Source organism: Salinisphaera sp. T31B1 (assembly GCF_040361275.1).
GTDB lineage: Bacteria > Pseudomonadota > Gammaproteobacteria > Nevskiales > Salinisphaeraceae > Salinisphaera.
This window is the reverse complement of sequence record NZ_APNH01000001.1, coordinates 1,136,767-1,192,750: the sequence shown is the minus strand read 5'-3', so window position 1 is coordinate 1,192,750 and position 55,984 is coordinate 1,136,767. Positions and strand designations below refer to the sequence as shown.

Below are 55,984 nucleotides of genomic sequence, written 5' to 3'. Positions count from 1 at the left end.
CTTTTCGATGGCCGCCAATCGGCCGGGCGATTCGGGATGGCCGCCGCCCATATCGTGCAACGGGCAACTGTCGTGGCTATAGAAGGCCGTGGTCATGCGAGACTCCTCGTCGGGACGCTCGACCGCGCCCTTGGCAGGCTGTCATCGAACACCAGCACTCGGCCGAATGCAATACCAACCGCCCCGGCGGCGTGCCGCCGTCTCGCGTGCGGCGCGCATGCCGCGCAAAAAAAACGCCGCACGGGGTGCGGCGTTCTATCCATCCGGTCCGGATTCAGCGCATGGCCACGATACGGTCGGCAAGGTTGGCTTTCGTATCCACGCCGTCGCTGTACAGTTCGGCGTAGTGTGTCTGCATCCACTGGCCGAACGCCTCGGGATCCTGTTCGCCGAGCAACAGCGCCAGCGAGTCGATGTGTTCGCCTTCGCCGGTAGCCGCTTCGCGCTGCAGGGCGACCGACTGGCTGTCGGCGAAGTCCTGTGCCTGAGCGAAATCGTTGTCGTCGACGTTCTTGCCGACGATATAGGCCGTGGTACCGGCCGTGCTCGCCGTGGTGATCAGGTCATCGCGATCGGCGAGCGCCGCGCTCGATACGCCCAGACCCAGCACCAATGCGCTGACGACCACGGTACGACTAAGAATCGGTCGGCTCGATGTGTTCATTGCATGTCCCCTTGCCGCCGGAACGCGTTCCGGCGTGTTGATAATAGATCGAATCCGCATCGTGAAACTAGCCGTGACATACTGAATTACGCCTGAATCATGCGCGGCCGATCAGCGATACAGCTTGCTGCCGCCTTCGCGAAACTCCTCGGCCTTTTCTTCCATACCGGCATCGATCGCATCCTGCGGCGTATGGATACCGCGTTCGTGGGCAAACTCGCGCACCTCCTGCGAGATGCGCATCGAGCAGAACTTCGGCCCGCACATGCTGCAGAAATGCGCCACCTTGGCGCTGTCCTTGGGCAGGGTCTCGTCGTGGTATCCGCGTGCCTTCATCGGGTCCAGGCCGAGGTTGAACTGGTCCTCCCAGCGAAACTCGAAGCGCGCCTTGGACAGCGCGTTGTCGCGGATCTGTGCACCGGGATGGCCCTTGGCCAGGTCCGCGGCGTGCGCGGCGATCTTGTAGGTGATGATCCCCTCGCGCACGTCGTCCTTGTCGGGCAGACCCAGATGCTCTTTCGGGGTGACATAACAGAGCATGGCGGTGCCATACCAGCCGATCTGGGCCGCGCCGATGCCGGAGGTGATGTGGTCGTAGCCGGGCGCGATATCCGTGGTCAGCGGGCCCAGCGTATAGAACGGCGCCTCGTGGCAGTCGGCCAGCTCGGCCTCCATGTTCTCCTTGATCCGCTGCATCGGCACATGGCCCGGGCCTTCGATCATCACCTGCACATCATGTGCCCAGGCGATCTGGGTGAGCTCGCCCAGGGTGCGCAGCTCGGCCATCTGGGCTTCGTCGTTGGCATCGGCGATACAACCGGGGCGCAGGCCGTCACCCAGCGAAAAGGCCACGTCGTAGGCCTTCATGATCTCGCAGATATCCTCGAAGTGCGTATAGAGGAACGACTCCGTGTGATGCGCCAGACACCACTTGGCCATGATCGAGCCGCCTCTCGAGACGATGCCGGTGATGCGGTTCACCGTCATCGGCACGTAGGCCAAGCGCACGCCGGCATGGATGGTGAAATAGTCCACGCCCTGCTCGGCCTGTTCGATCAGCGTGTCGCGGAACATCTCCCAGGTCAGGTCCTCGGCCTTGCCGTCGACCTTCTCCAGCGCCTGGTAGATCGGCACCGTGCCGACCGGCACCGGCGCGTTGCGGATGATCCACTCGCGGGTTTCGTGGATATGCTTGCCGGTGGACAGATCCATGATCGTGTCACCGCCCCAGCGGGCCGCCCAGACCATCTTCTCGACTTCCTCGGCAATCGAGGACGTGACCGCCGATGTGCCCATGTTGGCGTTGATCTTCACCCGGAAGTTGCGGCCGATGATCATCGGCTCGGATTCGGGATGGTTGACGTTGTTCGGGATGATCGCGCGCCCGGCGGCGATCTCGTCACGCACGAACTCGGGCGTCACGCGCTCGGGAATGTTCGCGCCGTAACCCTCGCCGGGGTGACGGCGCAACAGCCGCGAATCGCGGATTTCGTCGATCCGCGCGTTTTCGCGAATCGCGACGAACTCCATTTCAGGCGTAACGATGCCCTGGCGGGCGTAGTGCATCTGACTGACGTTGGCGCCAGCCTTGGCACGCAGCGGCTTGGGCGGCTCGGGAAAACGCAGATGGGTCAGCGCGTTGTCGGCGTGGCGTTCGCGCCCGAACTCGGACGAGAAATCGGCCAGCCGCTCGGTATCGCCGCGCTCGGCGATCCAGGCCGCGCGCAGCGCCGGCAGGCCCGCCCGCAGGTCGATGGCCGCAGACGGATCGGTATACGGCCCGGAACAATCGTAGATCGTGATCGGCGGGTTCTTCTCCACGCCGAAAGTCGCCGGTGTATTGCTCTGGGCGACTTCTCGCATGGGCACACGAATGTCGGACCGCGAGCCCTCGACATGGATCTTGCTCGAATTCGGAAACGGCTCGCGCATCTCATCAGCCAGACGCGCCGAAACAGCCAAGTCTTTTGGCACAGCACTCATGGGAACCACCAGCGGGGAAACGGGTAACCCGTTCAATTTAACAACGTGCCCCTTGCAATAAAAGCTCGTGCACGAGCGATCGGACGCCCGACTCAGATCTGCTGGAACAACTGGCTGCTGTCGATCAAGCGCGCGCCCGCGCGGGCCATCGCCTCCAGCGCAGAGCGGGTATCCCCGGGCGCCATATCGACCCCGCGCACGCCGTCCACGATCAGCGTCGTGGCAAAGCCTTCGGCGAGTGCATCAAGCACCGTGAACTTCACACATACGTCCGCGGCCAGACCACAGACGAACAGGGCGTCGACGCCGGCCGCGCGCAGATGATCGCTCAGTCCGGTGGCCTGGCGATGGCCGTTGTCGAAAAACGCCGAATAGCTGTCGAGCCGGGGATCGGTGCCCTTGCGCACGACGTGATCGATCCCGGCCACGTCCAGCGCCGCGGCAAAGCCGGCGCCGGGCGTACCCTGAACACAATGTGTCGGCCAGAGAATCTGTTCCAGGCCGTCGAGCTGCGAGACCTCGAAGGCACGGCGACCCGGATGTTGGCCGGCGAACGAGCCGTGGTTCGGCGGATGCCAGTCCTGGCTGGCGACGACATGATCGAACGCCGGCATCAAGCGGTTGGCCACCGGCACGACGGCATCGCCGTCGGCCACCGCCAGCGCGCCCCCCGGCAGGAAGTCGTTCTGGATATCGACCAGCAGCAGCGCGTCGCTCATGCCCGGGTATCCGTCGAACGTTCGGGCCTGTGTTCGTCGCTTGATGCATGACGACCGGCCAGCCAGTCGCGCAGATCATCGGTCGCCTCATCCAGATAACGGTCGATCAATGCCGGATAGTCTGCGCGCGAGGCGAACAGCGCAAACTGGGCCAGCGCGTGTGCGCGCACGTCCGCCAGCGCCGGAGGGCTGGCGACACGCCGGCCACCGCGCACCATCGGCACGAGCAGGTCCTGATAGTTCGGGATTTCGGCGAACTCCTGAACGCCGGTCTGGTCGGCGCCGCACCAGGCGGTATGGGTGGCGGCCTCGTCGTAGAGCAGATCGGCCACGGGCGTGGCGTCCTCGTAGTAGCGACGAACCTGCTGAACGCCTGGACGGGTGAGTTTGCCGGGCGTATCCGACAGCTTCATGCGGTAGGACCAGCGCCCGGCGTCGTTGCGCATGGCCGCGAGCTTGTAGACGCCGTCGAGTGCGGCATCCGGCTGAGCGGTGATCAATTTGGTCCCCACGCCCCAGAGTACGATCGGCGCACCGCGGGCCTTCAGGTCGGCGATCACATGCTCGTCCAGACTCGAGCTGGCCGCGATCCGGGCCTGCTCGAAGCCGGCCTCATCGAGCATGCGGCGAGCGGTCCGCGACAGTTCGGCCAGATCGCCCGAATCCAGACGTATGCCCCGCATCTCGTGTCCGGCGGCCCGCAGCTTGTGTCCGGCCTCGATCGCGTGACGCACGCCCTCGATCGTGTTGTAGGTGTCCACCAGGAAGATGCAGTGATCGGGCAGCGCTGCGGCATAGGCGTCGAAGGCATCCAGTTCGGCGTCGAAGGCCATGACCCAACCGTGGGCATGCGTACCCGAGACCGGAATACCGAACAGCTGCCCGGCCAGCACGTTCGAGGTGCCCGCGCAGCCGCCGATATAGGCTGCGCGCGCGGCCGAGACACCGCCGTCGATGCCCTGCGCCTTGCGCAGTCCGAAATCCAGGACCGGATCGGCCCCGGCGGCATGTGCAATGCGTGCGGCCTTGGTCGCGACCAGGGTCGGGAAGTTGATCAGATTCAGCAGCGCGGTTTCGAGCATCTGGGCGGCGATGATGGGCGCGCGCACACGCAGCATCGGCTGGTGGGCGAACACTGCCGTGCCCTCGGCCATGGCATCGATATCACCGGTAAAACGGAAGTCTCGGAGGTAATCCAGGAAATCATCCGCGAACAGCGGGTTGCCGGCGTTGTCCTTGAGCGTGGCCAGGTAGGCGATATCCTCGGCCTCGAAGCGCATCTGGGTGACGTATTCCAGAGCGGTCTCGATGCCGCAGGCCACGGCAAACCCGTTGTTGAACGGCGCCTCGCGAAAGAACAGGTGGAACACGGCCTCGCGTTCGTGGTGGCCGTTGTACCAGTGCGCATACGCCATGGTCAGCTGATACAGATCGGTCAGCAGAGCCGGCGCTCGGCCGTACAGTCGTCCCAGAGCGGACATGGCGATTCGGACAGGAATGGTCGGCAAAGGATGCGAGCGATCGCCCACGGTTTCAACCGATACGGGTTAGGCTTAGGCTGGCGCCGCATCATCGCCGGCCCCGCGACCGAGATTCCCCATGGCGCCGACCGCCACGCCGAGAAAAACCCGCCGCAAAAAGGACCGGCCCGTCTGGCTCGAGCAGCTGATGGGGCGCGCGGTGGCGGCCGGCATATGCCTGATCGCCGGCGTGCTGCGACGGACCTGCCGGATCACCTTGGTCCACGGCGAATCCCGGGTGGCCACCGGGCTGAGCTCGGGCGCACCGGCCATTCCCTGCGGCTGGCATCAAACGCTGGTCTGCAGCGGTCTTTTTCTGCAATCGCTGATCCGGCAGGGGCTCCCACTCGGGTTTCTGATCAGCCCGTCCCGCGAGGGCGACATGATCGCGCGCGTGTGTCGGTTCTACGCGGCGGTCCCGATTCGCGGGTCTTCCACGCGCAGCGGCAGCGAAGCGGTGCGCGCGCTCACACAGGCAGTCGCAGACGGTATCGCCCCGATGATCTACGGCGACGGCCCGCGGGGACCGGCGCATCGATTCAAGCCCGGCGCAATCGTGCTGGCCAGTCGCAGCGGCGCGCCCCTGTGGCCGATGGGTTGTGCGGCCAGCCGCTACTGGCAGATGAAATCCTGGGATGGCAGCCGTATTCCCAAGCCCTTCTCCCACCTGACCGTCGCCGTGGGCGAACCGTTGTGGGTCGGGGCACTTCACGGCACCCAACAGGCCGAGGCCCTGGCGGCCGATATCGGCCAGGAAATCGACCGCCTCGAGGCGATCGCCGAAGCCGCACAGACACACAAGCGACGTACCGCATGACCGAGTCATCCAATACCCGCCCAGAGGCGCAGCCCGCATCCCCCTGGTGGATGCGGCTGGCGGCTCCGATTCTGCGCGTACTGGCCCGCGCATTGCTCGCCAGCTGCCGGATCCAGCGTATCGAGGGGGCGTCCCATCTCGAACGACTGATCTCACAAGGACAGCCGTTACTCGCCTGCTGCTGGCACCAGCGACTGAGCGTATGTGTCGGACATCTGCTGCGGGCACGCGAACAGGGGCTCGAACCGGGATTTCTGGTCTCGCCCTCCCGCGACGGCGAGCTCGTGGCTCGGATGGTGTCAGGCATGGGCGCGCGCATCGTGCGCGGATCGGCCAACCGGACCGGAGCCAAAGCGCTGCGCGATATGTACACGACCATGCGTGAGGGCGTATCGCCGATTCTGCATCCGGACGGTCCACACGGCCCGGCCCGCCAGGTCAAGCCGGGCAGCATCATGCTCGCCCAGCTGACCCGGTCCCCTTTGCTGCCGATGTCGTTCGCCGCCGACCGCTACTGGCAGCTCGGTTCGTGGGATGCGTTGATCATTCCCAAGCCGTTCGCTCGCGTCGTGATCACCATTGGCGAGCCGCTGACGGTCGCCCGCGGCGACGATATCGACCAGCGCGCACGCGAACTCGGCCAGCGACTGGACGGCTTGACCGATACCGCCGACGCCGAGCTGGGCGCGAACCCTCGCCGCGAGCGCCGTCGTTCGGGTTAAACCGGTGGCGGTCTACGCCGCGCGCTCCTCGTCGAGATAGGCCGCGAGATCGTTGATCGTCGGATAGTCGAACAGGTCGGTGACCTCGAGACGATCCGGCCAGCGCGCTTCGATCCCTTCATGGATCTGGGCCAGTTCCAGCGACGACAGTCCGATCTCGAACAGATCGTCGCCGTAGCCGATCTGCTTGTCGGGCGCGACTTCGTCGCAGATCGCCTTCAGATCCGCGACGGTGTCGCCGGCGTCCTCGGCCGCCGCGCCCGGGCTGTCGTTCGGGCGCAGCAGTGCATCGAGCTCGGCGACGGTCTCGGCATACACCCCCGCGGCATAATCGCCGGCCAGCTGCGCACGTTGGAGCTTGCCGCTGGTGGTCTTGGGCATATGCCGGATCGGCACCACATGGGCCACCGCCAACCCGGCGTGGTGGTTGATCTTCGAGACCAGTTCACGCGCGATCGGCACGAAGTCGGCCAGATGGCCACGGAAGACCACAAACAGCACCAGGTCGTCGGTATCCGCGCCCGGCGCGCGTACGCCGGCGGCCGCAATCTTGTTCATCTCCACGCCGTCGACGTCCACGGCGATCGCTTCCAGATCCTGCGGATAGTGGTTCTGGCCGTTGACGAAGATGATTTCCTTGGCCCGGCCGGTGATCAGCAGATCACCACCGTGCACGAAACCGAGATCGCCGGTATCGAGCCAGCCGTGGCCCATCAGTGCCGCGTCGTTGGCCGCCGCGTTGTCGTGATAGCCGGCCGTCACGTTGGTGCCCCGGATCCAGACCCGGCCGACCCGGTCCTCGGGCAGCGGTTGGCCGTTTGCATCGGCGATCCGTACTTCGGTGCCGGTCACCGGCGCGCCGAGATTGACCAGCTCGATCGACGTGTCACCCTCATCGAAGCACACCGCATCGCCCACGCCGAGTTCGCCGCGCGCCACTCGCAGGCTGCGCAGACCCGAACCGGCCGGCGGAAAGGTGGCCGCGAGACTGGCCTCGGCGAGACCGTAGACGGCAAACATGCTGTGTGCATTCAGACCGGCCGGCGCCAGCGTGTCGAGAAATTCGCGCACCAACGGGGCCGCGATCGGTTCGGCACCGTTGTAGATCAGCCGCACGGACGATAGGTCCAGCTCGGGCAGGCCCTTGGCCGAGATCGCGCGCAGCGTGTGCCGATAGCCGAAGTTGGGCGAACACAGCAGCGTCGCCTGTTTCTCCGACGCTTTTTCCAGCCACAATAACGGTCGACGCGCGAACAGGTCGGTCGCCATCAGATGATGGTCGAAGCCATTGCAGACCAGCGTCAGATGAAAGCCGATCAGCCCCATGTCGTGGGTCAGCGGCATCCACGACACCGCGATCTCGCGCTCACCGAACCGCGAGCCTTGCGTGATGGCCGCGATGTTGGCCAGCACGTTGGCGTGGGTGAGCACCACCCCTTTCGGATCGCCGGTCGAACCGGAGGAGAACTGGATGAACGCAGTATCTTCCGGCTTCAGGCTCGCCCGTACCGCTTCGCGCTCGACCGCCGGCGGCTCGTCGGACAGCGCCTGGCCGGCGAGCCGGCCAGCGGCGTCATGCTCGCCGCGCTGTTCCAGAAAGGCCTGAACGCGCTCGATATGCCGAGGTTCGGCAATCACTCGCGGTTCGCCGAGGTGTTTCCAGACCCGCACGAGCTTGTCGAGATGTGCATCGGCCGCACCGGCAGCCACCGGGACCGGCACCAGGCCACCATAGATCGCTGCCCAGAAGAACTGTACGAACCGCAGATTGTCGGCCACGAACAGGATGACCGGTTCGCCCTGCGTGGCACCGCGATCCTGCAGCACCGCCAGCAAACGCAGGGCCGCGCGCGAAAGCAATTTGTAACTGAGCCGGCGCTCGTCGTTGGCGCCGTCGATGAAGCCGATTTCGGCAGAACCGTGAACCTGGGCATCCAGCGCCTGGTCCAATGTGGTGAACGAGTGCATAGCAAACGGGCGTTGTTTATCTCGCCGCCAATTGTAAATAAATTCCGTCTGCCGGCCGCAGGTTGATATGCGATTCCATTTGCGGCGGATGTGGATCGGCATAGCTCGGCGTGAATCGGCGCAGCATGTGCACCAGATGCACGCGCATCTCGGTCATGGCCATCTGCTCGCCGATACAGTGGCGGGGACCGGCCGCGAACGGGATATAGGCAAACCGGTGCGCGGGCTCTTCGCCCTGCTCGAAGCGCGCCGGATCGAAGGTTTCCGGGGCACGCCAGTAGTCCGGATGCCGATGCAGCACATACGGGCTGATGAACAGCTGCGCGCCCGCCTCGATACGGTGTTCACCCAGTGAGTCGTCTGCCACGGCCCGGCGCGATAGCAGCCATCCCGGCGGATACAGACGCAGGGTTTCATTGATGACCGCGTCGAAGTACGCCAAATCCGGGTTGCGATGACCCCCGTCGCGACCCAGCTGATCGAGGTCCACGCGGTCCGCCGCCGCCTGTAGCCGTTCGCGAATCACCGGGTTCACCGCAATCAGGTACCAGGCCCAGGCCAGTGCACTGGCCGTGGTCTCGTGTCCGGCAACGATCAGGGTCATCACCTCGTCGATCAACGCTTTGCGCGACATGGCCTCGCCGGCTCGGCTGCGGGCGGCCAGCATATGGCCGAGAAAGTCGAACGCAGGACGCGGCGCCGACTCGCGGCGATCGATGAGCTGCTCGACGAGCCGCCCCAGACGCCGAAACCGGGCTGCGAAACGCAGATTGCGCTCGGGCTCCTCGGTCAGCAGGCTGAAGGGATTCGACTCGCCCTCGACGATGTACGGGTAGTCGGCGCCGAAGATCGATTTGAGTACGATCACCAGCGTCGATTCGCTGATCTGAGCGGCTACCTCGAGCGGCTGGCCGGTCTCGGCATGCATGCGCCAGCGCTCGGCCAGACGCCGGTTTTCCTGATCGATCATACCGTTGAAATCGGCAAGCGTGCGCGGACGAAACGCCGGCTGGAGCAGCCGTCGCTGGCGCGTCCAGAACTCGCCTTCGCTGACCATGATGCCGTTGCCCAGCAGAATACGGACCCGGTCCAGCCCGGCGCCCTTGCGGTAATTGGCGGCGTGGCCGACCAGGATCTTCTGGACCAGCGCCGGATCGTGAATCACCCACGAGGCATCGGCATTGTCTTCCGACTGCACACGATAGACATCGCCAAAGGCGCCGTGCCAGCGCCAGAGCATGCTTCGGGTGGCATCGTCCGGGCCTATGGGAAAACAGGCGCTGGGCCCGACGACCGGCCGGACATCGGATAAGCTGTTCGACATCGAATACCCCATCTCGATCGACGTTGCCAACGGCGTCTCCAAGCCGCCCGTTCGCACGTCCAATCCAACAAGGGAACATTAATTTTTAATAATGGATGTATTCTACACCCTGTTAGATGGCGCACAAGAAAAAATCGCATACAGCCGGCCGATCGAGGCGGCGCCGCCGGCGTACCGGACGCGTCTGGCGCGCATGCGCTCGCCCGCGGCGCGTGCGCGGACACAAACCGGGCTGTGGTTGCTGGCCTGCGCGCTCGAGCAGGCTGGATACGACCGGCATGCGATCGAGCGCATCGGCCTGGACGCCCGGGGCCGACCGCGAATCGACGGCGCGGCCGAGTTCAGCATCTCCCATAGCCAGGCACTGGTGGCCTGTGCGCTGGCCGATTCGCCGGACATGCGTATCGGACTGGACGTTGAACACCGCCGCCCGGTCGTGCCGGACCGCCTGGGCCGCTTGATCGGCGACGCCGAGCGGCCGGCGATCGAGCAGACGCCGGCGCGGTTCTTCGACTACTGGTGCGCGCGCGAGGCCACGGTCAAGGCCAGCGGCCGCGTGGGGCTCAAGCGTATCCGCGCAATCACGCTGGACGAGGGCGGCGCGACGCTCGACGGCCGACGCTGGATCACCCGTTCGATCGAACTCGCACCGGGCTATGCAGCCTGTCTGGCCTGCGACCGACCGCTGGCCATCGTGCGCCTGCGCTCACAGCCGCTTAGCGATTGACGAAATACAGACCGGCATAGATCTTCGGATCGACCAGCACGCCCTCGCCGGCACGCGCGGCAAGCCATGCCTCAATGCCGTCGAGCGGCACTGCATGCGGGGTGATCTGCTCGCTGTCGTCGCCGCCGCCGGCATCGATACGCTGCAAGTCGAAAGCGCGATAGAAATACGCGGCCTCGTTGGCCAGCCCGGCGCTGGGCGGCCCTCCAGCAAGGAACTCGAGCCGGCCGGCGCGATAACCGGTCTCTTCCTCGAGCTCACGCGCCGCGGCAACCGCCATCTCTTCGTCCTCGGCGCCGTCGATATCGCCAACCAACCCGGCCGGCAATTCGAGCACGTTCGCGCCGACCGGTTGGCGCGGCTGTTCGACGAGCAGCAGTTCGCCGGCATCGGTCACCGCCACGATCACCACCGCACAGCGGGCGTTCACGCGTTCGGCGTATTCCCAGGTGCCCACGCGTTTCAAGCGCAGGAATTCGCCCTCGTGGAGGGTATCTTCAACAGTCATGGCACTCGCGTCCGGCTGGTCGTGACGCGGCACAGTCTACCGTGGGATCGCCCGGCGTGGGCGAGCCGGCATCAGGCGGCGTTGAGCGCCCGCACCTTGTCGCGCAACCCGCCGGCGCGATGCTCTGCTCTGTCGCTATCCCAGTAAACGATCTCCATCCGGCCGTCGAGATGTTCGACCAGGGCGCTGGCCGATTCCACCCAGTCACCCGAGTTGTAATAGGTCACGCCCTCGAGCCTCTTGATCTCGGGGTGATGGATATGGCCGCAGACCACGCCGTCGAAACCACGGCGCCGACATTCGTGCGCGACCGCCTTCTCGAACTCGCTGATGAAATTAACCGCCGATTTGACCTTATGCTTGGCATAGGCCGACAGCGACCAGTACGGATAGCCCAGGCGTGCGCGGGCATTATTGAAATAGCGGTTGACGCGCAGCAGGGTGATATAGGCGACATCGCCGATACGCGCGACCCAGCGGTGATACCGGGTGACTACATCGAACAGGTCACCATGGATCACGAACAGCCGCCGGCCGTCGGCCGTGGTATGCACGGCATCGTTGAGCACGCGGATATTGCCCATGCGCAGCTCGTAGTCCACGAACTTGCGCAGGAAATCGTCGTGATTGCCGGTTACGTAGTAGACCTGCGTACCCCGCTTGGATTTGGTCAGGATCTTGCGGATGACATTGGTGTGTTCCTGCGGCCAGAAAAAGGTGGATTGCAGGCGCCAGCCGTCGATGATGTCACCGACCAGATACAGATGCTCGCACTGGCAATGCTTGAGAAAAGCGCTGAGCTGCTCGGCCTGGCTTCCGGCCGTACCCAGATGGACATCCGAGACGAACACGCTGCGATAGCGGACCGGCTCTTGGGCGCTCGGAGAGGAAGTGGTCATGGCAAACGCCGGGTCGTCGAACACACCGCGACAGGTTATTCGGCCTACATCACCGCAAGGTGACGGTTCGGTGACCGATCCGTGACAGGCACCCGGCGGCCGGCCGAGACGGGCGACAGGCGGTACGCCTTTGCTAAGCTTGCGCCGCATCGTTCCAAACCCGCCGTGCGCCGCGCCGCCGCGGGTGGCCTCCAGGTAGCATTTCATGAGCCAGTCAGACCATCGGGTACTCATTGTCGGCAACGGCGGCCGCGAGCATGCGCTTGCGGTCAAGATCGCGGCCTCGCCGCGTGTCGTGCATGTATATGTCGCCCCCGGCAATGCCGGCACCGCGCTGATGGACGGCGTGACCAACCTCGCCCTGGAGCCGACCGATATCCAGGGACTGCGTGATTTCGCGACCGACAACGCCATTTCGCTGACCGTGATCGGCCCCGAGGCGCCGCTCGCCGAAGGCATCGTCGATGCCTTCGAGCAGGCCGGCCTGGCCTGCTTCGGCCCGGGCCGGGCTGCCGCCCAGCTCGAGGCCAGCAAGGCATTTTCCAAGGATTTTCTCGCTCGGCACGCGATCCCGACCGCCGACTACGAGGTCTTCACCGACTATGCCCGGGCCGAAGCCTTCATTCGCGAGATGGGCGCACCGATCGTGGTCAAGGCCGACGGCCTGGCGGCCGGCAAGGGCGTGTTTCTGGCCGCGACCGTGGACGAAGCCCTGGCGGCCGCACGCGACATGCTGGAGGACAACGCCTTCGGCGAATCCGGCGCCCGGATCGTGGTCGAGCGGTTCCTGGAAGGCGAAGAAGCGAGTTTCATTGCCCTGGTCGATGGCACCCATGTACTGCCCCTGGCCAGTTCGCAGGATCACAAAGCCGCCTATGATGGCGATACCGGCCCCAACACCGGCGGCATGGGCGCCTACTCGCCTGCCCCGGTGATGACCGATGCGGTCTTCGCCCGAGTGATGACCGACATCATCGAACCCACGGTCGCCGGCATGGCCGCCGACGGCTGTGCGTTCACCGGGTTTCTCTATGCCGGATTGATGATCGACGACGAAGGCGCCGCCCGAGTCCTCGAGTTCAACGTGCGTCTGGGCGACCCCGAGACCCAGCCGATCCTCATGCGCCTGAAATCCGACCTGGTGGATCTCATCGAGGCCGCACTGGCGGGTCGACTCGACCAGGCCCGGGCCCAGTGGCACGCTCAGGCGGCGCTGGGCGTAGTGATGGCCGCCGGCGGCTATCCGGGTGCCTACGACAAGGACGACATCATCACCGGCCTCGAAGACGCCGCGGCCGAAGGCACCCAGGTCTTCCATGCCGGCACGCGACTCGCCGACGACGGCAGCGTACGCACCAGCGGCGGTCGGGTACTATGCGTATGCGCACTCGGCGACGATGTCGCCCAGGCGCAGGCCCGTGCCTATGCCGGCGTCGATCGTATCCGCTGGCGGGATGCGATGTATCGCCGAGATATCGGCTATCGCGCCATCAACCGCGGCCACTAGCCGCCTCACAACCGACAAACCCGACGACGATCCGCCCGACGCGGACAAGGACTGTCTTGATGCAAGCCACCCCCATACTCCGACGTATTGCGCTGTTGGGAATGCTCTGCGCCGCATCCACGAGCACGCTGGCCGCGACCGGCAAGACCGTCTACGGCTGGGTCGAGAACGCCCGGATCGAGCCGTGGGGCGTGGTGGCCAAGGCCAAGCTGGATACCGGCGCGCTCACGTCGTCGCTGCACGCCACCGATATCGAGCAATTCAAGCGCGATGGCAAAAGCTGGGTCCGGTTCACCATCGGGATCGAGGATCAGCGCGACGAGGACATGGCCACCCGCGAGTTCGAGCGTCCACTGTATCGCAACCTCAGGGTCACCGGCGCCGGCGGCTCCGACCATCGGCCGGTGGTGCTGCTCAAGATCTGTATGAACGACACGATCTACGAAGAGCAGTTCTCGTTGCGTGATCGTAGCGACATGATCTATCCGATGCTGCTGGGCCGGCGGACCATCAAGCATCTGGGCCTGATCGATGTCGGTCGCACGTTCCTGCACGAGCCGAGCTGTGACGACGACAGCCGCACGGTCGCCCACAACCCGGAAGAGAACACGCCGGACGACGACAGTCACGACTGAACGGCGGAGCCTGATCGTGAAGGACATGCACCTCAAGGTGCTGGCGCTCGTGCTCGTGATCACGGCGGTCGGCATCTGCTACTACAAGGTCAGCCGTCTCGGCGTGCCGCTTACCCCGGACGCAAGCGCCGAAGTGTGGACGGTCGAAGCCACGCTGACGTTCGACGGTGACGGACGCTCGGCCAAGGCCGCGCTGGCCATTCCCAGCGACCCGCCCGGCTTCACCGTACTCGACGAGAGCTTCGTCTCGTCGGGCTTCGGCCTGGCGACCGAACCCGAAGGCGCCAACCGCATCGCACGCTGGGCCGCACGCAATCTCAACGGGCGTCAGACCCTCTACTACCGCGTGGTGCTCAACGAGGACGCCGACGCCAACCGCGAACGCGAACGGCCGGTGCCGGCCTACCCGTCGATTCCCGAATACACCGCGCCCGAGCGCGCCGCGGTGTTTGCCCTGCTCGAGAACGTGCGCTCGCGCTCGGCGGATACGGCCTCGTTCACCCAGGAGCTGCTCCGCCGCTTCAACGACCCGACCGCCGACGCCGAGGTCGAGGTATTGCGCGACGACAGCGCGCGGCCGCTCGAGCAGGTCCAGCGGCTGCAGTATATTCTCGCCGGCGCGCGTATCCCGACCCGGATCGCCTACGTGCTGCCCCTGGCTGAAGGGCTTCGCCACGGCCGGCTCAACCCCTGGCTGGAAGTCTACAACGGCGAGGACTGGCTGGCTTTCAACCCGATCAACGGCCACCAGGGGTTCGCCCGGGATGTTCTGGTCTGGCACGTCGGTCAACGACCGCTCGTGCGCCTGGACGGTGCATCCAACGCCCAGGTCGATTTCTCGGCCACCCGCGCCTCGCGCGATGTAATGGGACTGGCCCAGCAACGCGCGCGCCTGCTCAACTCCGACATTCTCGACTATTCGCTGCTGTCGCTGCCGATCGCGACCCAGAACACCTACAAGGTGCTGCTGACCGTACCATTGGGCGCGCTGGTGGTCGTACTGCTGCGCAACTTCGTCGGTTTCCGCACCTTCGGCACATTCATGCCGGTGCTCATCGCGCTGGCTTTTCGCGAAACCGAGCTGATCTGGGGCTGTATCTTGTTTTCGGTGCTGGTCGCCCTGGGGCTGATCGTGCGCTTCTATCTGGAGCGGCTGAAGCTGCTGCTGGTTCCCAGACTGGCCTCCATGCTGACGATCGTGATCCTGCTCATGGCCGGCGTATCGGTGATCAGCCACAAGCTGGGCATGGAGCACGGGCTGTCGATCGCGCTGTTTCCGATGGTGATCCTGGCGATGACCATCGAGCGCATGTCGATCGTCTGGGACGAGAACGGGCCCAAGGATGCGCTGCTGTCGGGTCTCGGCAGTCTGGCGGTGGCCGCGCTCGGATTCGTGGTGATGACCAATCCGCTGGCCGAGTATCTGGCCTTCGTCTTTCCCGAACTGTTGCTGCTGGTGCTGGCCTTCACGCTGCTGGCCGGCCGCTATACCGGCTACCGGCTGTCGGAACTATGGCGTTTCCGGGCCGCGGCGCGGGCTATTTCACGCAGCTGATGGCCGGGCTGACCTCACGACTGCGTGCCCGCTGGCGTCTGCTGCGCAGCAATCCGCCGATGCGCTCGCCGGCCACGTTACGGCGGCTGGGCATCCTGGGCATGAACCAGCGCAACGGCGATTACATCAGCCTGTACAACGAGCGGCGTTTCTACCCGCTGGTCGACGACAAGCTCAAGACCAAGCAATTGGCCATGGCCGCCGGAATTGCCACCCCCGAGCTCTACGGCGTGGTCGAGATCGAGCACCAGATCCGCGACCTGGATACCTTACTGGGCCATCACCGCGAGTTTGTGATCAAGCCCGCGCAGGGCTCGGGCGGCAATGGGATCATGGTCATCGCCGGCCGCCGCGGCGCGCAGTTCGTACGCGCGTCCGGCGTGAGCGTATCCCGAGGGGAGCTGGAACATTTCATCTCCAACATCCTGTCGGGCATGTACAGCCTCGGCGGATTGCCCGACAAGGCGATCATCGAATATCGGGTGCAGCCGCACTCGGTGTTCGACGCGGTGAGCTTCCAGGGCGTGCCTGATATCCGCACCATCGTGTTCCGCGGCGTGCCGGTCGCCAGCATGGTACGCCTGCCCACGCGCCAGTCCGACGGCAAGGCCAATCTCCACCAGGGCGCGATCGGCGCAGGGATCGATCTGGCCAGCGGCCATACCGTCGATGGTGTCTGGTTCAACAGCGTGCTCGATGCGCATCCCGACTCCGGCCACGCAGTGCGTGGTATCCAGGTACCCGATTGGGATGCGCTGCTGGAGCTGTCGGCGCGCTCCTACGACCTGACCCGCCTTGGCTATCTGGGGGTGGACGTCGTGCTCGACCGTAACCACGGCCCGCTGGTGCTCGAATACAACGCCCGGCCAGGGCTCAATATCCAGCTCGCCAACCAGATGGGCCTGCTCAACCGCCTCGAGAAGGTACGCGCACTCGAGACCATTCCCGAATCGGCCGGTGAGCGCGTGGCGCTGGGCAAAAGGCTGTTCGGGCAATAGGACGGCCCGACGAGCCACCGGCGCGCTTACACGGATTGGCGCTCGGTAAAGCCGGGCCGAAGCCCGCGGGGCGAGGACGGCGCGCTGAAACGCCTGGGCTGTGGATCAGCGGTTGCGGGCGTGAATCAGCGTCCAGTATCCGAAAGCATTGACTTTTTTCGTCTCGATGACGTCAAGATCGGCCATGGTCAAGAACTCGTCCAGCGGAAACGACGGCCGGAAACCGACGAGCTTGGACAACGGCGATGCCAGGCGCTCGAGCGAGGCCATCGGCCCCTTGCCCTGGCTGAAGTGGTTGACGATGAACAGTTCGCCGCCGGGCTTGCAGACCCGTTTCATTTCGTCGACCATCCGGTTCGGGTCCGGCACCACCGACGCCACATACATGGCGACCACCTTGTCGAAGCTGTCATCGGCGTACTCGAGCGCCTGAGCGTCCATCAGCGCAAGCGTGATGCGATCGGCGTTGCCGTTCACCCGGGCCTTGGCATGCTCGAGCATGTCCGGGGAGACGTCGATGCCCACGACCTGAACGCCGTCGGCGTAGTGGTCCAGCGACAGGCCGGTGCCCACCCCCACTTCCAGCACGCGATCGCCGGCCCGGCAATCCATCCGGCGGACCGCTTCCAGACGACCCTGCTCGAAAACCGGGCCAAAGAAACGGTCGTACTGCCGCGACAGGCGGCGATAGGCGGTGACAACGGATTGCTCGTCCATGGATTGGTTCCCGTAAACCGAAAAAGCCGATAGGGGTTATAGGCGACGGAAGAATACGCTTGTACCGGCGTCGATACAAAACCGCGCGCACGCGCGGCGTGTTGTGGCGGCCTCAGCCGGGGCGCAATTGCGGCATCGACCGCGGCACGGCATATACGCCGCTCATGTTCCGTCCACGCCGGATTCTTCGTTGGCCACGGCTGGACTCGAACAACCGCAGCGTACGAAACCCCAGGGATGTGTCGAACGCGAACCAGTGTCCCATGCCCGCGGGCAACCGAACGAAATCACCCGCGCCACAGCACAACGCCCATACCGCGTTACGACCCCGCATATACAGCGTGCCGCGACCCCACACCATGATCTGCGCTTCAACCGCATCGTGGCGGTGTTCGGTCATGAAGGTGCGCTGCAGCGACGCGATCCGTGGATGGTCCGGCATGACCGTGGTGACATCCAGCGACACGCCGTCCATGCCATCGAGCAACGTGTTCAGCGGCGCGAGATAACTGCCGACGATTTCATCGCAGCCCGCTTCGGCATCGAACGCCACGGCCGGGAGCGCTACCGACCGATAATGCACGCCGATGGCCGCCAGCCGCGCGGCAATGCAGTGGGGATCGGCATCACACAGTCTCAACCCACGAGTCTGCCGGCTATCGCAGTAGAGTTCAGTCATGGCAGGTTCACGCAACGGAGTCGATCAAGACTAGGCCCGGCGACGTGCCGGGCGCAGTCCGTAAATTCACGTAACCATCCGTGGCGCCGCCGAGTCCGGCTCACCCGCCGTAGCCGTGGTCGGCGTGTGCGCGCCGGGTTCAGCCCTGGTCGCGCTTCCAGTTGATCAACCCGCCCGCGCGCAGGATTTCGATCTGGCGATCGGACAGGCCATGCCGACATTCGATGGTGTCGCCGGACTCGGTCTCGACCGTGATCGAATCGCCGGCCGCCAGCGCATCGTGAAGTCCGCTGATCCGCAGCTTGGACCCCTGCTTGAGCCGATCCAGATCGTCGCCCTCGGCGAAGGTCAGCGGCAGCACCCCGAAATTGACCAGGTTCTGCCAGTGAATACGCGCATAGTCCTTGGCGATGACCACGCGTAGGCCCAGATAACGTGGCGCGATGGCGGCATGCTCACGCGAACTGCCCTGACCGTAGTTTGAGCCGCCGATGATGGCATGATCGCCGGTGTCCTTGGCGCGCGCCGGATACTCCTCGTCCACGACGTCGTAAACGAACTCGGCGATCGCAGGAATGTTCGACCGGAAAGGCAGCACTTCGGCGCCGGCACGCATGATCTCGTCGGTGGAGATATCGTCACCGACCTTGAGCAGCACCGGGATATCGAACGCATCCGGAATCCCGTCGAAGTCCGGTAGCGACTTGATATTGGGGCCCTTGACCAGCTCGACCTCGCGGGCCTTTTCAATGGCCAGCGGGGCCTCCATCATCTGGTCGTTGATCACCGGGTCCTCGGGGTTGACCACCTTCGGATAGTCGAAGTCCAGCGTGCGTGGATCGGTGATCTTGCCCATCAGCGCGGAGGCGGTCGCGGTTTCGGGCGAACACAGGAAGACGGAATCTTCCTTCGTGCCGGATCGGCCCGGGAAATTGCGCGGGGTGGTACGCAGGCTGTTGCGGCCCGATGCCGGCGCCTGGCCCATGCCGATACAGCCGTTGCAGCCAGCCTGATGAATCCGTGCGCCGGAACCGATCAAGACGCCGAGACGGTCGTCTCGTGCCAGCGTCTGGAGCATCGCACGCGACGACGGGTTGACGTCGAACGAGACGTGCTTGGATACCTGACGACCGCGGACCATTTCGGCGGCCATCGCGAAATCCCGATAGCCGGGGTTGGCCGATGACCCGATATAGGCCTGGTAGAGGTCGTCGCCGGCCAGTTCCTCCACCGGCACCACATTGCCCGGCGAAGTCGGTTTGGCGATCAGCGGTACCAGCGTCGACAGATCGATCTCGTCGTGTTCGTCGTATTCACAGCCCTCGTCTGCGACCAGTTCCTCGTATTCATCCTCGCGGCCCTGGCCTTTGAGAAAACGCCGAATCTCGGCTTCGGCGGGAAACACGGTGGTGGTCGCGCCCAGCTCGGCGCCCATGTTGGCGATCACATGCCGGTCCATGGCTTCGAGGTTATCCAGCCCCGGCCCGTAGTACTCGATGATCTTGCCCACGCCGCCGGATACACCGTGGCGGCGAAGCATCTCGAGGATCACGTCCTTGGCCGATACCCAGTCCGGCAGCTTGCCGGTCAGCTTGATGCCGAACACCTTGGGCATTTTGGTATAAAGCGGTTCGCCGGCCATCGCCATGGCGACTTCGAGACCGCCGGCGCCGATGGCGAGCATACCCATCGAACCGCCGGCCGGCGTATGGCTGTCCGAGCCAAGCAGCGTCTTGCCCGGCCGGCCGAAGCGTTCCATGTGTACCGCATGGGAGATGCCGTTGCCCGGACGCGAGAACCACGCACCGAAGCGCTCGCAGGCCGACTGCAGAAACAGATGGTCATCCGGGTTCTTGTTGTCTTCCTGGATGAGGTTGTGATCGACATACTGCGCCGAGACCTCGGTCTTGACCCGGTCGAGCTCCATCGCCTCCAGTTCAAGCATCACCAGCGTGCCGGTAGCGTCCTGGGTCAGGGTCTGGTCGATTCGGACCGCGATCTCCTCGCCGGGCGTCATGTCGCCGTCGATCAGATGCGAGGCAATGAGTTTCTGGGCAACGTTCTGTGCCATCGGTGGCCTCCGGTATCAGTTTTGACCCCACTCTAGCTTCGAGGGGGCGCAATCACAAAGCGGGCTGTCCTCCGTCGACGGAGCCCCAAGCGCGGCGACGACGTCATGTATGCGAACGGCTTGTCACACAGCGCTCGCCAATAGGGGCCCAAATCGGCTAACGTTCAGGTTGCAGCAAGGCCCGGGGACCTTGTGCCGGAAATGTCGGCATCGACGTTTCTGCATAATACAAATAAAATGCGCCGATCTTTCTGGACGCGACTGCTTCATCCGTACGGGGGCGTGTCGCGTAGAATGGAACACACGCTATGGACGCCGCCACCGAACAAGCTGTCGTGATCTGGCCGCTGCTGCTTTTCACGGCAGCCACGCTGGGCCTGATCCTGATGATGATCGGGCTGTCGGCCATGCTCGGCGGACGCCACTCGTCGCGTCTGGGCGACCAGCCGTACGAGTCGGGCATCAAGCCGACGGGCAGCGCACGCATGCGCTTCTCGGCGAAGTTCTATCTGGTGGCGATCATCTTCGTGCTGTTCGATCTGGAAGTGGTGTTCATCTTCTCCTGGGCGATCGCCGCGCCCGATCTTGGCTGGCCGGGCTATTTCGCGTTCCTGTTCTTTCTCGGCGTGCTCACGCTGGGCCTGATCTACGAATGGCGGATCGGCGCGCTCGACTGGGCGCCGAAGGCCCCGCGTCAGTATCGGCTCGACGCGATCGAAAGCAATCAACGGCGCAACGCGCAGCGATAGCGCGCGGCGTTTTCATCCGACGACCCATCAGGGTGGCGACAGATGGCCTGGTCTCTTACCAGCACGGACAAGAATCCCAAGCCCGGCTCGGCCGGGGCGGATAACGGTACGCTCGAGGACGCGCTGGCGCGCAACGTCGTCACCGCCAAGCTCGACGACATGATCGCCTGGGGCCGCAAGCATTCGATGTGGCCGTTCAACTTCGGCCTGTCGTGCTGCTACGTGGAGATGGCCACCGCGCTGACCGCGCCACACGACATGGCGCGTTTCGGTTCGGAAGTCATCCGCGCGACTCCGCGTCAATCCGATGTAATGGTCGTCGCCGGCACCTGTTTTCTGAAGATGGCTCCGGTGATCCAGCGTCTGTACGAACAGATGATGGAACCGCGCTGGGTCATTTCCATGGGAAGCTGCGCCAACTCTGGCGGCATGTACGACATCTACTCGGTCGTTCAGGGTGTGGACAAGTTCCTACCCGTGGATGTGTACGTCTCGGGCTGCCCGCCCCGGCCTGAGGCGTTTCTGCAGGGGCTGTTGCTGCTGCAGGAATCGATCGGCTCCGAGAAGCGGCCCCTGTCCTGGATGATCGGTCCTCAGGGTGTCACCCAGGCACCGAAACTCTCGCAGCGCGACCGCAAGCGCGAGGATCGTCTGTCGCAGACGACCCTGCGCACGCCGGACGAGGTCTGACCCGTGATGATGCGCTCGATAACCGCCGTGACCGACAACGCCGGACGCTACCATGCTTGATACCGTGACCATCGGACATCAGCTGGCCGAGCGGTTCGGCGAATCGGCCTTCCATCAGCAGATCACCGCCGACGGGATGCCCACGTTCTGGGTCGAACGCGGACTGATTCGCGATGTGCTGTCGTTTCTCAAGACCGACGCCACCCCGCGTTACCGCATGCTCTTCGATATCACTGCAATCGACGAACGTGCGCGTGAGCACCGATTCGACCAGCCGGCCGCCGACTTCACCGTTGTCTATCATCTGCTGAGTCTGTTCCCGGTCGCCGAGTTCCGGCTCAAGGTCGCCCTTTTCGACGACGATCTGAGCGTGCCCACGGTCACCGGCATCTGGCCCAACGCCAATTGGTACGAGCGCGAAACGTGGGACATGTTCGGCATCGTATTCGATGGCCATCCCAATCTGCGGCGCATCCTCATGCCGCCGACCTGGAAAGGCCATCCGCTGCGCAAGGACCACGCCGCCCGGGCGACCGAGTTCGAGCCCCTTCATCTGGACCCCAAGCGCCAGGACATCGAGGAGGATGCGCTACAGTTCAAGCCCGAAGACTGGGGCATGAAGCGCGAATCCGAAGATGCCGAATTCATGTTCCTCAACATGGGTCCGAACCACCCTTCGGTACACGGCGTGTTCCGTATCGTGCTTCAGCTCGACGGCGAGGAGATCATGGGCGCAGTGCCGGATATCGGCTACCACCATCGCGGCGCCGAGAAGATGGCCGAGCGCCAGACCTGGCACACCTATATCCCCTACACCGACCGGGTGGATTATCTCGGCGGGGTGATGAACGAACTGCCGTACGTGATGAACCTAGAGCGCGTGCTGGGCATCGAGGTGCCCGAACGCGTGAAGGTCACCCGCGTGATGCTGTGCGAGTTCTTCCGTATTACCAGCCATCTGATGTTCTTTGGCACCTACGTGCAGGACATCGGTGCCATGAGCCCGATCTTCTGGATGTTCTCCGACCGCCAGAAGGCCTACGACGTGATCGAGGCGATCTGCGGTTTTCGCATGCATCCGGCCTATTTCCGTATCGGCGGGCTGACGATGGACCTGCCCCGCGGCTGGGACCGCAAGGTCAAGGAGTTCGTCGACTGGTTCCCGCCGCGACTGGCCGAATACAAGAAGGCCATGGCGCGCAACAAGGTCCTGGTCGAGCGCTCCAAGCATATCGGCGCCTACTCTCAGGACGAGGCGATCGACTGGGGCATCACCGGTGCCGGATTGCGTGCGACCGGCGTGGACTTCGATCTGCGTAAGGCCCGTCCCTATTCGGGCTACGAGAACTTCGACTTCGAGATACCCACCGGCACCAATGGCGACTGCCAGGACCGGCTGGATGTACGTATCGAAGAGATGTTCCAGAGCTGCCGCATCATCGAGCAATGTCTGAAGAACATGCCGGCCGGCGACTACAAGGCCGACCACCCGATGACCACGCCGCCGGTCAAGGAACGCACGATGCAGGATATCGAAACCCTGATCGCGCATTTTCTGACCGTCAGCTGGGGCCCGGTCATTCCGCCCATGGAGTCGGCGACCATGGTCGAGGGCACCAAGGGACTCAACAGCTATTACTCGATATCCGACAAGAACGCGATGAGCTATCGCACCCGTATCCGTACGCCGAGTTTCGCTCACCTGCAGCAGATCCCATTGATCTCGCAGGGCGGGCTGGTGGCCGATCTGGTCGCGATCATCGGCTCGATCGACTTCGTCATGGCGGACGTGGACCGATGACGCTTTTGAATAACACAGCGGGCCAAGACAGCGTGCGTGCCGGCGGTGGGCAGCTATCGCAGCGTATGTATTCAAGAATGAGACATTCGAGCACCGCCGGCGTGCCCGCTACCGAGCGCAGCGGCGATTCGAGGGCCTCGACATGAAACTTTCAGAGACCGAAATCGCGGCCATCCGTCACGAGATGACTCTCTACGAGGATCCGGGCGCGGCCACCATCGAAGCGCTCAAGATCGTCCAGGAGCATCGCGGCTGGGTATCCGACGAGGCCCTGGAGGCCGCAGCCGCCGTGGTCGGGGTAACCCCGACCCAGATGGAGGCGGTCGCGACCTTCTATAACCTGATCTTCCGCCAGCCCGTCGGACGTCATGTGATCATGATCTGCGACTCGATTTCCTGCTATCTGACCGGCTACGAGGAGATCTCGGCGTATCTCAAGAAGATTCTTGGCGTGGAGTTTGGCCAGACCACGGCCGATAACCGTTTCACACTGCTGCCGATCGTGTGTCTCGGCAACTGCGACAACGGCCCGGCGATGCGTATCAACACCGATTATCACGGCCGGCTGACGCCGGAGAAGGTCGACGCCATTCTCGCGGAATATCCGTAGGACGAGTCATGGAAAAGGTTCTCACCAAGAACATTCGCGACAACCGCGAGCCGATGTGGATCGCCGAGTACGAAAAGGCCGGCGGCTACGAGGCGTTCAAGAAAGCGCTGCAGGAGTTCAAGCCGACCGAGGTCGCCGATCTGGTCAAGTCCGCCGGTCTGCGCGGGCGCGGCGGCGCAGGCTTTCCCACCGGGGTGAAATGGTCGTTCATGCCGCGCTTCGAGGAGCGCCCGGAACAGCGACCCGCGCATGTCTATCTGGTCGTCAACGCCGACGAAATGGAGCCCGGCACCTTCAAGGACCGGCTGCTCATGGAAGGCGACCCACACCAGCTGATCGAGGCCATGGCCATCGCCAGCTATGCGATCGGTGCCGATATCGCCTATGTATTCATCCGCGGCGAGTACACCGAATGCCAGCGCAAGCTGCAGCGGGCGATCGACGAGGCCGCCGAGAAAGGCTATCTCGGCGAGGACATCCTGGGCAGCGGCTTCAACCTGAAGATGCACCTGCACATGAGCGCCGGGCGCTATATCTGCGGCGAGGAGTCGGCGCTGCTGTCCGCACTCGAAGGCCGTCGTGCGGTGCCTCGCCACAAGCCGCCGTTTCCGGCCGCTTCCGGTCTGTTCGGCCAGCCCACCACGGTCAACAACGTCGAGACGATCTGCAACGTGCCGCATATCATCAATCACGGCGCGGACTGGTACAAAGGCCTCGGCCTGCATAAGGACGGCGGCACCAAGATCTTCGGCGCGTCCGGGCATATCTCCCGCCCCGGCCTGGTCGAGCTGCCGCTGGGTACCAAGCTTTCCGACGTACTCGACCATTTCGGCGGCGTCCGTCACGGCCACCGACTCAAGGCGCTGCTGCCCGGCGGCGGCTCCACCCCGCTGCTCACCGACGAGCATCTGAACACGCCCATGGACTATGAAGGCGTGGGTGCGGTCGGCAGCCGTCTGGGTACTGCCACGATGGTGGTCATGGACGAAACCACGCCGATCGTGGGCGTACTCAAGAACCTCGAACATTTTTATGCCCAGGAATCCTGCGGCTGGTGCACGCCCTGTCGCGACGGACTGCCCTGGGTCGAACGCATCCTGACCAATCTCGAGGCCGGCCACGGGCATCCAGGCGATATCGAGCTGCTCGATCTTCACGTCAAGCTGCTCGGCCCGGGCAAGACGTTCTGTGCCCACGCCCCGGGGGCGATGGGCCCGCTCGAGTCCGGCCTGAAGTATTTCCGCGACGAACTCGCCGCCCTGATCCCCGACGATCAGGACACGCTGGGCCTGACCCAGCCGGCAAACGCCGTTTCCAACTCCTAGCTCCACGGTTTTCCCGATGGCAACGATCACGATCGATGGCAAGCAGTACGATGTCGACGACACCGACAATCTGCTGCGTGTCGCGCTCTCCAAGGGCTACGACCTGCCGTATTTCTGCTGGCATCCGGAGCTGCACAGTGTCGGCGCCTGTCGCCAATGCGCGGTCAAGCAGTACAAGGACGAAGACGATACCCAGGGTCAGATCGTGATGGCCTGCATGACCCCGGCCGCCGACGGCTCACGGTTTTCGATCAGCGATACCGAGGCCAGCGATTTCCGGGCCCAGGTCATCGAATGGCTGATGATCAACCACCCGCACGACTGTCCGGTCTGTGAGGAAGGCGGCGAGTGCCACCTCCAGGACATGACCCTGATGACCGGCCACACGCGTCGACGTTATCGCGGGCCCAAGCGCACGCACAGAAATCAGGATCTCGGGCCGTTCATCAACCACGAGATGAACCGCTGCATCGCCTGCTATCGCTGCGTGCGCTACTACCGCGACTATGCCGACGGCGACGATCTGCGCGTGCTCGGTTCGCACTCCAACGTCTATTTCGGCCGCGAAGCTGACGGCGCCTTCAACAGCGAGTTCTCTGGCAATCTGGTCGAGGTCTGTCCGACCGGCGTGTTCACCGACAAGACGCTGGGCGCACACTACAACCGCAAATGGGACATGCAGAACGCGCCCGGCATCTGTACCCATTGCTCGCTGGGCTGTAACACCAGCCCCGGTTCCCGCCAGGGACTGCTCAAGCGTATCCAGAACCGGTATCACGGCGAGATCAACCACTATTTCCTGTGCGATCGCGGCCGTTTCGGCGCCGGCTTCGTCAACCGCGACGACCGCCCGCGTCAGCCGCTGGCGCGTACCGCCACCGGCGTGCTCGAGCCACAAGAGATGGATGTCATCCTCGACGATATCCGTACCGATCTCGCCAGCGCGTCCACTACCATTGGCATCGGCTCGCCGCGTGCCTCGCTGGAAGACAACTTCGCCTTGCGACAACTGGTTGGCGCAAGCCGTTTCTACAACGGCATGAGCGGGCCTGATAGCCATGCCAGCCTGGCCGCGCACACGCTGCTCGGCGCGCATGCCAGCCGGCTGCCGACGCTGCGCGAGGTCGAGGACTGCGACGCCATCTTCATTCTCGGTGAAGACGTCACCCAGACTGCACCACGCCTGGCCCTGTCATTGCGCCAGTCGGTGCGCAATCGGCACTACGAGCTGGCCAAGGCCGCCAAGATTCCGAAATGGCACTCGCGTGCGGTGCGCGACGAAGGCCAGCATTTCTACAGCCCGCTGATCATGGCGGTGCCGGCGGCCACTCGTCTCGACGATGTCGCCACGGAGCTGTTCCATGCCCGCCCGGCGATGATCGCCCGGCTCGGCTTTGCGGTGGCCCACGTGCTCGACCCGAGCGCACCGGCGCCGGAGAATCTCACCGACGAAACCCGTGCGCAGGCCGAGACCATCGCCGCAGTGCTCAAGAGTGCTCGCAAGCCGCTGATCGTGGCTGGCACCAGCCTCGGTAGCGAAGCGGTACTGACCGCAGCCGGCAACGTGATGCGGGCACTCGAGTCGGTACACGAGGACGCCAACCTGTTCGTCACCCTGACCGAGGCCAACAGCCTGGGCATGGCGATGATGGGCGAGGCCGATGTCGACGATGCCTTGAGCGCCATCGAAGCCGGCCGGGCGGATACCCTGGTGGTCATGCAGAACGACCTGTACGAGCGCGCACCCAAGGTCCGCGTCGACGCCGCGCTCAAGCGCCTGCGTCGGCTGATCGTGCTGGATCACAGTCTGACCGCCACCATCGCCAAGGCCGACTACGTGCTGCCGGCAGGCAGCTTCGCCGAAGCCGACGGCACGCTCGTCAACAACGAAGGCCGCGCCCAGCGCTTCTTCCAGGTGTTCATCCCCGATGCACCGTTGCAGGAGGGCTGGCGCTGGTGTGTGGATATCGCCCGCGGGGGCGACACCGCGCTTGGCTGGCAGGGCATGGACGATGTGATTGCTGCGATCGAAGTGGATCTGCCCGTGTTCGCCGGTATCCGCGACGCCGCGCCCAGCCAGAGCTTCCGCAAGTTCGGCATGCGCTTTCCGCGCAGCCCGCATCGCTTTTCCGGGCGCACCGCCCTCTATGCCAACGTGGACGTGCGCGAAAAGCGGCCCGAAGTGGACGCCGACTCGCCCCTGGCCTATTCCATGGAAGGCTACCAGGGCACGGCCACGCCGCCGTCGTTGATGAGCTATGCCTGGTCGCCGGGGTGGGACTCCAACCAAGCGGCGATCACGCGCTTCCAGGACGAGATCGGCGGCCATCTCAAGGGCGGCGACCCGGGTGTCCGCCTGTTATCCGACGGCGGCCGGATCCCGCCCTATGCCGATGCAGATATAAAACCCGTCGACGGCTGGCAGGCGATTCCGCGCTATCACATCTTCGGTAGCGAATCGCAGTCGGCCCGCGCGCCGGCCATCATCGAACGCATGCCGCGCGGGGCCTGGTTCACCCTCAACGAAGCCGGTGCGCGCGAGCTGGGTATCTCGGCGGCCGATACCCTTCGATTGACCATCGGCAACGAGGTGCATGCCCTGCCGGTAACCATCGACCCGAGCCTGCCCGACCGCACTATCGGCGTTCCGGTCGGCGCACACGGGCTGACGGGCGTACGCCTGCCGTCGGTGGTCACCCCATGATCTTCGGGCTGAGCGAATCCCAGTTGCTGGACATATTCTTCACCGCGTTCGAGACGATCGCCATTCTGCTGGCGGTGGTGATTGCCGCAGCCATGCTGATCTGGGTCGAACGACGGTTGCTGGGTGTCTGGCAGGACCGCTACGGGCCGAACCGGGTGGGCCCGTTCGGGCTGCTGCAGGTGGTCGCGGACATGATCAAGATCTTCTTCAAGGAAGACTGGATCCCGCCGTTTGCCGACAAGGCCGTGTTCGTGATCGCCCCCGGGATCATCATGTTCACCACGCTGATGGCATTCGCGGTGGTGCCCTTCACCGCCACGCTGGGCGTGGTCGATCTGAACATCGGCATCCTGTTCGTGCTTGCCATGAGCTCGCTGGGCGTCTACTCGGTGATCCTGGCGGGCTGGTCCTCGGACAACAAGTACGCTCTGCTCGGGGCGATGCGTACGGCGGCCCAGATGATCTCCTACGAGGTGTTCATGGGCCTGAGCCTGCTCGGCGTGGTGCTGCTGGCCGGCAGCTTCGATCTGCGTGCGATCGTCGAATCGCAGGCCGGCATGTGGAACGTCATCCCGCAGTTTCCGGCGTTCGTGATCTTCTTCATCGCCGGTTGCGCCGAAATCCATCGTGCCCCGTTCGATCTGCCCGAAGCCGAACAGGAACTCACCGCCGGATATCACACCGAATATTCGGGCATGAAGTTCGGCATGTTCTTCGTGGGCGAGTATCTGGGCATCGTGCTCATCTCCTGTCTGGTGACCGTACTGTTCTTTGGCGGCTGGCTGGGTCCAGTGCTGCCGGGCTTCGTCTGGTTCGCTCTCAAGGCCGGTTTTTTCATCTGTTTCTTCGTACTGCTGCGTGCGGGGACCGTTCGACCCCGATACGACCAGCTCATGGCGTTCGGCTGGAAGATCCTGCTGCCGATCGCGTTGGTTAACGTGGCGATCACCGGCGCGGTGGTCGTGGCCATGGCGAACTGACGATGACCCGCCGACCGACCCTTATCAACCGGCATTACACGAGTCGCTTATGCTGAGTGTTCTGCGCACCCTGGGCATGACCTTCATGCACACCTTTCGCAAACGCGAGACGGTGCTGTATCCGGAGGAGCAGCCTTATCTGCCGCCGCGCTATCGCGGCCGTATCGTACTGACCCGCGATCCCGACGGCGCCGAGCGCTGCGTGGCCTGCAATCTGTGCAGCGTAGCCTGCCCGGTGGACTGCATCAGCGTGGTCAAGACCGAGGACGAAACCGGGCGCTGGTATCCGGAGACGTTCCGGATCAATTTCTCGCGCTGTATCTACTGCGGTTTCTGTGAAGAGGCCTGCCCGACCTATGCGATCCAGCTCACCCCGGACTTCGAGATGGGCGAGTTCGATCGCCAGCAGATGGTCTACGAGAAATCGGATCTGACCATCTCGGGCGTGGGCAAGCGCCCGGGCTACAACTTCTACCGCGTGGCCGGCATGGCCGTGGGTGGCAAGGACAAGGGCGAGGCCATCAACGAGGCCGAGCCCATCGACGTGAAAACCCTTCTCCCCTGATCAAGGCCGGCCCATGTTCATCGCGTTCTATATCGCCGCCTTCGTTGCCGTCGTGGCCACACTGCGCGTGATCACCTGCTCGCATCCGGTGCATGCCCTGTTGTATCTGATCGTGTCGCTGTTATCGGTGGCCGTGGTGTTCTATGCGCTGGGCGCGCCGTTCGCGGCCACGCTCGAAGTCATCGTCTACGCGGGCGCGATCATGGTGCTGTTCGTGTTCGTGATCATGATGCTCAACCTCAACCAGGAGACCATCGAACGCGAAAAACGCTGGCTGGCGCCCTCGGTCTGGGTCGGCCCGGGCGTGCTCGGCGTCGTGCTGCTGATCGTCATGGCCATTGCACTGGCCGACGGTAGCGATATCGGCGCCATTCAAGGCACGCCGCTGATGGCCCAGAAAGTGGGCATGGCCATGTTCGGGCCGTATGTGCTGGTCGTGGAACTGGCCGCGTTCGTGCTGCTGGCCGCACTCGTGGTCGCCGCCCACCTGGGCCGTGACGATCGTGACGTGGCCGAGGCCATCGCCGACCGCCGGACCACGACCCAGTCGATGAGGAGCAAACGATGACCGGTCTTCCGATCGAGCACGGCATGGCCCTGGCTGCCGTTCTGTTCGTACTCGGCCTTGCGGGGCTCGTGACACGGCGCAATACGCTGTTCATTCTCATGTGCCTGGAAATCATGCTCAATTCGGCAGGCCTGGCCTTCATCGTCGCCGGTGCCCACTGGCAGCAGCCCGATGGCCAGGTGATGTTCATCCTGGTGATCACCCTGGCCGCAGCCGAGGCGAGCATCGGGCTGGGCCTGTTGCTCCAGCTCTACAAGCGCTTCAAGACCATCGACATCGACGCCGCAAGCGAGATGCACGGATGAACCTGCTGTTTCTGATCATCGCCTTTCCTTTGGCCGGCAGCCTGGTGCTGTCATTCTTTCCGCGTATGCCCGATTCGATGGCCAAGACCATCGGCGCATCCTCGGTGGGTCTGTCGGCCCTGACCGTACTGCTGGTGTGCTGGCGATTTCTGGCCAGCGGAGAGCCCAGTGTCGGACAGACGCTGTGGACCTGGGTGGCCGTGGGCGATTTCACGCCCACTTTCGGGCTGTATCTGGACGGTCTGTCGGTGACCATGCTGGGCGTGATCACGGGGGTGGGTTTTCTCATCCACCTGTTTGCCGGCTGGTACATGAGCCACGACCTGGACGGCGAACCCGGGATGGGGCGCTTTTTCGCCTACATGAACCTGTTCGTGGTCGCCATGCTCCTGCTGGTGCTCGGCGACAACCTGCTGCTGCTGTTTCTCGGCTGGGAAGGCGTGGGTCTGTGCAGCTATCTGCTGATCGGCTACTACTACCGTGACGAAGCCAATGCCTGGGCGGCCTTCAAGGCCTTCATCATCACCCGTATCGGCGATGTGTTCCTGGCCATCGGTCTGTTCCTGTTGTTCACCACGTTCGGCACGCTGGACATCCAGGCGCTGCTACAGGCGGCGCCCCAGGCCTGGGCCGAAGGTGATCCGATGGCGAAGGTGGCCGCCCTGATGCTGCTTGGCGGGGCGGTCGGCAAATCCGCGCAGCTGCCGCTGCAGACCTGGCTGCCCGATGCCATGGCCGGCCCGACGCCGGTCTCGGCGCTGATTCATGCAGCTACGATGGTCACCGCCGGCGTCTACCTGATCGCACGCATGCACGGCATCTTCGAACTGGCGCCGATGGTGCTGCAGCTGGTCGGCGTGATCGGCGCACTGACGCTGTTGATCGCCGGTTTCGCCGCCCTGTGCCAGACCGATATCAAGCGCGTGCTGGCCTACTCCACGATGAGCCAGATCGGCTACATGTTTCTCGCGCTGGGCGTCGGCGCCTGGGATGCGGCGATATTCCATCTGATGATCCACGCTTTCTTCAAGGCACTGCTGTTCCTGGCCTCAGGCTCGGTGATCATCGCCTGCCATCACGAGCAGGACATCTTCAAGATGGGCGGTCTGCGCAAGACGCTCAAGCTGGATTACTGGGTCTTCGTGATCGGCGGCGCCGCACTGGCCGCGCTGCCGCTGGTCACCGCCGGCTTCTACTCCAAGGACGAGATCCTGTGGCTGTCGTTCGCCAACGGTCATCATGTGCTCTGGCTGGCCGGCCTGGTCGGCGCGTTTCTGACTGCGGTCTATACGTTCCGGATGATCTTCATCGCCTTCCACGGGGAGCAGAAGATCGAAGCCCACGCCGGCACGGGCATCGCCCATCATCTGCCGCTGATCGTACTGGCCGTGCTGTCGACGTTTGTCGGCGCCTGGATTCATCCGCCACTGGGCGACGTGCTGCCATCACATGAAGCCGGCGACCACGGCATGCTCCAGCTGGGCCTGGAAGTCCTGTCCAGCGTGGTGGCCATGGTCGGCCTCGGCGTGGCGGCGGCGCTGTTTCTCGGCAATCGTCAGCGTGTGGCCCGCCTGGTCGAAACACCGACCGGAGCGAACCTGTGGCGGTTCTGGCACGACGCCTGGCGTTTCGATGCGCTTTACGACCGGGTGTTCGTCAGACCGTATCTGCTAGCCACCCGCCTGCATCGTCGTGATTGGATCAACTCGCTGGTCAATATCGTGCCCGGCACCGCACTCGCTCTCAACGGCGTACTGTCGCCGCTGCACAACGGCCGGCTGCGCTGGTATGCGCTGTCGTTGTTTGCCGGTGCGGCGATATTCCTCGCCGCTCTGCTGCTGGGCTGATCATGTACTGTCCGCCGCCCATCACCGCGACTAGGAAAGCCCGATGATCCTGTGCTGGATACTGTTCATTCCCTTCATCGGCGGCCTGCTCTGCTGGCAGCTGGAGAGCCGGCACGCGCCGTCGCAGGCACCGCGCTGGATCGCGCTGATCACCATGCTGGCGATCGTGGCGCTCACGCTTTGGCTCTGGGCCACCGGCGACTACTCGCTGAACGGGGCGGTGGGCGATACGCCAGCCTGGACCCGCGAGTTCCGGATCGGTTGGGTGGACCGTTTCGGTATCTCCTTCCATCTGGCGCTCGACGGTCTGTCGCTGGTCATGATCACGCTGACCGGCTTCCTGGGCGTTCTGGCAGTGGTCTGTTCCTGGCGCGAGATCACCAACCGGATCGGATTCTTCCATCTGAACCTGCTCTGGATCATCGGCGGCGTGGTCGGCGTGTTCCTGGCCGTGGATCTGTTCCTGTTCTTCTTCTTCTGGGAGATGATGCTGGTTCCGATGTATTTCCTCATTGCGCTGTGGGGCCACAGCGGATCGAAGGGCAATACGCGCATCTCCGCGGCGATCAAGTTCTTCATCTACACCCAGGCCAGCGGTCTGTTGATGCTGGTCTCGATACTCGGTCTGGTATTCGCCCACTACAGCCAGACCGGCACCTTCACCTTCGACTACAGCGTGCTGCGCGATACGCCGCTGACCGGGCCGCTGGCCTATGTGCTGATGCTCGGGTTCTTCATCGCCTTCGCGGTCAAGCTGCCGGTGGTGCCGCTGCACGGCTGGCTGCCCGATGCCCACGCACAGGCGCCCACCGCCGGCTCGGTCGACCTGGCCGGCATTCTGCTCAAGACCGCGGCCTACGGCATGCTGCGTTATGCGATTCCGCTGTTTCCCGAAGCCTCGGCCGACTTCGCGCCGATCGCGATGGGCCTGGGCCTGGTGGGTATCTACTACGGGGCGCTGCTGGCCTACTCGCAGACCGACGTCAAAAGACTGATCGCCTGTTCGAGCATCTCGCACATGGGGTTCGTGCTGATCGGCGTGTACTCGGGCACGCTGCTGGCGCTACAGGGCGTGATCGTGCTGATGGTCGCGCATGCGTTCTCTGCCGCCGGGCTGTTCATCATCTCCGGCCAGATCTACGAACGCATCCATACCCGCAACATGAACGAGATGGGCGGGCTGTTCGGCCGGATGGGCGCCCTGCCCGGCTTTGCCCTGGTGTTTGTCATGGCCTCTCTCGGCATGCCCGGCACCGCCAACTTCGTCGGCGAGTTCCTGATCCTGTTCGGCGCCTTCCAGACCGTGCCCTGGGTGGTCGTGGCCGCCAGCGGCGGGCTCGTGCTGGCCGCCATCTATTCGCTGGTGCTCATGCACCGCGTCTACTGGGGCACGCCGCGATCAGAGGCCACGCTCGGCGGGCTGGACCCGCGCGAGTACAGCATGATGCTGCTCCTGTTGGTGCTCACCCTGCTGGTCGGCCTGTATCCCCAGTCCGTGCTTCATATTTCGCAGACGGCAATGACCGAGGTCACCCAGTGGTTCGCCGTTTCCCCGTTGCCGGCCCGCTGAGCCGAGTCGCCAGGCCTTCGTTGTTATGAATCAGTTCTCGACTCAACTGCTCGCCTTCGCCCCGCTGGCCATCCTGTGTGCAACGGTGGTCGCCGTCGTCGTGGCCATCGCCGTACGCCGTCAGCACGTGGTGGCCGCTACGCTCACCGTGATCGGGCTGAACGCAGCGTTCGTCTCACTGCTCGGTGTGTTGCAGGTCACCCCGATTCAGGTGACCCCGCTGTTCATCATCGACGACTACTCGGTGTTGTTCTTCGCCATCGTGCTGGTGGCATCGCTGGCCTGCTCGACACTGGCCCACGCGTATCTCGAAACGCTGCCCGACCGGCGCGAAGAATTCTATATCCTGCTGCTGTGTTCGGCCGGCGGCGCCATGGCGCTGATCGCCTCCCGTCATCTGGCATCGCTTTTCATCGGTCTCGAGCTGCTGTCGGTACCGCTCTACGGCATGGTCGCCTATGCCTATCGGGATCGAATCTCGCTTGAAGCCGGCCTGAAATACATGGTGCTCTCGGGCGCGGCGTCGGCGTTTTTGCTGTTCGGCATGGCCCTGCTCTATGCAGCGTCGGGTTCGCTGGTCTTTGCGGACCTGGCCAGCACGCTGGCCGCCGGCACCAGCGCCCATCACAGCTGGCTGCTCATGGGCATCGGCATGATGTTCGTCGCCCTGGCCTTCAAGCTGTCGCTGGTACCGTTTCATCTGTGGACGCCGGATGTCTATGAAGGCGCGCCGGGGCCGGTTTCGGCGTTTCTTGCCACGGTCAGCAAGGTGGCGGTGTTCGCCCTGCTGCTTCGGCTGTTCACGCTGGCCGCACCGGCAGACAGCCCCTGGCTGCTGACGCTGCTCGGCGTGATCGCATTTGCCTCGATGATCATCGGCAATCTGCTGGCCCTGCGTCAGAACAATATCAAGCGTCTGCTGGGCTATTCGTCGATCGCCCATCTGGGCTATCTGCTGACCGCAATCGTGGCCGGCGGCAGCGGACTGGCCGCCGAGACGGTCGGCGTCTATCTGACCACCTATGTCGCAACCACCCTCGGTGCGTTCGGCGTGGTCACGCTGGTATCCAGCCCGTATTCCGGTACCGATGCCGGCGCGCTGCACCACTATCGCGGCCTGTTCTGGCGCCGGCCGTATCTGGCGGCGGTGATGACCGTCATGATGCTGTCGCTGGCCGGCATACCCATGACCGCCGGTTTCATCGGCAAGTTCTACGCGATCGCGGTCGGCGTGGAATCCGGCCTGTGGTGGCTCGTTGGCGGCATCGTCGCCGGCAGCGCCATCGGCCTCTACTACTACCTGCGTGTGATGGTGATTCTCTATCTGGACCAGCCCGGCGAAAGCCGTCGCGATGCCGTGGCCGGATGGGGCCAGCAGTCCGGTGGCATCATGGTGATCCTGATCGCACTGGCGGTACTGTTCTTCGGTATTTTCCCGGCCCCGCTGATCAAGTTCGTCACCGCCGCCGGCATCGGCGGTTTCTGAGCCCGGCTCCGCCCGGCACGCGGACGATTAACGCCTGTCCCGGCTTCGGAGCCGAGTCGTGTGAGTATCAATCCGGCAGGCTCGGACGATCGCGTGACGGGCGTCCGCCGCCGGTAACGCCCGTGTTTTTCGATAACGCCTACGAACAGTAAGACCGGAGTCAGGCCTGTCGAGCGTCGCGAGCCGTCCGATCGCCGGAACCCGTGTCGTCGGCCGACGCCGCAGCGGTACGTCGCCCCCGATCCGGTGCCGGCACAAGTACGCCCGGATTGAGCCGACCATCGGGATCGAGTGCCCGCTTGATGGCGCCGATCATGTCCAGTTCCACCGGCTGCTTGTAGCGCGCCATCGCCTCGACCTTTAACCGGCCGATGCCGTGCTCGGCCGCGAACGAGCCCCCCATGTCGACGACGATATCGTGAACCACGTCGTGGGCGCGTGCCGACAGCGCCAGGAACGCGTCGTCATCGCCCCCCTCGGGCTTGGACAGGTTGAAATGCAGATTGCCGTCGCCGACATGGCCGAACGGACAGGGCCGCACGCCCGGGAGCGCGTCGCGTATGGCCGGCAACGCACGGGCCAGAAACGCCGGCAGACGAGACACCGGCAACGAGATATCGTGCTTGATCGACGCCCCTTCGGCCACCTGAGCCGGCGGCAGCGATTCGCGCAGATGCCACAGTGCACCGATCGCCGTGTCGTCGGTCGCGACCCGGACTGCGCGATCGTGTGCATTGAATCCGCTCTCGGCTACCACATCGTGCATGATCTGGGCCAGCCAGTCGCCTTTTGCCGAGCTGGCCAGTTCGACCAGCAGATACCAGGGCCAGGGCCGTTCGAACGGCTCGTCGCATCCGTCGATATGATGACAGGCCAACTCGACGGCCTGGCGTGACATCAGCTCGCAGCCGGTCAGGTTGTGCCCGGACGCGCCGTTCAACCGGCGCTGCAGCCGCACCGCCTGCACCGGGTCCTCCAGACCGAACAGCCCGACCACCTGCTGCTCGATCGGGTCGAAAAGCTTGAATACGGCCGCGGTTGCGATCCCGAGTGCCCCCTCGCTGCCCACGAACAGATCGTTGAGATCCAGCCCGCTATTGTCCTTTCGCAGCCCGCTGAGGTTGTGCCATACACGGCCGTCGGCCAGTACGACTTCCAGACCCAGCACCAGATCGCGGGTGTTGCCGTAACGGACCACGTTCAGGCCGCCCGCGTTGGTGGCCAGATTGCCGCCGATCCGACAGCGGTCTCGCGAGGCCAGTGTTAGCGGAAAATACAGCCCGGCCTCCCCCGCGGCTTTCTGGACCGAAGCCAGCGTGCAGCCCGCCTCGACGGTAATCGTGGCGTTGTCGGTATCGATCGCACGAACCCGGTCCATGCGTTCCAGATTGATAATGATCTGACGGCGCGGGTCATCGGCTGCGGTCCCGCCCACCAGGCCCGTGTTGCCCGACTGGGCGACCACCGCCACGTCGGCCGCCGCGCACCGTCGCACCACCTCGGCGAGCTGTTCGGTATCGACCGGTCGTACCACCGCGCGTGCAACCGGCTTGAACGCACCGCGCCATTCAGTCAGATAGGCCGCGGCATCGCCGGGCGCCAGCACCTGCTCGCTGCCCACGATAGCCGCCAGATCGGCCAGAAAGCCGTCGTGTGTCATCTTCGCTCCTGACTGCGACTAGCGTTCGAGCAGATCGGCCAGGGCCGGCTCGAGCCGCTCGAACTCGAACTTGAAACCCGCTTTGCCGAGCGCGTCGGGAATCGCACGCTGGCCCGTGAGCAGCAGATGCGCCATCTCGCCGAGCATGAGCTTGAGCACTGTGCCGGGCACCCAGGCAAAGCTGGGACGATGCAGCACCTTGCCCAGCACCGAGGTGAACTCCCGGTTCGTGGCCGGTCGCGGCGCGGTCAGGTTGAACGCGCCACTGGCCGTGGGTGTGTCCATCAGAAAGCGGATCGCACGCACCTCGTCACGAATATGGATCCACGGCATGTACTGTGTTCCGGTACCGAAATGACCGCCGAGGCCAAACCGGAACGGCGTGATCATCTTCGCCAGCGCGCCTTCGTCAGCATCCAGCACGATACCGGTCCGGATACGGCATACCCGGACATCCAGGCCTTCGGCGCGACGGGCCGCCTGTTCCCAGGCCACACACAGCTCGGACTGGAATTCGTCGCCCGGACGTTCCATCTCGTCGAGGACATCGGCTCCGCGCGCACCGTAGTACCCCACGGCCGACCCGCTCACCAACACCTGGGGCAGCTCGCCCCAGGACTCGAATGTCTGAGTCAGCTCACGGGTGATTCGCAGCCGGCTTTCGCGCATCTCTTTTTTACGCGCGTCGGTCCAGCGGCCGTCGGCCAGATTCTCCCCGGCAAGATTGACGACCGCCTCGGCCGGGTCGGCTGCAGACAACGACGCGACCGGCTCGGCGCCGGCCGGCAACACGGACGCGGCCTTCGCGGTATCACGGGTAACCACCTGTACCCGCCAGCCGTCGGCCAGCAGGTCAGCACACAGATGACGACCGATGAAGCCGGTGCCTCCGGTAATCAGAGCATTGTTCATGGCGCGGCTCGGTTGATGAGAAAACAAGGCGCTATCGGCGTTTGCCCATACTGATCCAGCACGCCGGCGGATACCAGTGGGCAGTTCGCGAAAATACGATGCCGCGGCGGCCTGCGTTGCAGCACGGCGGCCGAAATACACTTGCAAAAAAGCCATCGATGACGTTAGCTATGCACGTGCGGCGGCAGTAGCTCAGCTGGTAGAGCGCGACCCTCCCACGGTCGAGGTCGCGAGTTCGAATCTCGTCTGCCGCTCCAAAGATATCAGAAGCTTAAGCGTATTCCGGCAAAAGTCGTGGGCGCTTTAAGTGCAGTATAAGTGCCGAATAACGACTGTGCGTAGGATATGAATCGGTAAACGGGGGAGCGCGGCCACGTGGGTGACAACGACAATAAACCCAGCATCCCAAACCCGCCGCCGAACCGGCGCAGCCCCAGCCGGCCGACGCCTGATACGCATACGCCTAGGCCGCCGAGCAAACCGCCGCGGCCGCCGAAAAACCCACCCAAGCCGCCATCGCGCAAAGACCGATGAGCGGTGTGGCGGCAGACGCGTAGTAGCACCTATTAAGCCAGCGAGCGCGATCGTCGTTCTTTAGAATCGCTTCGCGTATTCGCTCGTCGAGCTTCTCCAGGCGCGCGCGGCGGATATCCACCAGCGAATGCTCGTCGTGGATCAGGTCGAGAGGAAGGTTGTAAGCGGCTGGATACTCATCCGCGGCTAAGCACTTGCGAACCAACAGCGCTGCAATTGCAAAGAGCCACAATGCGATAGAAATCGAGCCAGCCTCGACCCCCCCGAAACTACCCGCCCCCCGCGCGGCGAATAAGAGCGCGGCGCCTGCACCGGCTAAGACCAGAGTGATTGCAGTCGTCGCTTGCCTTTGCAGCATACTGGCGTTATCGATGCGCTCGCGCATGCTCGCGTCGCCCTCGCGCTCGGCGAATTCGATTTGATCAAGTTCTGACATAGCGTCGAGATTCAGTCATAGCTAGGCGTCGTTTATACCGCGACCCGGCCTTCACTGTCCGCTCACGCCACGGCTTGAGCCTTCCTTACGGTGTTGACGCGCGCGCCATGCTTATCGACGGACGCGAAGTCATACTCGTCAGATAGCAGCACACCCGCTCGAATCCGGCCGTTGTCCGCCTGCCACTTCTGATTCGCGCACAGCGCCGCATGGAACGTTTCCACGTCGCGCCCCTGGTCGGCAGCTGTACGCAACGCCTGAAGCTCGGTGTAGTCCGGCGCCGTTGCGTCAGGCGGCGGCGTACACGTCAGGCCCGGCCCGAGCGGCATCGGCTCGAAATCATCCTCCCAGCTGTACGCGATCGCGGTCACACAGCGTTCGCTCGGGCTGTAGCCCGCATGAATGAGGATCACTTCAGGCGTCTCGGCGGGATAGTCGCGCGCGAGCAGGCGCAGGATGTGCGGCGCAATATCGTTGAGGCTGTCGATATCGCCTCCGGTCTGGCGCACGGTCTCGCGCCACGCATTCACATGCACGTACGGGCCACCCATCCCCACCAGAAGACGCTGATACGGAAACACAGCAATTTTGCACGTCTCTCCGATCAACGTCGCGTGGTGCTCGCACTGCGCGCCTTTCACGGCGACCGGCGGCAATTTGCCCACATCATAGAAAGCGCGATCCTGCGAAAGCCAGGCACGGTCTTCGGTCAGCGTCAGATTAATCGAAGTCACGGAATCACCTTTGCGGTTGGTAAAGGGGGCCAGCTACGGACAGGCCGACTGAAGCCACAGCCAGCCCCACCGCCCAAGCGGCCGGCGCAACCGCAGCCGCGGCGGCCGTAATGCTCGCTGCGATCGATAGCGTCACCGGATCTTTCGGGATCGGCTCAACGAAGACTTCAACGCCGTCTTTCAGGTGCGCGCGGTGCATGAACAGCTTTGGCACCTCGCGGCCATTCACCCAAGCGCGTAGCTGATCGGTGCCGCATACGTCCGCGATCGTCCGTCCAGGCTCGGCGAAGAAGTAATCCGCCCGGTCGGCGGCCCCGGGCTCGCTGTCTTTGGTAAACCGTATGGCCATATCAAAGCCCCTCGAATGGGTTACGAGATTGGTCGTTCGGAACTGAGACACGCGACCGATCGGCCGGCGTGAGCCCCAGCGAGCGAAAATAGCCACGCAGCGCGGATTCGTGAGCCGCAGTAAAGGCTTCAGGATCGCGGCGTGACAACGCTAGCAGGCAGGCCAGACGCTCGACCGCGATGCGGTCGGACTTCTGCAGCACGCCAGGGCAAGCGATGCGCACCAGTTCATGCCAGATGGTCGCGGTGTATTCGTCGAGGTGCGCCGGCGGCTCGCCGATCTCGCCGTTGAAGCCCGGCTCGTTCGGATTCAGGCGGCCGGGGTTCTTCTTGGCCGTGCCCTGAATCACTTTCAGATGTGTCGGCTTGCGCGGCGTTGGCATGGCGACCTCAAATGCTGATCTGTGGACGTGCAAAATTGATTAGGCAGGCGATGTCCGGAGGGGAGGCTCTGAACTCTCGAACCACCCCTCCCCATCGATGAGGTGCCGGCCGCGCGGGCATCATGTACCGGAGAACCCGCCGCCGGCCGTCGCGGTTGTCACCACACTCACGACTTGTGGGGCGTTTTGAGGGACGAATACAGCAAAGCCCCCCCAGGCGGCCAACCTCCTACCGAAGCGTTAGCCGCTCGCTGTCAGATCCAGCGACAGCACGGCACCCGTCGAGAACACAGCCAGGCCCGCGCGCATCTCGGCGAGGATCGTGATCATGTTGGTCGTCATGTTGTTGCCGTCGAGACGGCTGGCCATCAGCACCGGCTGCTGACGATCGAGCACCGCGGTCTGAGATGTATCCATGACCAGCACGCGACCGGCCGGGATGCTGGGCGTGGTAGCGACCGTGCGGTTCCACAGGCTCGCCGGCATCGACGCACGCGGCGTGCCGAGAATGTACTGGCCGTCCGTTGCGCGCTCGCTCGTCACGGTGAACCAGTCGGCCGGGTTCATGACCACGGCATTGGCGCTCCAGCCGTTCGAGTCCAGCTCGGTGATCGCCTAGCCGATCTTGTCGGCCGTAGCGTCCGCCGTGGCTGTGTAGGCCGTCGCCTGATTCAGCAACCCGTCGATCGTGCCGATCGTCCCGGTGCCGTTGATCAGCGCGTTCTCGAGCTTCGCCATCAGGCCATAACGAAGCAGGCTGTTGATCTGCTGTTCCAGCGCCGGCGCGTCGTCGATGATCTGCGCGGATGCCCGGACGAAATGCGCGATCGTCGTGATCGGCGTATCGACCAGTTCGGTCGGCATGTCGCCTTCCGCCTTCTGATCGCCTTCGTTGATCTGGAAAGCCGCCGCGTTCTGATAGCCATTCAGCCGAAGGTACTCGAACGTCTTGCTCGTGACCGGGAGCGTGGGCATCAGATTAAGCAGCGTCAGAGAGCGGCGCGGGTCGTTATAGATCGTGCTCGCGCGATCGGCCTGAACGTCGTGCTCGGTGCCGCCTTCGCCGGTGTTGGTGATGGCGTTCATAGGCGCCTGGATCTCGACACGCCCGGTCGAGTTCGCGCCCTTCTGCATCGCCGCGAAGCTATCGCTCGCGGTGAAGCTACTGGCAACGGACGGACCCGCGAAACCGCGGCCGCCGGCGCCCGCATACGAGCCCATGGTCGCGACATGTTGCTCAAGATCGTGCATGCGACTTTCGACCTTCTGATAGTCCGCACGCACCTCCTTGCTGACATGCTCAAGCTGGGCTGTTGCTTCGCGCAGATATTCCGCGCTGCTCTTTGGCTGGCTCATAGATCGAACTCCGAAATACGTCGATGAAAATTGATCAGTTCGGAGAGGAGCGCTTCACGATCTTCGGGGTCGACATTGCCCGCGTATGCGGCATATCCGCCGCTCATCAGGCGACGGGCCTGGCGGTTGGATAAGCCCGCGTCACGCAGCGATTGCTCGATGCGCCTGGGCGACAATATGTCGGGGCTCGATGGATGCGTCGCGACCTCGCTTTCAGAAACATCCCCGGTATCGGGGCCGTTTCCCTGCGTCTCGTCGCGAGCGGGCGCTGGTTGGTGGTCGGCACGTTCGTCTCGAACGTCGCCACCGCGCCGGTGGGATGCCTGTATATTTTCACAGCTACTCATCGCCGTCAACCGCATTCTGCTTCGGCGGGAATACGACGTACTGGGCACGCGCAAACGCAGCGTTGAGCATCCGTTTCGCGGTCAAATCATCGACCAAGCCGGCTTCGCGATTACGCCCGATAATGCCGCCGATGGCAGCACCGCAAATGGCGACTTGCACCTCGGGGCTGATCTCACGCACCGAGAAGAACTCGGCGAGCGCGTTGAATTCGTCGTTCAGTTCTTTCTGGGTGACTGTGCTCATCTCAGATCCTCGTCGTCATAGTGGGTAGGTTCGAAAAATCGCTGACACGCTCCGTCGAACATGAGCGGCTTCGCCCAGCCGCGGCGGCCGGTGCGGTTTTTCAAAACGCCGATGTGCACGCGGGTCGGCTGCTGCTCGAGGTCATCCGGGTCGACGTGCAGAAACACACCGACGTCGATGTCCTGCTCGATATTTCCGGAGTCACGCAGATCAGCGAGCGTCGGCTTGCGGCGCTCCTTCTCAAGCGCGCGGTTGAGCTGGGCCACGGCGATGATTGCGATGTCGAGCCGCTTGGCGAGCTTCTTGAGGCGACGGGAAACCAGGCTCACACGGTCGTAGGTACTGACGTTGCCCTCGACTTCGATCAGCCCGATATGGTCGACGATCGCGAATCGGATATCGTGGTTGCGCTTCCAACTTGTGATGCGCGCCTCGATGCCGGCCAGCGAGTATGTGGACGTATCGAGGTGCAGCGGCCATGTCTTCGGGTCGCCCTGCCGCATGCCGCGGACCATCGCGTCGAGCGCGTCACCGCGGCCACGCAATAGGCGGGTGAAGTTCGCTCGGCAGTGGTAGGCCATGGCCCGGGCGCCGAGCTCGGCTTCGCCCATCTCCAGGCTGCAGATACCGCCCGGCACGCCGTCGCGCGCCGCATTCACGGCGATCTGATTGGCGAGCGCGGTCTTGCCGATCGACGGCCGCGCAGCGAGAACGATCAGGCGTTGCCGACACAGGCCGCCCAGGGCGCCGTCGATCATCGGGATGCCGGTGCGCACGCCCGTCACGCCGTCGTCGTCGACGTTGGCCGCCTGCTCGACCTCTTCGACCATCCGGGTGATGACGCCGTGCCAGTTCAGCGATTCGCCGATGGTCCGTTCACTGGCGGCCTCAAGCCTGCTTGCCAGGTCGGCGGCCAGCTCTCCGGATTCAGTGCGGCCGGCCGTATCGATGGCTTTCTGGCAAGCGGAGACCACGGCCCGCCGGCGCGACCAGTCCGCGACGACACGCGCATAGGCTTCGACGTTCGCCGCGCCGGGCACGTCGATGGCGATCTCGCCCAGCAGCCGCGTGTGGCCGGCTTGGCGGACGGCATTGCCCAACGTCACGAGATCGACGGGCTCGCCCCTAGCGTGAAGCTTCAGCGCATAGGCGAATATCTCTCGATGCGGCGCATAGCGGAAATCCTCCGGCTGCACGATAGCGGCCACGTCAGCGATACAGCGGTCGTCGGCGACGACGGCGCCCACGATGGACCGCTCGGCAGTCTGGTCCCATAGCGGATGGCGATCAGTCATAGCTGCTGATCTCGTAGTCGCTGGGTGAGGCTTTGCGCTGGCTGGGCCGGCCGGCTGGTGGCGGCATGCGGTCGCCGGCCTTCGGCGGGAACACCCCCTGCCAGCCGTTGATGATGGACTCTCGGAGCGCCCCACCGGCGTGATGGCCCTGCTGCTCCATGCCGGCCAGCTTGGCGACCAGCATGCTCACCGCCTTGCCGGTCATCGGCTTCTTCATCGCTTTGCGGTGATCCACGAAGTCAGACCACAGCTCGTCGCCTACGGATTCGGGCAGCCCCTCAGGCCGGCCGGCTGGGTCGTCATTTTGTTGCTTGCGTCGGGGTCGCCGCGCGCCTCGTGCGCGCCTTTCCTGTTCGTGGTCCTGTTTATGGTCCTGTTCAAGTGACTCTGTGTCACCACGTTCTGGACGCAGAGTCACCACCTTCGTGTCGTCATTGTCACCACCTTCGACGTGGCGCGGTGACTCTGCGTCACTACCTTCGGCCGGACGCGGTGACTCTGTGTCACCACCATTCGGGACCGTCGGGGTGTAGGCATGGCGGCGCCATCCTTGCCCGTTTGTGCCGCGGCTTCGCACTGATATCCATCCCGATACGCCAGCTTCCGCCAGATGGCGCAAGACGCTTCGGCGGTTCAGCCCCGTATCAACAGCGATCATGTCGACCGATGGCCAGCAATTGCCGCCGCTGCCATCCATGTATTTGGCCAGCGCGAGCAGTACGAGCCGCGTCATGGGCTTGGGCGGACCGCCGGCAGACAGGACCGCGTCGCGCCACCGGGCGACATACGGTCGTATTTTTTCTTTTTCCATGCGATTTCCATCGCAGGGACGATGAGCGCGTGCTATTATTCAATCTCATCTTGTGGGCGCCCGCCGTCCATTGAATTGCGCCGCTCTCGCACAGCGGCGTTTTTTTATCCGCGCGCGACGATTCGTCGCAGACTTCGCACCTTCTCGGCGCCGGCCTCGGCACGCACCCGTTCACTGGCTGCGCCGATCCTCGCTGCGTCGCATGGGGTGAACCCGGAGATGAACTCGGCGTCGTCAATCACGCCAAGCGTGGGACGCGTGCTGACGTTCTTATCGCCTGCCTGGTGGTACTCGATCGTGCGCATCGCTTCGACGAAGCCGATGAGCAGCCGGCGCGGCGTGGTTTCGGAATCGCGGCGGGAGGAGTGGCCGTGCCGTGTGAACTCGAATCGGCGGACAGCTGTATCGCTCATACAGCCCCCTCGCCGCCGTCGGCCTGTCGATCTTGCTGACCACGTTGATCGACGACCTGATCGGTAATCTCGTCAAGGCGAGAGGCAGCACACCGCAGCGCGGCGATCAGGACACCGTCGTAATAGTTGCCCCACCAATCCGGCCGATCTTCATCGCTGCAAGCGATGTCCGCTATCGACGTGAGGCCACTGATCGCGATACTGGCGTCCTGCAGGCGGTCGAGCTGTACATCGCTCAGAGCGATCGTGTATTTATCGAGCTTGCTCATACCGACACCTCCCGGCTATCTAGGCGGCGGGCTACGGCCATATGGCGGTTGTAGCGCTCGAGCCGGACGGCGAGGCTGGAATCGGAACGCAAGGCGGCATAGGCCATGCGCCGGTGGGCGTATGCGCGTGTCGCGCGGAATGGGGTTTGCATCGGTCTGACTCCTGGAATATTGGAGCCATCCCCTACCGTCGCCAAACAGTAAAAGGAGATGGCCGTACGCGGGTTGGCGAACCGGTATTCCAGGAACCCGGCAGGCCCGAAGGCCTCCCACGCACGACCACCACTGAAAGCGGGCACAAAAAAAGCGCCTGACAGAGTAGTGGCGCTTGTGCGCCTGGAATGATTCGGGTCGCCAAACCCGGTCCCCGATTTTGCGGGGACAGATTTAATATAGCGCCGCCGATGCGTTGCTGCAAGCACGCTCACGCCGTCGCCTCCTGCTCTTTGCGAGCGATGAAGGCTCGGTCTTCGGCCTCAGTGACATAGCGGCGACCGCGGACCTTAATGGTCTTCAGCTCGCCATCACGAATCAGGCGATAGGCGGTCGGTCGGGACCAGCCACGCATGCGGCACCATTCTTTTATAGGCCAGCTTCGGCCGGGGGAGCTTTGTTCAGGCATCGTCTAACCCGCTCTGTGTGTTTCAGGCTCGACAATACGGAGGCAGCTTGGACAGTAAGGGGGTAACTGTCTCGCTCGGTTATTTTTTCAGGTATCGCTTCAGAAAATTACTTTTGCTCTGCGGCCGCAGTTCTTGCTTCGAATCGGCATCCACCGCGACAAGCGTATCGCCGTCTCGGTAGACCTCGAACGCCTGCATACCGAGCTCAAAGGTCAGCGGTCTATCCGCCCCCGGAATATCATTCCAACGGCTTACAAGTTCGCCGACACGCTCGGCCCAGGCACTGCGTTTAGCACGCCGGCCGCCTTTGCTCGATTGAGCCTCGTGCTTCAATTGCCCAGCCTCGATCGAAATCGATTGCCTGAGCATGTCAGCCCTTGTGAGCGCCCAGTGCAGCCTGTCGGTTTCGCCCTTCGCTTGCAGATGCCTGCAAGACTCAAGCTCCTCCTCAAGCTCGGACAGCTGGCGAGTTTTCGAATATTCGGCATCTGCCTTGGCTGATTCGATCCAAGACTCGATTCGCTTGATTCGCGCGGCTGGGGTCGCCGCTTCAAGGGCGATCTTGATTTTCTCACTCAAGTCACTCATACCAGCTTCGCCACTGCATCCGCCTTGTGCTGCGGCGCCAGGTGCGCATATCGCAACGTCATCTTGATATCACCGTGGCCCAACAGTTCGCGGACGGTGTTCAGATCTACGCCGCGCATGACCAGCCAGCTCGCGAACGTGTGCCGCAGGTCGTGCCACCGAAACGCAGTGATATTCGCATCGCCCAAGACGCCGGCCCATGCCTTACGTACGTTGTCGAGGCGCTCCCCGCCCCGCCCAGCGAATACCAGCCCCTGGCCGCCTGTCTGGTCGCGCCACTGGCGAAGGGCACCTAGCGCCTCAGCATTCAGCGGCACATGGCGTGTGCGGTTCTTCTTCGATGTCTCACCGCGGATCGTGATCTGCTTGAGGTCGAAGTCCACGTCTGGCCACTCAAGCGAGAACATCTCGCCGCGGCGGGCACCTGTGTTGAGCGATACCAGCACAAGCGGCGTCAGGTGGTCGCCATAGCCTCCGACGGGAATAGCGGGCAGTACCGGCCGGCTGCGCGCCTTGCGCCAGGCATTCGCGCTAACGCGGGCAGTCCGAGCCTCGTCGTCTCGAGCTTGGAGCGCGGCGCGCAGGCGCCGGGCCTCGTCCGCGGTCAGATAGCGCACCTTGCTGCTGGAATCGGTATCGACCGACGCCATGTCAGCCAGCGGGTGTTCGGTGATATAGCCGGAGCGCACAGCATGAGTCAGCGCGCCCCGAAGGCAGGTGACGTTGCGATTCACGGTCGCAGGCTTGATGCCGGCATTCAGCCGGGCGGTGCGGACCTTCTCGACCTTGTGCTGGGTAATGCTGGCCAGCGGATCGTCAGCCAGAGAAGCGAATACGCGCATGATGACATCGCACCAAGCATCCCCGTGCTTCCTGTGAACACGCACCCATGGCCGATACTCGTGCTCGATGAAGCCTCGAAGCGTGCTCGCCTTCGCGCGCCGGCGCTCCTGACCCGGATCCTCGCCGGCCGCCGCCTGGCCAAGCACCTCTTTCGCCTTCTCGCGTGCCTGGGCGGGCGTGAGCACAGCCGCGTTGCCGATCGTCATACGCCTGCCGCGCGCGTACTCGATCACGTAGCTTTTTCGGCCGGACGGCTGGACGCGGCAGAGGAAGCCCGGCAGCGTGGTATCGCGAATCTCGTAGGGCTTGGCGCCCGCCTTCGCGACCTCGACCGAGCGCTGCGTGATCTTGGCCTTCATCGGCGTAAGTGCTCCCTAAGTGCACTTATAGCTTACTCGCCGATACTGGCCGATACAATCAGATACAGAAGATTCCTTTATCCATGCGGCTTTCTCCCCGGAAACGCCCGTATAACGGCACTGTGAAATCGCTCTCCCACGGTCGAGGTCGCGAGTTCGAATCTCGTCTGCCGCTCCATCCTTCTGTCGGCATACCGCGGATACGACGCGGCGGGGCCGATGCATCCATGCATCGATTGCCCACGCGAGCCAATCAATCAGCGCAGAAATGCGTGGTCTTCGAGCAGCGCCACGATCGAATCGGCGAGCGTATGCGCACGTTCGGCCAGGGTAGCGTCGTGCGGGTCGGCGGACACCGCAGCAGCGAGCACGACCTGTTGCGATTCGTTGTCGATCAGTGTCACTTCGAAACCAGGCACGCGGCCTGCCAGCAACCGGCGCGAGGCGGTGTCGGGGTCGGCCAGCTCGATCACGATGATCGCCTGGGCGCCGCTGCGGCGGCTGGCCTCGTGCCGGGAACGGGCGTTCTGCGCCCGCGTGGGCGGCGCGGCCGCCAGCAGCGTGGTACAGGCATGACCGGTCGCGATCAGGCGCTTGCAGCTCTCACGTTCGAAACGTGCCTCGGCGCCGAGATCGTCGAACGCGGCATACACCAGAAATCCGTCATAGCGTGTGTCCTCGAACGCCGGATCGAGCATGGCATCGGCCGGCGGGCGGGTGACACAGCCTGCCAACCCCAGCAGCAACAAACCACCTAGCCACGCGCCGGGTTTCAACAAGGCGATGAGACAACGCAACGACGATATCCGGTAGCGATGATCAGTCGGCCAATGTATCGGCCGCGATCGTGACTAACAACTGACGCGCGGCCACCTGGTCACCCTGAGCACAGGCGACGGTTTCCACCGTGCCCGCGATATCCGCGCTCAGCGTGAATTCCATCTTCATCGCCTCGAGCACGATCAGCGCATCACCCACGGCCACTCGATCGCCCGCTGCCACGTCGATACGCTGGATACGCCCGTCCATGCGCGCGGCAACACGGCCGTCCCCGGCGCCGAGCGCATCGGCCGGCGGCTGGCGCAGCGCATCGACATAGCGGGCGGTCACACCGTCGTGAAACAGCCAGAGCCGGTCAGCCTCACACAGGGCCTGGGCGTGTTGCCGCAGCCCGTCGATCCGCACGGTGCAGACAACACCGTCGACCGCCAGTACTTCGATCTGTCGCCATTGCTCGTCAAGGTGCACGCGATAGCAGCCAGGCGCGTCCACGATCAGGCGCATGGCATGCCGCGACTCGCCGTCGTCCAACACCACCGGCGTCTGGCTGGTATAGGCGCTGCGCCAGCCCAGCTGCTCGCGAGCCAGGCCCGCCGATTCGGCCAGTTCCCGGGCACGCGCGTCATAGCTCAGCGCCGCCGCCAGTGCGCGATGCACTGCCGGCGCGGTACGTTGCTCCAGGTACGCCGGCATATGCGTACCCACGAAGCCGATATCGAACTCGCCGCCCGCGAACGCCTGGTGTTTCAGGATACCGATGAGGAAATCGCGGTTGCTGGTGGGACCGAAAAGGACGGTATCGGCCAAGGCAGCGATCAGACGACGACGGGCGATATCGCGGTTCTCGCCCCAGGCGACGAGCTTGGCGACCATGGAGTCGTAGTGAGGCGAGATCCACTGCCCGCTCTTCAGCCCGTGGTCGGCCCGTATGCCCTGCCCGGCGGGTGCGGCCCAGCGCAGCACGCGGCCGGTCTGGGGCATGAAGTCCTGGGCCACGTCCTCCAGACACAACCGCACTTCGATGGCGTGACCGGAAAACCGGATATCGGTCTGTTCCAGCGCCAGCGGCTCGCCGGCGGCGATACGCAGCTGCCAGGCGACCAGATCGATCCCGGTCACCTGTTCGGTCACCGGATGTTCGACCTGAAGACGCGTGTTCATTTCCATGAAATAGAACGCACCGCCCGGCTCGAGCAGGAACTCGACGGTGCCCGCACCGCGATAGTCGATCGCCGCCGCCGCATCGACGGCGGCCTGACCCATGCGCTCGCGCAGCGGTGCGTCCACCGCCGGTGACGGCGCTTCCTCGACGACTTTCTGATGACGGCGCTGTACCGAACAATCGCGCTCGCCAAGGTGAATGACGTGTCCGTAGTGGTCGGCGAGCACCTGGATTTCGACATGGCGCGCGCCGAGCACCGCTTTTTCCAGAATCAGTTCATCGGAACCGAAAGCGCTGGCCGCCTCGGAGCGGGCCGAACGCAATGCCTCGCCCAAGTCGGCGATATGCTCGACCAGACGCATGCCTCGTCCGCCTCCGCCGGCCGATGCCTTGACCATGAGCGGGCAACCGATGCGCTCGCCCTCGGCGAGCAGTACCTCATCGCTCTGGTCGGCGTCTTCATAACCGGGCACGCACGGCACGCCGGCCGCGATCATGCGCTGCTTGGCCGCCCGCTTGGCGCCCATGAGCTCGATCGCCGAGGCGTCCGGTCCGACGAAGATCAGCCCAGCATCGGCCACTGCCTGAGCGAAGGCTGCGTTCTCGGCGAGAAAGCCGTAGCCGGGATGCACCGCGTCGGCGCCGCTGACACGGGCCGCCTCCAGCAGCCGCTGGCTCGAAAGATAGGATTCGCCCGCGGGCGAGGCGCCCAGATGGACGGCCTCGTCGGCGTGTGTGACGTGCAGCGCCTGCGCATCGGCATCGGAATATACGGCCACGGTCGCGATACCCAACGATCGAGCACCGTCGATGATGCGCACTGCGATCTCGCCACGATTGGCAACCAGCAGCTTGCCGATCGGGCGTTGGCCGCTCGACTGGCCCGGGCTCATGTGTCGGCCCAGCGCGGCGCGCGCTTGTCGAGAAACGCGCGCGTGCCTTCGACGCCTTCGCCGTCGAACAGACAGTCGGTGAACACCGCCGCACCCTGGTCGAGTACTTGGTCCATATCGACGTTGCGCTGATCGGCAATGATGCGCTTGGTCTCGGCGATTGCAGCCGGCCCGCAGCGCAGCACGTTGGCAACCACCGCGGCGAGCTGCGTTTCGCCGTCGTCGAGATGATCAACGATATGATGCGCGATACCCAGGCGCAATGCCTCCCCGGCGTCGATATCGGCGGCGGTCACACCCAGGCGACGTGCTTCGGCCATGCCCAGACGGGCCACCACGAACGGCAGGATCTGGGCCGCCGGCAGGCCCAGCCGGGCTTCGGGCATGCCGGTCTTCAGGGCGGTGGTGACGATCGTGACATCGGCCACGCACAGCAACCCGAAGCCGCCGCCGAGTGCGGCGTTGGTGGCCAGCACGATCACCGCCTGGGGCGCGCCGTCGATGGTCGCCAGCAGTTGTCCGAAGCGGCGGTTGTGTGCGGTCGTGGCATGACGGTCGGCAGCGTCAAGATCGCCGACCTCGCGCAGATCCGCGCCCACACAGAAATGCTTGCCCGCGCCCCGCAGCACCACCGCGCGCACCGAGCGGTCGTCGCGGATCGCTTCGAACACGGCGATCAGCTCGTCGATCAGCGTCGCATTCAGGGCGTTGCCGGCATCGGGGCGATCGAGGGTGACGTGCAGCACGCCTGGCTCGCGCTCGATCGTAAGACACGTTGTTTCGGGAAGCCTCATGGAGTCTTTGCCTTGCGGCCGTGCAGGCCGAGTCGTTTGGCGATGATGCCCAGCATGATCTCGTCGGCCCCGCCGCCGATCGAATGCAGACGCAGATCGCGATAGAACTGGGCGGTAGAGGAATCGGCCATGTAACCCTGCCCGCCCCAGAACTGCAGACAGGTATCGGTCAGCTGGCGGGCCAGGCGGCTTGTCTTGAGCTTGGCCATGGAGGCGGCCAGGGTCACGTCACGCCCGGCGACCAGATCGGCGGTCGCCTGATAGGTCAGCGCACGGGCGGCTTCCAGCTCGGTCTTGAGCTCGGCGAGCGTGAACTGGACATACTGGTTGTCCAGTACCGCCGATCCGAAGGCCTGGCGTTCGCCGGTGTAGGCGACGGTGTCTTCATAAACGCGTTCCATCGCCTGCAGGATGCTGGCCGCCAGAAACAACCGCTCTTCCTGGAACTGCTGCATCTGATAGGAAAACCCGGCGCCGGCCTGGCCGATCAGGTTGCCCGCGGGCACCCGTACGTCATCGAAATGGATGATCGCGGTATCCGAGCTGCGCTGGCCGAGTTTGTCGAGCCGTGTCTGTCGATCCACGCCCGGCGCGTCCAGCGGCACCACGATCAGCGACTTGTCGTGGTGCCGGCCCTGATCGCTACCGGATGCGCCGGTGACACACAGCAGACAGATCCAGTCGCCCTGAGTGCCGTTGGTGATCCACATCTTCTGGCCGTTGATCCGGTAGTCCCCGCCATCGCGTTTCGCATGCGTGCGGATCGCGGCCACATCCGAGCCGGCGCCCGGCTCCGAAACCCCGATACAGGCCACCTGATCACCGGCAATGGCGGGGGCGAGATAGTCGCGCTTGAGTTCGTCACTGCCATAGCGGGCCAACGCCGGCGTGGCCATATCGGTCTGTACGCCCACCGCCATCGGAATCCCGCCGCAGCTCATTCGGCCCAGGCTTTCGGCGAAAGCGAGCTGGTAGGAATAATCGAGCCCCAAGCCACCGTATTCGACGGGCTTGGTGATGCCGAGCAGGCCGAGATCGCCGAGACCCTTGAACAGCTCGTGGGCAGGAAAGAGCCCCGCGGCCTCCCAGTCGGCAACATGCGGATTGACCCGATCGGCGATATAGCGCTCGGTGGTGCGTTTTATTTCTTCGTGTTCATGCGTGAACATCACGGTGCTCCTTGGCGCGCACGGCTAGAAACGGGCGACACCGAAATCGTTGGGTTGCAGACGGCGGTAGCGCGCCTCGCGGCAGATCGACAGCGTCATCGCCAGCACGCGACGAGTGTCGCGCGGGTCGATCAGGCCGTCGTCGAACAGGCGCGCGCTGCCGTAGAAGGCATGGCCCTGTTCATCGAACGCGCTGGTGATCCGGTGGTGGAGCTCGTCGACCATACCGGGCGGCGGTTGTTCACCGCGTGCGGCGTACTTGGCTTCGGTGACGATCTGCATGACGCCAGCGGCCTGCTCGCCGCCCATCACCGCAGTACGCGAATTCGGCCAGGCGAAGATGAAATCAGGGGCGAAGCCGCGCCCGCACATGCCGTAGTTGCCGGCCCCGAACGATCCGCCGATGACGAAGGTGATCTTGGGCACGTGCGCGTTGGCCACCGCCTGGATCATCTTGGACCCGTGCTTGACCATGCCGGCCTGTTCGGCCTCGCGGCCGACCATGTAGCCGGTGATGTTCTGCAGAAAACACAGCGGGATGTCGGCCTGGCAGCACAGCTGGATGAACTGGGCGGCCTTGTTGGCGCCGTGGGTGGTGATCGGGCCGTTGTTGCCGAGGATACCCACGGTACGGCCTTCCACGGCCGCATGCCCGCATATCAGCTGGGCGTCGAAGTCGGCCTTGAACTCATCGAAGTCGGAGTCGTCGACCAGCCGTGCGATCACCTCGCGGCAGTCGTAGGGCTTGCGATGATCGGCCGACACGATGCCGCACAACTCGTCGATGTCGTAACGCGGGGCGCTGAAGTCGCGCGCCTCGGCGCAATCGGCACGGGCATTCCAGTCCAGCCTCGCCACGACCTCGCGGGCCTGGCGGATGGCATCGGCATCGTCGGCGGCCAGATACTCACAGGTACCGGCGGTGCCTGCATGCATGTCCGCACCGCCGAGTTCCTCGTCGTCGGCGATCTCGCCGGTGGCCGCCTTGAGCAGCGGCGGGCCGGCGAGGAACACCTTGGCCCGACCGCGAACCATGATCACGTAATCGGACAACCCCGGCATGTAGGCCCCGCCCGCCGTGGACGAGCCATGCACGACGGTGATCTGCGGCAGCCCCTGGGCCGACAGTCGCGCCTGATTGGCGAACGTACGCCCACCCTCGATGAACATTTCGTCCTGGTAGAGCAGATTGGCGCCGCCGGACTCGATCAGCGACACGATGGGCAGTTTCTGAAGACGGGCGATTTCCTGAATGCGCAGCGTCTTCTGTACGCCCCAGGGCGTCATCGTGCCGCCCTTGATGGCGCTATTGGAGGCATTGATCATGCAGCGCGTACCGGCGATATAGCCGATCCCGCAGATGCTGTTGCCGCCGGCAAGCGAGCCGTCGACATCGTCGTGCAGCTTGTAGCCGCACAACGTCGACAACTCCAGAAACGGCGAACCCGGATCGAGCAGCAGGTTGACGCGATCCCGCGGAAGCAACTGTTCGCGCTGGGCATAGCGCTCGGCCTTGCTCGTTTCCGTGGCGTGGATCGAGGCCTCGACGCTGCGCAGCGCCTCGACCGCGGCGAGCATGCCCTCGCGATTGGCCTGGAAGGTCTCGCTGTTCGGCAAGACCTGGCTTGCAATGATCCCCACCTCAGTCTCCTTTATGCTGACTCGGCAGGATACCCATCATCTTGCAGATGATGCCAAGCATGATTTCGTCTGCCCCGCCGCCGATCGATACCAGACGGGTGTCGCGAAAGGCACGGGCGACGTCGGCCTCCCACATATAGCCCTGCCCGCCCCAGTACTGCAGACAGGCGTCGGTGACTTCGCGAACCAGCCGACCGGTCTTGAGCTTGGCCATCGAGGCCAGCTTGACTACCTCACTGCCGCCCGGATCGGCGATATGACACTCGCAGCCGCGATAGACCAGCGCACGAAGTGCTTCGATCTCGGTGGCCAGTTCGGCCAGCCGGAAATGCACGACCTGATTGGCCAAAATCGGTCCACCGAACGCGCGCCGCGAGCCGGTGTACTCGATGGTCGTATCGATGATGTGCTCCAGCCCCTTGAGGGCAGAAGCTGCCGCGAACAGGCGCTCTTCCTGGAACTGGTGCATCTGCATCGCAAAGCCGGCGCCCGCCTCGCCGATGCGATAGCGCTGCGGTACACGAACGTCGTCGAAGAACAGCTGAGCGGTATCCGACGACCACATCCCCAGCTTGTGCAGCTTCGTTGCCCGCGTGACCCCTTTCGTATCCATGGGAACGACGATCAACGACTTGTTGCGATGCGGTGCATCATCCGATGTGTTGGCCAGCAGACAGATCCAGTCGGCCTGCATGCCGTTGGTGATCCACATCTTCGAGCCATTGATGACGTAATCGTCGCCGTCGCTGCGAGCCGTGGTGGTCAACCGGGCGACATCCGAGCCCGCCTGCGGCTCGGACACGCCGATGGCGGCAACCGCCTCGCCGGCGATCGCCGGGGCGAGAAACTCGGCGCGCAGCGCATCCGAGCCGAAACGCGCCAGCGCCGGCGTGGCCATGTCGGTCTGCACCCCGATGGCCATCGGCACGCCGCCGCAGCGGATACGGCCAAGCTCCTCGGCGGCCACCATGGCATAGGAATAATCCAGCCCCAGCCCTCCGAACGCGGTCGGCTTGTTGATACCCAACAACCCCAGCTCGCCCATCTGGCGGAACAGCTGATGTGAAGGAAATTGCCGCTCGGCCTCCCACGCGTCGACATACGGATTGATCTGCTCATCGACCAGGCGCGCGACGGTATCGGCAATGGCCCGGTGTTCGGCGGTGAACTGCATGACAAGACCTCGTTCAGTGCGATGTCGACGCCGTGTCGCCGGCCCGTGCCTCGAGCAGCGACGTGGGCACCGCCACCGGCATGGACAGCAGCATCTGGGCGAAACATTTGCCCTGCGGATCGCTGCGAAGCGAGGCCATGCCGCCCCCGCCCAGCGTGTCGGTCAGCAGGAAGTTCAGTGCGTGGATACCCGGCAATTCCCAGTGGCGAACCTCGCCGTCCAGAACATGGGCGAACCAGCCGGCCACCGCGGCATCGGTAAGGGCCGCGCGCAGATAGGGCAGATACGACGGCTTGCGCGCGATGACGCCGATATTGGCGTCGTTGCCCTTGTCGCCACTGCGAGCCAGTGCAAGCCGGACCAGCGGCACGGTCACGGCCGCCTGGGCGGGTCGTGCGACCGGTCCGGGCGCTCTGGGCGGCTCGCCGGCCGACCGCGAGGGACAGCTGGGCGGTAGCACCACGGCGTGTGTCCGCCCGGCGACATCGATCGCCAGCGGCGCGGCATGCTTGGGCACGAACGCCGAATACAGCCGGATCACGGGGCTGACACGCGGGCGCCCGCCGAAAAATCCGGTCACGCCCGGCGCCATGCCGGTTGCGGCCTGAGCGAGTTCCCGTGTGAACAGGGCCAGCGCCTCACGGTGGCGATGACGCACCGCGATCTTCACCACCACCTCGCGCGTGGACCGACCACCGAGGCTGGCATGCGCGCCGTAGGTGGATTCGGCGCCGAGCGTGTCGATATCGATCGCGGTATAGCCGCCCCATCCCCGTGCGGCAAACAGCCGCTCGGTACGGGTGATGATCGCCTGCGCGTTCGCACGCGCCTTGTACGGGGCATCGATACCGGCGACGACAAAACTGGCCACCGCCCGGAAGCCATCCCGATAGGTCGCCGAGACCTTGTATTCACCGCTCGGCGCTCGTCCACGCGCGCCCTCCACACGAACACGATCGGCGCCGGCCTGGACGAGGGTTACTTCGGTGAAATCGCAGATCAC

At 64.3% G+C, this 55,984-nt stretch carries 55 protein-coding genes, 1 tRNA gene and 1 pseudogene (2 of these 57 running past the window's edge); 21 read left to right on the top strand and 36 right to left on the bottom strand.

All coding sequences use genetic code 11. From position 1 onward, the window contains the following. From T31B1_RS05545 to T31B1_RS05525, 5 genes are all read right to left on the bottom strand, one after another. Nucleotides 1-96, bottom strand: the 5' end (the start) of a protein-coding gene (locus tag T31B1_RS05545; RefSeq protein WP_353248445.1) for a histone deacetylase family protein. It extends 834 nt beyond the left edge of the window; the window shows 96 of its 930 coding nt (coding positions 1-96); its start codon is at nucleotides 94-96; the stop codon falls past the left edge of the window. Between the two features lie 178 nt (nucleotides 97-274). Beyond that, nucleotides 275-664 (bottom strand): DUF3015 family protein, encoded by a 390-nt coding sequence (locus T31B1_RS05540; RefSeq protein ID WP_353248444.1) that lies wholly within the window; start codon nucleotides 662-664, stop codon nucleotides 275-277. 111 nt (nucleotides 665-775) lie between these two features. Further along, entirely contained in the window at nucleotides 776-2,647 is a 1,872-nt protein-coding gene (thiC, locus tag T31B1_RS05535; RefSeq protein ID WP_353248443.1) for a phosphomethylpyrimidine synthase ThiC, read from the bottom strand. Between the two features lie 92 nt (nucleotides 2,648-2,739). Then, nucleotides 2,740-3,366 carry a bifunctional nicotinamidase/pyrazinamidase gene (pncA, locus tag T31B1_RS05530; RefSeq protein WP_353248442.1) on the bottom strand — a complete coding sequence of 209 codons (627 nt, stop codon included), beginning with the start codon at nucleotides 3,364-3,366 and terminating at the stop codon, nucleotides 2,740-2,742. Next, nucleotides 3,363-4,847, bottom strand: coding sequence for a nicotinate phosphoribosyltransferase (locus tag T31B1_RS05525; protein WP_353248441.1), 1,485 nt, complete (start codon nucleotides 4,845-4,847; stop codon nucleotides 3,363-3,365). Before T31B1_RS05525 ends, pncA begins: the two co-directional genes overlap by 4 nt. 118 nt (nucleotides 4,848-4,965) lie before the next feature. Between T31B1_RS05525 and T31B1_RS05520 the strand changes: the two genes are divergently transcribed. Both T31B1_RS05520 and T31B1_RS05515 read left to right on the top strand, forming a co-directional pair. After that, on the top strand, nucleotides 4,966-5,703 hold the full coding sequence (locus tag T31B1_RS05520; protein WP_353248440.1) for a lysophospholipid acyltransferase family protein: 738 nt from the start codon (nucleotides 4,966-4,968) through the stop codon (nucleotides 5,701-5,703). Further along, complete coding sequence (locus T31B1_RS05515) at nucleotides 5,700-6,425, top strand: lysophospholipid acyltransferase family protein (protein WP_353248439.1); 726 nt, start codon at nucleotides 5,700-5,702, stop codon at nucleotides 6,423-6,425. Before T31B1_RS05520 ends, T31B1_RS05515 begins: the two co-directional genes overlap by 4 nt. Nucleotides 6,426-6,437: 12 nt before the next feature. On the opposite strand, the gene T31B1_RS05510 is transcribed toward T31B1_RS05515, so the two are convergent. Both T31B1_RS05510 and T31B1_RS05505 read right to left on the bottom strand, forming a co-directional pair. Further along, nucleotides 6,438-8,393, bottom strand: a complete 1,956-nt coding sequence (locus T31B1_RS05510; RefSeq protein WP_353248438.1) for a non-ribosomal peptide synthetase — start codon at nucleotides 8,391-8,393, stop codon at nucleotides 6,438-6,440. 16 nt (nucleotides 8,394-8,409) lie between these two features. Further along, nucleotides 8,410-9,717 (bottom strand): cytochrome P450, encoded by a 1,308-nt coding sequence (locus tag T31B1_RS05505; protein ID WP_353248437.1) that lies wholly within the window; start codon nucleotides 9,715-9,717, stop codon nucleotides 8,410-8,412. 193 nt (nucleotides 9,718-9,910) lie between these two features. Between T31B1_RS05505 and T31B1_RS05500 the strand changes: the two genes are divergently transcribed. Beyond that, nucleotides 9,911-10,444, top strand: coding sequence for a 4'-phosphopantetheinyl transferase family protein (locus tag T31B1_RS05500; protein WP_353248436.1), 534 nt, complete (start codon nucleotides 9,911-9,913; stop codon nucleotides 10,442-10,444). Here T31B1_RS05500 and T31B1_RS05495 read toward each other — a convergent pair. Both T31B1_RS05495 and T31B1_RS05490 read right to left on the bottom strand, forming a co-directional pair. Beyond that, entirely contained in the window at nucleotides 10,434-10,952 is a 519-nt protein-coding gene (locus T31B1_RS05495; RefSeq protein WP_353248435.1) for an NUDIX hydrolase, read from the bottom strand. The genes T31B1_RS05500 and T31B1_RS05495 overlap by 11 nt on opposite strands. A gap of 71 nt (nucleotides 10,953-11,023) precedes the next feature. Continuing rightward, a complete protein-coding gene (locus T31B1_RS05490) occupies nucleotides 11,024-11,851 on the bottom strand; it encodes a UDP-2,3-diacylglucosamine diphosphatase (RefSeq protein ID WP_353248434.1) in 828 nt (275 codons plus the stop codon). 205 nt (nucleotides 11,852-12,056) lie between these two features. Between T31B1_RS05490 and purD the strand changes: the two genes are divergently transcribed. Genes purD through T31B1_RS05470 form a run of 4 tightly spaced genes read left to right on the top strand, consistent with a single transcriptional unit; the run spans nucleotide 12,057 to nucleotide 16,546 of the window. Next, nucleotides 12,057-13,358 carry a phosphoribosylamine--glycine ligase gene (gene purD, locus T31B1_RS05485; protein ID WP_353248433.1) on the top strand — a complete coding sequence of 434 codons (1,302 nt, stop codon included), beginning with the start codon at nucleotides 12,057-12,059 and terminating at the stop codon, nucleotides 13,356-13,358. A gap of 59 nt (nucleotides 13,359-13,417) precedes the next feature. Further along, entirely contained in the window at nucleotides 13,418-13,993 is a 576-nt protein-coding gene (rloA3, locus tag T31B1_RS05480; RefSeq protein WP_502950915.1) for a retropepsin-like aspartic peptidase RloA3, read from the top strand. A gap of 25 nt (nucleotides 13,994-14,018) precedes the next feature. After that, complete coding sequence (locus T31B1_RS05475) at nucleotides 14,019-15,548, top strand: inactive transglutaminase family protein (protein WP_353248757.1); 1,530 nt, start codon at nucleotides 14,019-14,021, stop codon at nucleotides 15,546-15,548. Nucleotides 15,549-15,607: 59 nt separating this feature from the next. Further along, a complete protein-coding gene (locus T31B1_RS05470; RefSeq protein ID WP_353248756.1) occupies nucleotides 15,608-16,546 on the top strand; it encodes an alpha-L-glutamate ligase-like protein in 939 nt (312 codons plus the stop codon). Nucleotides 16,547-16,651: 105 nt separating this feature from the next. Here the strand turns inward: T31B1_RS05470 and T31B1_RS05465 are convergent, their stop codons facing one another. From T31B1_RS05465 to T31B1_RS05455, 3 genes are all read right to left on the bottom strand, one after another. Then, nucleotides 16,652-17,263, bottom strand: coding sequence for a class I SAM-dependent methyltransferase (locus tag T31B1_RS05465; protein ID WP_353248432.1), 612 nt, complete (start codon nucleotides 17,261-17,263; stop codon nucleotides 16,652-16,654). Nucleotides 17,264-17,375: 112 nt separating this feature from the next. Continuing rightward, nucleotides 17,376-17,942: a hypothetical protein gene (locus tag T31B1_RS05460; protein WP_353248431.1), complete on the bottom strand. Its 567-nt coding sequence runs from the start codon at nucleotides 17,940-17,942 to the stop codon at nucleotides 17,376-17,378. A 139-nt stretch (nucleotides 17,943-18,081) separates the two neighbouring features. Continuing rightward, on the bottom strand, nucleotides 18,082-20,013 hold the full coding sequence (locus T31B1_RS05455; RefSeq protein ID WP_353248430.1) for an aconitate hydratase: 1,932 nt from the start codon (nucleotides 20,011-20,013) through the stop codon (nucleotides 18,082-18,084). A gap of 308 nt (nucleotides 20,014-20,321) precedes the next feature. Between T31B1_RS05455 and T31B1_RS05450 the strand changes: the two genes are divergently transcribed. From T31B1_RS05450 to nuoN, 13 genes are all read left to right on the top strand, one after another. Beyond that, nucleotides 20,322-20,762 carry an NADH-quinone oxidoreductase subunit A gene (locus tag T31B1_RS05450; protein ID WP_353248429.1) on the top strand — a complete coding sequence of 147 codons (441 nt, stop codon included), beginning with the start codon at nucleotides 20,322-20,324 and terminating at the stop codon, nucleotides 20,760-20,762. 42 nt (nucleotides 20,763-20,804) lie between these two features. Next, nucleotides 20,805-21,452, top strand: a complete 648-nt coding sequence (locus T31B1_RS05445) for an NADH-quinone oxidoreductase subunit B (protein ID WP_353248428.1) — start codon at nucleotides 20,805-20,807, stop codon at nucleotides 21,450-21,452. Between the two features lie 52 nt (nucleotides 21,453-21,504). Then, nucleotides 21,505-23,253: an NADH-quinone oxidoreductase subunit C/D gene (gene nuoC / locus T31B1_RS05440; RefSeq protein ID WP_353248427.1), complete on the top strand. Its 1,749-nt coding sequence runs from the start codon at nucleotides 21,505-21,507 to the stop codon at nucleotides 23,251-23,253. 142 nt (nucleotides 23,254-23,395) lie between these two features. Beyond that, complete coding sequence (gene nuoE, locus T31B1_RS05435; protein WP_353248426.1) at nucleotides 23,396-23,863, top strand: NADH-quinone oxidoreductase subunit NuoE; 468 nt, start codon at nucleotides 23,396-23,398, stop codon at nucleotides 23,861-23,863. Between the two features lie 8 nt (nucleotides 23,864-23,871). Further along, on the top strand, nucleotides 23,872-25,188 hold the full coding sequence (nuoF, locus tag T31B1_RS05430; RefSeq protein WP_353248425.1) for an NADH-quinone oxidoreductase subunit NuoF: 1,317 nt from the start codon (nucleotides 23,872-23,874) through the stop codon (nucleotides 25,186-25,188). A gap of 16 nt (nucleotides 25,189-25,204) precedes the next feature. Further along, complete coding sequence (nuoG, locus tag T31B1_RS05425; protein WP_353248424.1) at nucleotides 25,205-27,892, top strand: NADH-quinone oxidoreductase subunit NuoG; 2,688 nt, start codon at nucleotides 25,205-25,207, stop codon at nucleotides 27,890-27,892. Then, nucleotides 27,889-28,872, top strand: coding sequence for an NADH-quinone oxidoreductase subunit NuoH (gene nuoH / locus T31B1_RS05420; protein ID WP_353248423.1), 984 nt, complete (start codon nucleotides 27,889-27,891; stop codon nucleotides 28,870-28,872). Before nuoG ends, nuoH begins: the two co-directional genes overlap by 4 nt. Nucleotides 28,873-28,921: 49 nt before the next feature. Continuing rightward, nucleotides 28,922-29,437, top strand: a complete 516-nt coding sequence (gene nuoI, locus T31B1_RS05415) for an NADH-quinone oxidoreductase subunit NuoI (protein ID WP_353248422.1) — start codon at nucleotides 28,922-28,924, stop codon at nucleotides 29,435-29,437. Between the two features lie 13 nt (nucleotides 29,438-29,450). Then, complete coding sequence (gene nuoJ / locus T31B1_RS05410) at nucleotides 29,451-30,005, top strand: NADH-quinone oxidoreductase subunit J (RefSeq protein ID WP_353248421.1); 555 nt, start codon at nucleotides 29,451-29,453, stop codon at nucleotides 30,003-30,005. Beyond that, entirely contained in the window at nucleotides 30,002-30,310 is a 309-nt protein-coding gene (gene nuoK, locus T31B1_RS05405) for an NADH-quinone oxidoreductase subunit NuoK (RefSeq protein ID WP_353248420.1), read from the top strand. Before nuoJ ends, nuoK begins: the two co-directional genes overlap by 4 nt. Next, the gene (gene nuoL / locus T31B1_RS05400; RefSeq protein WP_353248419.1) at nucleotides 30,307-32,157 is read left to right on the top strand and encodes an NADH-quinone oxidoreductase subunit L; all 1,851 of its coding nucleotides are present in this window, start codon (nucleotides 30,307-30,309) and stop codon (nucleotides 32,155-32,157) included. The genes nuoK and nuoL overlap by 4 nt, the downstream gene beginning before the upstream one ends. Before the next feature lie 43 nt (nucleotides 32,158-32,200). Further along, nucleotides 32,201-33,727, top strand: coding sequence for an NADH-quinone oxidoreductase subunit M (gene nuoM, locus T31B1_RS05395; RefSeq protein ID WP_353248418.1), 1,527 nt, complete (start codon nucleotides 32,201-32,203; stop codon nucleotides 33,725-33,727). 25 nt (nucleotides 33,728-33,752) lie between these two features. Continuing rightward, the gene (nuoN, locus tag T31B1_RS05390; RefSeq protein ID WP_353248417.1) at nucleotides 33,753-35,213 is read left to right on the top strand and encodes an NADH-quinone oxidoreductase subunit NuoN; all 1,461 of its coding nucleotides are present in this window, start codon (nucleotides 33,753-33,755) and stop codon (nucleotides 35,211-35,213) included. Between the two features lie 160 nt (nucleotides 35,214-35,373). Here nuoN and T31B1_RS05385 read toward each other — a convergent pair whose 3' ends face one another. Beyond that, nucleotides 35,374-36,873 carry an FAD-binding oxidoreductase gene (locus tag T31B1_RS05385; protein WP_353248416.1) on the bottom strand — a complete coding sequence of 500 codons (1,500 nt, stop codon included), beginning with the start codon at nucleotides 36,871-36,873 and terminating at the stop codon, nucleotides 35,374-35,376. 18 nt (nucleotides 36,874-36,891) lie between these two features. Then, nucleotides 36,892-37,785, bottom strand: a complete 894-nt coding sequence (locus T31B1_RS05380; RefSeq protein ID WP_353248415.1) for a TIGR01777 family oxidoreductase — start codon at nucleotides 37,783-37,785, stop codon at nucleotides 36,892-36,894. 181 nt (nucleotides 37,786-37,966) lie between these two features. Between T31B1_RS05380 and T31B1_RS05375 the strand changes: the two genes are divergently transcribed. Continuing rightward, nucleotides 37,967-38,042: transfer RNA gene (locus T31B1_RS05375), tRNA-Gly, on the top strand. Between the two features lie 206 nt (nucleotides 38,043-38,248). Here T31B1_RS05375 and T31B1_RS05370 read toward each other — a convergent pair. The 22 genes and pseudogenes from T31B1_RS05370 to T31B1_RS05265 form a co-directional block, all read right to left on the bottom strand. Beyond that, the gene (locus tag T31B1_RS05370; RefSeq protein ID WP_353248414.1) at nucleotides 38,249-38,755 is read right to left on the bottom strand and encodes a hypothetical protein; all 507 of its coding nucleotides are present in this window, start codon (nucleotides 38,753-38,755) and stop codon (nucleotides 38,249-38,251) included. 62 nt (nucleotides 38,756-38,817) lie between these two features. Continuing rightward, nucleotides 38,818-39,489 (bottom strand): hypothetical protein, encoded by a 672-nt coding sequence (locus T31B1_RS05365; RefSeq protein WP_353248413.1) that lies wholly within the window; start codon nucleotides 39,487-39,489, stop codon nucleotides 38,818-38,820. 4 nt (nucleotides 39,490-39,493) lie between these two features. Continuing rightward, nucleotides 39,494-39,838, bottom strand: a complete 345-nt coding sequence (locus T31B1_RS05360) for a hypothetical protein (protein ID WP_353248412.1) — start codon at nucleotides 39,836-39,838, stop codon at nucleotides 39,494-39,496. 1 nt (nucleotide 39,839) lies between these two features. Then, nucleotides 39,840-40,220, bottom strand: a complete 381-nt coding sequence (locus tag T31B1_RS05355) for a hypothetical protein (RefSeq protein ID WP_353248411.1) — start codon at nucleotides 40,218-40,220, stop codon at nucleotides 39,840-39,842. A 240-nt stretch (nucleotides 40,221-40,460) separates the two neighbouring features. Then, nucleotides 40,461-41,576: pseudogene (locus T31B1_RS05350) on the bottom strand (phage major capsid protein). Then, nucleotides 41,573-41,938 carry a hypothetical protein gene (locus T31B1_RS05345; RefSeq protein ID WP_353248410.1) on the bottom strand — a complete coding sequence of 122 codons (366 nt, stop codon included), beginning with the start codon at nucleotides 41,936-41,938 and terminating at the stop codon, nucleotides 41,573-41,575. Before T31B1_RS05345 ends, T31B1_RS05350 begins: the two are co-directional and overlap by 4 nt. After that, entirely contained in the window at nucleotides 41,916-42,167 is a 252-nt protein-coding gene (locus T31B1_RS05340) for a hypothetical protein (RefSeq protein ID WP_353248409.1), read from the bottom strand. Before T31B1_RS05340 ends, T31B1_RS05345 begins: the two co-directional genes overlap by 23 nt. Then, on the bottom strand, nucleotides 42,164-43,462 hold the full coding sequence (locus T31B1_RS05335; protein WP_353248755.1) for a replicative DNA helicase: 1,299 nt from the start codon (nucleotides 43,460-43,462) through the stop codon (nucleotides 42,164-42,166). The genes T31B1_RS05340 and T31B1_RS05335 overlap by 4 nt, the downstream gene beginning before the upstream one ends. Beyond that, nucleotides 43,455-44,273, bottom strand: coding sequence for a helix-turn-helix domain-containing protein (locus T31B1_RS05330; RefSeq protein WP_353248408.1), 819 nt, complete (start codon nucleotides 44,271-44,273; stop codon nucleotides 43,455-43,457). Before T31B1_RS05330 ends, T31B1_RS05335 begins: the two co-directional genes overlap by 8 nt. Before the next feature lie 104 nt (nucleotides 44,274-44,377). Beyond that, nucleotides 44,378-44,686 carry a hypothetical protein gene (locus T31B1_RS05325; protein WP_353248407.1) on the bottom strand — a complete coding sequence of 103 codons (309 nt, stop codon included), beginning with the start codon at nucleotides 44,684-44,686 and terminating at the stop codon, nucleotides 44,378-44,380. Beyond that, on the bottom strand, nucleotides 44,683-44,955 hold the full coding sequence (locus T31B1_RS05320) for a hypothetical protein (RefSeq protein WP_353248406.1): 273 nt from the start codon (nucleotides 44,953-44,955) through the stop codon (nucleotides 44,683-44,685). Before T31B1_RS05320 ends, T31B1_RS05325 begins: the two co-directional genes overlap by 4 nt. After that, entirely contained in the window at nucleotides 44,952-45,107 is a 156-nt protein-coding gene (locus T31B1_RS05315) for a hypothetical protein (protein WP_353248405.1), read from the bottom strand. The genes T31B1_RS05320 and T31B1_RS05315 overlap by 4 nt, the downstream gene beginning before the upstream one ends. Before the next feature lie 272 nt (nucleotides 45,108-45,379). After that, a complete protein-coding gene (locus T31B1_RS05310; protein ID WP_353248404.1) occupies nucleotides 45,380-45,577 on the bottom strand; it encodes a helix-turn-helix domain-containing protein in 198 nt (65 codons plus the stop codon). Between the two features lie 79 nt (nucleotides 45,578-45,656). Then, the gene (locus T31B1_RS05305) at nucleotides 45,657-46,166 is read right to left on the bottom strand and encodes a hypothetical protein (RefSeq protein WP_353248403.1); all 510 of its coding nucleotides are present in this window, start codon (nucleotides 46,164-46,166) and stop codon (nucleotides 45,657-45,659) included. Continuing rightward, nucleotides 46,163-47,368, bottom strand: coding sequence for a site-specific integrase (locus T31B1_RS05300; RefSeq protein WP_353248402.1), 1,206 nt, complete (start codon nucleotides 47,366-47,368; stop codon nucleotides 46,163-46,165). Before T31B1_RS05300 ends, T31B1_RS05305 begins: the two co-directional genes overlap by 4 nt. Before the next feature lie 257 nt (nucleotides 47,369-47,625). Further along, on the bottom strand, nucleotides 47,626-48,165 hold the full coding sequence (locus T31B1_RS05295; RefSeq protein WP_353248401.1) for a hypothetical protein: 540 nt from the start codon (nucleotides 48,163-48,165) through the stop codon (nucleotides 47,626-47,628). A 22-nt stretch (nucleotides 48,166-48,187) separates the two neighbouring features. After that, nucleotides 48,188-50,203: an acetyl/propionyl/methylcrotonyl-CoA carboxylase subunit alpha gene (locus tag T31B1_RS05290; protein ID WP_353248400.1), complete on the bottom strand. Its 2,016-nt coding sequence runs from the start codon at nucleotides 50,201-50,203 to the stop codon at nucleotides 48,188-48,190. Then, nucleotides 50,200-50,997, bottom strand: a complete 798-nt coding sequence (locus T31B1_RS05285) for an enoyl-CoA hydratase/isomerase family protein (protein ID WP_353248399.1) — start codon at nucleotides 50,995-50,997, stop codon at nucleotides 50,200-50,202. Before T31B1_RS05285 ends, T31B1_RS05290 begins: the two co-directional genes overlap by 4 nt. Further along, a complete protein-coding gene (locus T31B1_RS05280) occupies nucleotides 50,994-52,169 on the bottom strand; it encodes an acyl-CoA dehydrogenase family protein (protein WP_353248398.1) in 1,176 nt (391 codons plus the stop codon). The genes T31B1_RS05285 and T31B1_RS05280 overlap by 4 nt, the downstream gene beginning before the upstream one ends. Nucleotides 52,170-52,190: 21 nt before the next feature. Next, nucleotides 52,191-53,807, bottom strand: coding sequence for an acyl-CoA carboxylase subunit beta (locus tag T31B1_RS05275; protein ID WP_353248397.1), 1,617 nt, complete (start codon nucleotides 53,805-53,807; stop codon nucleotides 52,191-52,193). Nucleotide 53,808: 1 nt separating this feature from the next. Next, the gene (locus tag T31B1_RS05270) at nucleotides 53,809-54,981 is read right to left on the bottom strand and encodes an acyl-CoA dehydrogenase family protein (protein WP_353248396.1); all 1,173 of its coding nucleotides are present in this window, start codon (nucleotides 54,979-54,981) and stop codon (nucleotides 53,809-53,811) included. 13 nt (nucleotides 54,982-54,994) lie between these two features. Beyond that, on the bottom strand, nucleotides 54,995-55,984 hold the 3' portion of the coding sequence (locus T31B1_RS05265) for an acyclic terpene utilization AtuA family protein (RefSeq protein WP_353248754.1). Its footprint extends 831 nt past the window's final position; the window shows 990 of its 1,821 coding nt (coding positions 832-1,821); its start codon lies off the right edge, out of view — the gene reads right to left on this strand; it ends in the stop codon at nucleotides 54,995-54,997.

Coding starts and splice junctions, on each gene's coding strand:
- nuoJ (WP_353248421.1), top strand. CDS start 29,451: ATGTTCATCGCGTTCTATATCGCCGCCTTCGTTGCCGTCGTGGCCACA.
- T31B1_RS05270 (WP_353248396.1), bottom strand. CDS start 54,981: ATGCAGTTCACCGCCGAACACCGGGCCATTGCCGATACCGTCGCGCGC.
- T31B1_RS05465 (WP_353248432.1), bottom strand. CDS start 17,263: ATGGACGAGCAATCCGTTGTCACCGCCTATCGCCGCCTGTCGCGGCAG.
- T31B1_RS05345 (WP_353248410.1), bottom strand. CDS start 41,938: ATGCGGTTGACGGCGATGAGTAGCTGTGAAAATATACAGGCATCCCAC.
- T31B1_RS05290 (WP_353248400.1), bottom strand. CDS start 50,203: ATGAGCCCGGGCCAGTCGAGCGGCCAACGCCCGATCGGCAAGCTGCTG.
- nuoN (WP_353248417.1), top strand. CDS start 33,753: ATGAATCAGTTCTCGACTCAACTGCTCGCCTTCGCCCCGCTGGCCATC.
- rloA3 (WP_502950915.1), top strand. CDS start 13,418: ATGCAAGCCACCCCCATACTCCGACGTATTGCGCTGTTGGGAATGCTC.
- T31B1_RS05450 (WP_353248429.1), top strand. CDS start 20,322: ATGGACGCCGCCACCGAACAAGCTGTCGTGATCTGGCCGCTGCTGCTT.
- purD (WP_353248433.1), top strand. CDS start 12,057: ATGAGCCAGTCAGACCATCGGGTACTCATTGTCGGCAACGGCGGCCGC.
- nuoM (WP_353248418.1), top strand. CDS start 32,201: ATGATCCTGTGCTGGATACTGTTCATTCCCTTCATCGGCGGCCTGCTC.
- T31B1_RS05300 (WP_353248402.1), bottom strand. CDS start 47,368: ATGAAGGCCAAGATCACGCAGCGCTCGGTCGAGGTCGCGAAGGCGGGC.
- nuoH (WP_353248423.1), top strand. CDS start 27,889: ATGATCTTCGGGCTGAGCGAATCCCAGTTGCTGGACATATTCTTCACC.
- T31B1_RS05310 (WP_353248404.1), bottom strand. CDS start 45,577: ATGCCTGAACAAAGCTCCCCCGGCCGAAGCTGGCCTATAAAAGAATGG.
- nuoF (WP_353248425.1), top strand. CDS start 23,872: ATGGAAAAGGTTCTCACCAAGAACATTCGCGACAACCGCGAGCCGATG.
- T31B1_RS05510 (WP_353248438.1), bottom strand. CDS start 8,393: ATGCACTCGTTCACCACATTGGACCAGGCGCTGGATGCCCAGGTTCAC.
- T31B1_RS05495 (WP_353248435.1), bottom strand. CDS start 10,952: ATGACTGTTGAAGATACCCTCCACGAGGGCGAATTCCTGCGCTTGAAA.
- T31B1_RS05525 (WP_353248441.1), bottom strand. CDS start 4,847: ATGTCCGCTCTGGGACGACTGTACGGCCGAGCGCCGGCTCTGCTGACC.
- thiC (WP_353248443.1), bottom strand. CDS start 2,647: ATGAGTGCTGTGCCAAAAGACTTGGCTGTTTCGGCGCGTCTGGCTGAT.
- T31B1_RS05520 (WP_353248440.1), top strand. CDS start 4,966: ATGGCGCCGACCGCCACGCCGAGAAAAACCCGCCGCAAAAAGGACCGG.
- T31B1_RS05305 (WP_353248403.1), bottom strand. CDS start 46,166: ATGAGTGACTTGAGTGAGAAAATCAAGATCGCCCTTGAAGCGGCGACC.
- nuoE (WP_353248426.1), top strand. CDS start 23,396: ATGAAACTTTCAGAGACCGAAATCGCGGCCATCCGTCACGAGATGACT.
- T31B1_RS05445 (WP_353248428.1), top strand. CDS start 20,805: ATGGCCTGGTCTCTTACCAGCACGGACAAGAATCCCAAGCCCGGCTCG.
- T31B1_RS05460 (WP_353248431.1), bottom strand. CDS start 17,942: ATGACTGAACTCTACTGCGATAGCCGGCAGACTCGTGGGTTGAGACTG.
- T31B1_RS05515 (WP_353248439.1), top strand. CDS start 5,700: ATGACCGAGTCATCCAATACCCGCCCAGAGGCGCAGCCCGCATCCCCC.
- nuoK (WP_353248420.1), top strand. CDS start 30,002: ATGACCGGTCTTCCGATCGAGCACGGCATGGCCCTGGCTGCCGTTCTG.
- T31B1_RS05355 (WP_353248411.1), bottom strand. CDS start 40,220: ATGCCAACGCCGCGCAAGCCGACACATCTGAAAGTGATTCAGGGCACG.
- T31B1_RS05455 (WP_353248430.1), bottom strand. CDS start 20,013: ATGGCACAGAACGTTGCCCAGAAACTCATTGCCTCGCATCTGATCGAC.
- T31B1_RS05340 (WP_353248409.1), bottom strand. CDS start 42,167: ATGAGCACAGTCACCCAGAAAGAACTGAACGACGAATTCAACGCGCTC.
- T31B1_RS05380 (WP_353248415.1), bottom strand. CDS start 37,785: ATGAACAATGCTCTGATTACCGGAGGCACCGGCTTCATCGGTCGTCAT.
- T31B1_RS05540 (WP_353248444.1), bottom strand. CDS start 664: ATGAACACATCGAGCCGACCGATTCTTAGTCGTACCGTGGTCGTCAGC.
- T31B1_RS05500 (WP_353248436.1), top strand. CDS start 9,911: ATGCGCTCGCCCGCGGCGCGTGCGCGGACACAAACCGGGCTGTGGTTG.
- T31B1_RS05330 (WP_353248408.1), bottom strand. CDS start 44,273: ATGGAAAAAGAAAAAATACGACCGTATGTCGCCCGGTGGCGCGACGCG.
- nuoI (WP_353248422.1), top strand. CDS start 28,922: ATGCTGAGTGTTCTGCGCACCCTGGGCATGACCTTCATGCACACCTTT.
- pncA (WP_353248442.1), bottom strand. CDS start 3,366: ATGAGCGACGCGCTGCTGCTGGTCGATATCCAGAACGACTTCCTGCCG.
- nuoG (WP_353248424.1), top strand. CDS start 25,205: ATGGCAACGATCACGATCGATGGCAAGCAGTACGATGTCGACGACACC.
- T31B1_RS05360 (WP_353248412.1), bottom strand. CDS start 39,838: ATGGCCATACGGTTTACCAAAGACAGCGAGCCCGGGGCCGCCGACCGG.
- T31B1_RS05285 (WP_353248399.1), bottom strand. CDS start 50,997: ATGAGGCTTCCCGAAACAACGTGTCTTACGATCGAGCGCGAGCCAGGC.
- T31B1_RS05335 (WP_353248755.1), bottom strand. CDS start 43,462: ATGACTGATCGCCATCCGCTATGGGACCAGACTGCCGAGCGGTCCATC.
- T31B1_RS05315 (WP_353248405.1), bottom strand. CDS start 45,107: ATGCAAACCCCATTCCGCGCGACACGCGCATACGCCCACCGGCGCATG.
- T31B1_RS05475 (WP_353248757.1), top strand. CDS start 14,019: ATGCACCTCAAGGTGCTGGCGCTCGTGCTCGTGATCACGGCGGTCGGC.
- nuoC (WP_353248427.1), top strand. CDS start 21,505: ATGCTTGATACCGTGACCATCGGACATCAGCTGGCCGAGCGGTTCGGC.
- T31B1_RS05370 (WP_353248414.1), bottom strand. CDS start 38,755: ATGTCAGAACTTGATCAAATCGAATTCGCCGAGCGCGAGGGCGACGCG.
- T31B1_RS05470 (WP_353248756.1), top strand. CDS start 15,608: ATGCGCTCGCCGGCCACGTTACGGCGGCTGGGCATCCTGGGCATGAAC.
- T31B1_RS05325 (WP_353248407.1), bottom strand. CDS start 44,686: ATGAGCGATACAGCTGTCCGCCGATTCGAGTTCACACGGCACGGCCAC.
- T31B1_RS05505 (WP_353248437.1), bottom strand. CDS start 9,717: ATGTCGAACAGCTTATCCGATGTCCGGCCGGTCGTCGGGCCCAGCGCC.
- nuoL (WP_353248419.1), top strand. CDS start 30,307: ATGAACCTGCTGTTTCTGATCATCGCCTTTCCTTTGGCCGGCAGCCTG.
- T31B1_RS05385 (WP_353248416.1), bottom strand. CDS start 36,873: ATGACACACGACGGCTTTCTGGCCGATCTGGCGGCTATCGTGGGCAGC.
- T31B1_RS05490 (WP_353248434.1), bottom strand. CDS start 11,851: ATGACCACTTCCTCTCCGAGCGCCCAAGAGCCGGTCCGCTATCGCAGC.
- T31B1_RS05320 (WP_353248406.1), bottom strand. CDS start 44,955: ATGAGCAAGCTCGATAAATACACGATCGCTCTGAGCGATGTACAGCTC.